This is a genomic window from Actinoplanes regularis (assembly GCF_900188005.1).
GTDB classification, from domain to species: domain Bacteria; phylum Actinomycetota; class Actinomycetes; order Mycobacteriales; family Micromonosporaceae; genus Actinoplanes; species Actinoplanes regularis.
The window spans coordinates 1-56199 of sequence record NZ_FZNR01000016.1 but is presented as its reverse complement, the minus strand read 5'-3'; the positions used below and the strand labels follow the sequence as shown (position 1 = coordinate 56199).

The following is a 56199-nucleotide window of genomic DNA, read 5'->3' as shown; positions in this document are numbered from 1 at the left end:
CGGACGAACGGGCGCGCGTGTTCGGCGAGATCGTCCCGGCCCTGGACTGGGCCGGGAGCCTGGAGAGCTGGATCGCCGGCAGCCCGCTGGTGGAGATCGAGCTCGGCTGACCCGGGCCTACCGTGGTACCGCACGGAACCACGCCTCCCGGTCACCCGGGTCGGGCCCGCGCCGGGGCAGCGCCGGCGGATCCTCACCGGTGATCGGCGCGTAGTGGTCGAAGCGGGTGATCAGAACCGCCTCGCCACCGGTCAGGTCGGGCAGGGCGGCGACGACCCGCGGCACCCGCGACGACGGCAGGTCACCGCTCACCTCGAGGTACCCGCCCGTCACCGCCGTGTCGTGGACGACCGCTCCGAGCCGGCCCAGCAGCGCCATCACCGCGTCCACCGTGTGGTGCGGAAGGTTGACGTCGAACCGCTCGATCGGCTGGCACACCCGGGTACCGGCCGCGCGCAGCGCCGCGGCCGACACGACCTGGGCGAGATTGCGGAAGTCCGCCGCCACCGTCGAGATCGACTTGTCGAACTTCTGGTGCGGCTTGCTCTGCCGCGGCCAGTACTGCGAGAACGTCATGGTGACCGTGCCGTCGGTGACCGGCCAGCCGTGCCGGCCCTGCCGGAACGCGGCCCGCACACCCTCCTCCGTGGCCGTGACGAACGCCGGTGGAAGCCGGCCCGGCTCGATCCCCGGACGGAACTCGACCCCGTGCCCGGCGGGAGCGGCTTCGATGCGCAACCCCAGCCCCGCCAGGTACGGGTTGCCGCGCTCCTTGACCCGGTCCTCGGCCGTTCCGGTGCCGGCGATCCGCTCGATGCAGGCTGTCAGGGTGCCCGAGAACCGGACCCGGACGCCGTACCGGTCCTCCAGGAGGGCGGCCACCACCTCCTTCTGCACCTCGCCGTGCAGGCGGATCACCGCCTGCGCCTGCTGCTCGTCGAGCCGCAGGTCCACCAGGGGATCCTCGTCCGCCAGCTCGGCCAGCCCGGCGAACATCGCCAGCCGCTGCGCCGGGTCGACGGGCTCGACGAGCGCCTGCCGGGTCGGCGGCGGGAACCGGTAGGCGTGCCGCCGGGGCGGATCGCCGACGTGCTGGCCGATGCGGGCCGACAGGCCGCGTACCGCCGCGATCTGGCCGGCGGACGCCGATGTGCGTGACAGCACGCCGGCGGGCTCGCTGACGGCGATCTGGGTCACCGTCTGCGGCCGGGCTCCGGACAGTCGCACCCGATCGCGTACCTGAAGGCGCCCCGACCACAGGCGCAGCCAGGTCCGCCGGCCGCCGGTGTCCCGGTCGACCGCGAAGACCGTGCCCGCCAGCGGGCCGTCCCGCTCGTCACAGCGCGGCAGGAGCTGGGCCAGGAGGTGGCGGAGCTGCGGCACGCCGGCTCCGGTGATCGCCGAGCCGCACGCCACCGGGTTGAGCTCGGCGCGGCGTACCGCGCGCCGGATCGCGAGCCGTACGTCACGGACGCGGGCCCGCTCACCCGTCAGCCACCGGGCGGCCACCGCGTCGTCGACCTCCGCCACCGCCTCCACGACGGCTTCGGTGCCGAGGTCGACGGCCCGCACCCGGGCGTCCCGCCCGCCCTGGCCGGTGACCGTGGTGAGGGTGACCGGACGCGCCCCGAGCCGCTCACGGATCTGAGCCGATACCCGCTCGACGTCGGCGCCGCGGCGGTCCACCTTGTTGAGGAAGAACACCGTCGGGACGCCGATGCGGCGCAGCGCCCGCCAGATGGCGACGGTCTGCGGCTGAACGCCTTCCACACCGGACACCACGAGCACGGCGGCGTCGAGCACACCCAGGGAGCGCTCGACCTCCGCGATGAAGTCGGGGTGACCGGGCGTGTCCAGCAGGTTGACGGTCAGGTCACCGAGGGTGATCGAGGTGACGGCCGCCCGGATGGTGATACCGCGCCGGCGCTCCAGCTCCATCGAGTCGGTCCGGGTCGTGCCGGCGTCCACGCTGCCGGGCTGGGACACGGCTCCCGCCTCGTACAGCAGGCGCTCCGTCAGGCTGGTCTTCCCGGCGTCAACATGGGCGACGATTCCGAGGTTCGTCAAGGGCAAGGCAGAACTCCACGGTAGGACGGAAAAGGGTCCGGAGCGTGGAAGTAGCGCGCATCGTGACTCCTCGTCGTGGTCGTTGCGACCGTGTGGCCTGCCCGCCGCCGTTCGGCGACGCGCCCCTCAGGCTTTCGCACCGTCCCGGCCACCGCCACCGAATTTGCAATTCCACCGCGAAATCGCGGTGCGATGCCGATCTTGGCGGGGCATACTGCTCGCCATGAAACTTGCCGAGGCTCTCGCGCTGCGCGCGGATGCGTCGCGTCGTGCCGAACAGCTCCGTTCCCGGGTCACCAGCAGCTCGCGTTACCAGGAGGGCGAGTCGCCGGCCGAGGACGCCGCCGCCCTGCTGGCCGAGGCGGGTCAGGCGCTCGACGAGCTCGAGTCACTGATCCGGCGGATCAACCGCACCAACGCCGCCACCCTGGTCGAGGGCGGCACCCTCACCGACGCGCTCGCCCGGCGGGACGTCCTGCGTCTACGGCATGGCCTGGTCACCTCGGCGGCCGACGCCGCGGCCGGTGACGGCAATCGCGGGTTTCGGCAGCTGCGGTCCGAGCTGCGGATGATCCCGGCGCTGCCGGTGGCCGACCTGCGGCGCCAGGCGGGCGAGCTCGCCCGGCAGCTCCGCGAGGTCGACACGCTGATTCAGCGGACGAACTGGGAGGCCGACCTGCTCGACTGAGAGCGCGGAGCAGGTAGCCGACATGGAGGCGTGCACAGACCCGAGAGCCGGCGGGTAAATCGGCTCCTCCCTTGGCGCGCCGCGGGCAGGCGTTGGGGTTCGATTCCCCTTTTGACACTGCATGCCCAGCACGGAGCACAAGTGATGGTGTACGGAGCACGGCACACTACCGAGTGCAGATCCATGACGGTGAGGGTGGGAATGGGGAACTCCGCGCCTCATATCGGTTCGACAGCCGGCTGGGCCGCCGGCCGCGGATAGGCTGCCGGGGTGCAGATCGATCTTGTTGCCCTGATCGTCGACGAGTACGACCCGGCCATCGCGTTCTTCACCGGCGTACTCGGATTCGACCTCGTCGAGGACTCGCCGTCGCTGACCAACGATGGGCGGCCCAAGCGCTGGGTGGTCGTCCGCCCGCCCGGCGCGCAGACGGCTCTGCTGCTCGCCCGCGCGGACGGCGAACGCCAGGCCGCGGTCGTCGGTGACCAGGCGGCCGGCCGGGTCGGCTTCTTCCTTCGGGTCGACGACTTCGACGCGGCGTACCGAAGGATGACGGAGGCCGGCGTCGAGTTCGTCCGCGAGCCCCGCACCGAACCGTACGGTCGCGTCGCGGTCTTCCTCGACATCGCCGGCAACCGGTGGGACCTGCTCGGAACCGCCTGAGGCTGTTTCGTCGTGGATACCTCAGCTATCAAGATCGTCCGGGATGGCGGCGTCGAGAGCCAACGCGCCGCCGCAAGCATCTGGGCCCGTGCGACGGCCGAGCGGGACAACCTGCTCGCGCCGGCTCCCGTCGAGGAGAAACTGCCCGGCATCCAGCATCGACTCTCGACCGCAGGCAGTTCTCTGCACGTCGCCCACCTGCGGGGTGAGGCCGTCGGATTCGTGCTCGTCGTGACCGGTGAAGCCGTGCTCGAACTCGTCTACCTCGCCGTCGCCCCCGAGGCCTGGGGAGCCGGGGTCGGCCGCCGCCTGCTCACACACGTGGACGATCTGGCACGCCTGGCCGGCGTCGGTAGCCTGGAACTCTGGGTCATCGATGACAACGAGCGGGCCGTTCAGGTGTACGAACGATCCGGCTGGATGCCCACCGAAGACCTCAAGATCTCAGCGGGGCGGCTCGAGCGCCGACTCGTCAAGTCCCTGACGGTGCTCACGCTCGGCGAGATGCTTCAGATTCAGCAGCTGCCGTCGAGCCATGACGAGGTCGCCGACGGATAACGCGAGGCCGATCCAGGGGTTGACCCGCATGGTCACTTTCAGCAGCAGGCGGGTGTCGTCCCGGTCGTGCAGCACGAGCACATAGGACATGAAGGCGCCCATGATGGTCGCCGTCAGCTGTCTTCCCGGGTCGATCGAGAGAATTCTGCCCTGCTTCCGGCCGGCCGCGGTGGTGAAAGGCTCTCCGACCTGCGGCTCGGGAAGGCCGGCCAGCCGCTGCGGCGACCGGCGGCCGAGATTGTCGATCCAGTCATAGGAGTACGGCGCGAGCCGGATCTGTGCGACCCACGGCCACACGGCCGTCGGAGGCGCCGCGACCCGCACGCCTCGCCAGAGCTGCAGAGCGGGCGCGACGACGAACTCGTCGCACGGATAGGAGCGTTTTGTCTCGCTGTCGGTTACTCCCCATCGGTCACCAAACATGCCTTCATCATCCCGCGCCGACCCGCACCGGAGGATGAGATCCCCGTCGCGCTTTCCCTGTCTCCGATCGAGGTGCGGAGCGACGGCCCGGACACCGAGGTCCGGGCCGTTTTTCCGGCAGACCGACCTACTTCTGTACGGTCTTCTTCGCCAGCTGGATCTGTTCGTAGACCCGGGTCCGCAGCTCGATGAACTTAGGATCCGCCCGGGTGTGCAGCTGGTCCCGCTCGGCCGGCAGGTCCACCACCAGCTCGTCCTGCACCACCGTCGGCGACGACGACAGCATCACGACGCGCCGGCCCAGGTAGACCGCCTCGTCGATGTCGTGCGTCACGAACAGCACGGTCACCTTAAGCCGCTGCCACAGCGCCCGGACCAGGTCCTCCAGGTCGGCCCGGGTCTGCGCGTCGACGGCCGCGAACGGCTCGTCCATCAGCAGCGTCTCCGGTTCGTAGGCGACCGCCCGGGCGATCGCCACCCGCTGCTGCATGCCGCCGGAGAGCTGCCACGGGTACGCGTCGGCGGTACCGGTGAGCCCGACCGCGTCGAGCGATGACTCGACCAGCTCCTTGCGGCGGGCCCGGGCCACCTTCTTCTGCTTGAGCGGCAGCTCCACGTTGGCCCGCACGCTCATCCACGGGAACAGGCTGCGGCCGTACTCCTGGAAGACGACCGCCATGCCCGGCGGCGGACCGGTGACCGGGCTACCGCCCAGCCTGACCTCCCCGGAGGTCGGCGTGAGCAGGCCGGAGACGCAGCGCAGCAGCGTGGTCTTGCCGCAGCCGGACGGGCCGACGAGGCAGACCAGGTCGCCGTTGTCGACGGTGAACGTGAGGTCGCGAAGCGCTTCGACTTCACGGCTTCCGGAGCTGTAGACCTTCCGCAGGCCCTTCACTTCGAGCATCGTGACTCTCCTAACCGGCCCGGCGCCGCGCCGCGCGCAGCCCCTCGTACCACCGCAGCGCCCGCCGCTCGGCGAGCCGGAACAACAGCGAGAGCGTGAAACCGAGGAGGCCGAGCAGGATGATCCCGCTCCACATCTCCGGGATCGCGAAGCTGCGCTGGAACTGCACGATGGTGAAGCCCAGACCGTTGCTGGACGCGAACATCTCGCTGATCACCATCAGGATGATCGCGATGGAGAGCGCCTGGCGCAGGCCGGCCGCGATCTGCGGGGAGGCCGACGGCAGGATCACCCGGGTGAGCCGGGCCGGGCCGGTCACGCCGTAGGCGCGGGCGGTGTCCAGCACCACGCTGTCGGTCGCCCGCACCCCCTCCACCGTGTTGAGCAGGATCGGCCAGACGCAGCCGAACACGATCACGATCACCTTCATGCCGTCGCCGATCCCGGCGAACAGCATGATCACCGGTACCAGTACCGGCGGCGGGATGGCCCGGAAGAACTCCAGGACCGGCTCCAGCACCGCGCGCAGCCGCCGGTTCAGGCCGACCGCCATGCCCAGGCCGATACCGATCACCACGGCCAGCAGGTAGCCGGCGAGGAGCCGGAGCAGGCTGGGCGCCACGTCGGCGCGCAGCCGCTCCGGCTGCCAGGTGTCGGCGAAGGCCGTGAGGATCGTGCGCAGCGGCGGCGAGTAGAAGCTCTCGCTGCCGTCGCTGAGCCAGAACCAGCCCGCGAACAGAACGACCGGAAGAGCAAGAGCGAAAAGAACCTTCCGCAGTACGGTCATAGCGGCACCTCCGCTTCGCTCCGGCGTCGGCATGACTTGAGTACCGGGCCCATTGACTCGCTCGCGAGCTCGCTCATGTCGCCACCTCGCCCCGGACGGACTGGTGCCAGGCGAGCAGGCGGCGCTCGCCGGTACGAGTCAGCAGGTTGATCACCACACCCAGGGCGCCGGTCACCACGATCAGCGCGTACATGGTCGCCACCGCGTCCGAGTTCTGCGCGGTCGCGATCTCCTTGCCCAGCCCGGGCGCGCCGATCACCAGCTCCGCGGTGATCGCCAGGACCAGGGCGACCGAGGCGGCCAGGCGCACGCCGGTGAAGACGTACGGCAGCGCGGTCGGCCAGAGGACGTGCCGCACCCGGCCCCAGCTGGAGAACCGGAAGCTGCGCGCGGTCTCCTCGGCGACCGGGTCGACGTCCGCCACCCCGTACAGGACCTGGATCAGGACCTGCCAGAACGCGGCGTAGCAGATCAGCAGCAGGGTCGAGCCCAGCTCGGTGCCGTAGAGGAGGACGGCGAGCGGGATCAGCGCCACCGACGGGATCGGTCGCAGGAACTCCACGGTCGACGCGGTGAGCTCGCGCAGCACCGGCACCGAGCCGATCACCAGGCCGGCCAGCACCCCGGCGAGCACCGCGAGGACCAGCCCGAGCGCCCAGGCGTACAGCGTGTCGCCGAGTGACCGCCAGAACGCGGCGGTGCTCACCTCGTCGGCGAGCGCGGCCACGATCCGGCTGGTGGGCGGCAGGAACCGCTCGTTCACCAGGCCGAGCCGCGGCAGCAGTTCGACAATGAGAAGCAACCCGGCCAGCCCGGCGAGGCCGAGCAGGACCGGGTTGCCACGACGTGCTGAGGTCACGGCAGGAGCTTGCTCAGGTCCGGGGCGCTGGCGAAGATGCCGTCCTGGGTGCCCAGGTCCGCGATCGTCTGGACGGACGCCTTGTTGATCTCGATGGGCCACTTGGGCAGGACCACCGCGGCGCGCGTCTTGTCGTCGATCTTGGTGTAGGTGGTCAGGATCTGCCGCACCTCGTCCGGGTGGGCGTCCGCGTAGGTCAGCGACTCGTTGATCGCCTCGGTGAAGCGCTTCACCAGGTCGGGCTTGTCGGCAAGCAGCTTCTGCGAGGTGAAGTACGTCGCTACGGTCAGGTTCGGGGCCGCGTCCACGAACGTCGAGGCCACCTCGCGGCCACCGGCCGCCTTGATCGAGGAGAGCTGCGGCTCGACGACCCAGGCGGCGTCGATCTGCCCGCCCTCGAGCGCGGCCTGCATGTTCGGGAACGGCATCTCGACGAAGTTGACGGTCTTGTCGTCGCCGCCGGCCTTGCGCACCGAGTTACGGGTAACGGTGTCACCGATGTTCTTCAGGGTGTTCACCGAGACCTTCTTGCCGGACAGGTCCTTGGCCGTCTTGATCGGGCTGTTGCCCTTGACGACCACGGCGCCGAAGTCCTTGCCCTGCGCACCGGTGGAGGCGACACCGGCCGCGACCGCCTTGATCGGCACGCTCTTGGTCTGGGCGATCATCAGCGAGGTCACGTTGGAGAAGCCGAACTGGAACTGGTTGCTGACCACACCGGGCACGATGGCCGCGCCGCCCTGGCCGGACTCTAGCTTGAGCTCGATGTTGCGGGACTTGAAGAAGCCCTTCGACTGGCCCAGGTAGATCGGGGCGACGTCGATGATCGGGATGACCCCGACCGTCACGTTGTCCACGGACCCGGTCGAATCGCCACCACTTGAGTCCTTATCGGAACCGCAGGCCGTGACCGTGCTGGCCACCAGCGCCAGTGCCAGGCCTGCGATCAAACGCCGACGCATATCTATTCCTCCGTAGAATCTGTGCGCAGAACGAACGGAAGTTCTCAGAGAGAACGCTATGATGTGGCTCGTGTCACGTCAACGATCGGGGTCGATCATCCGATGACGCGGGAACCGTACTACGTGCAGTCGCTGGAGCGAGGGCTCGCGGTGATCCGTGCATTTGACGCCGAACACCGCGAACTGACCCTCAGCGAGGTGGCCCGCCTATGTGGACTGACCCGCGCCGCCGCCCGCCGGTTCCTGCTCACCTTGACCGATCTCGGCTATGTCCGCAGCGACGGCCGGCTCTTCTCGCTGACCCCCCGGGTCCTCGAGCTGGGCTACGCGTTCCTCGGCGGCCTGACCCTGCCCGAGGCGGCCGAACCGCACATGGAACACCTGGTCGCCGAGGTGCGCGAGTCTTGCTCGCTCTCCGTCCTGGACGGTGACGACATCGTCTACGTGAGCCGGGTGCCGACCAGTCGGATCATGCGCGTGGCGATCAACGTGGGCACCCGCTTCCCGGCGTACGCGACCTCGATGGGCCGGGTGCTGCTCGCCGCGCTGCCCGGCCCGGAGCTGGAGGCCTACCTCGCCCGGGCGAAGCTGGAGCCGCTCACCGACCGCACCGTCTGCTCACCCGGCGAGCTCCGCGCCGAGCTGGACCGGGTCCGCGAGAGCGGCCACTCGATCGTCGACCAGGAGCTGGAGGAGGGCCTGCGCGCCATCGCCGCGCCGATCCGGGACCGCTCCGGCGCCACGACCGGAGCGCTGAACGTCTCCGTCCACGCGGCCCGTGCCACCGTCGACACGATTCGGGAACGCCTGCTCCCGCCCCTGCTGGCCGCCACCACGGCGATCGAGAACGACCTGCGGATCGCGGCCCCGGGACGCACGCGCGCTTGACGATCCAGAGACGATCATGAAAGGCGAAACGGCGCTCTCGCGTACGTCCTCGGCCTGAAGATATTCACAGGTGTGGTTTTCGCCACTCTCGTCTGGACGGTGGATCCCGGTTTGAAGTTTGCGCCGTGGATAGTTGCGAATGGGATCGAAAGGGTTCGATGATGGGCGCCTGAGGGGAGGCGTTGACATGTCTCTACTATCCGCGCTCGATCACAAACACACCGTGGCGCCGGAAGGTTACAGCCGGTGGTTGATCCCGCCCGCCGCGCTCGCTGTGCACCTCTGTATCGGCCAGGCCTACGCGACCAGCGTCTACAAGAACTCGTTCATCGCGCACTTCGACACCGGTCAGACCGCGATCGGCGTCATCTTCAGCATCGCGATCGTGATGCTAGGGCTCTCCGCCGCGGTCTGCGGCACCTGGGTGGAGCGGAACGGCCCGCGCAAGGCGATGTTCGTCTCCGCCTGCTTCTGGGCCGCCGGCTTCCTGGTCAGCGCGCTCGGCATCGGCACCGGCCAGCTCTGGCTGGTCTATCTGGGGTACGGCGTGCTCGGCGGCATCGGCCTCGGCATCGGTTACATCTCGCCGGTCTCCACCCTGATCAAATGGTTCCCGGACCGTCCCGGCCTGGCCACCGGCCTGGCGATCATGGGCTTCGGTGGCGGCGCGCTGATCGCCAGCCCGGCGTCCCGGCAGTTGCTGTCCTACTACGACTCCGGCTACGACCCGAGCGTGTCCGGTTCGGTCGCCGACGGTCACGCGCTGGTCCTGCTCTTCGTCACTCTGGGTGTCGGCTACTTCTTGATCATGATGTTCGGCGTCGCCAACATCCGGGTGCCCGCGCCCGGCTGGCGCCCCGCCGGCTGGGACCCGTCCGAGGTCACCGCCAAGCCGCTGGTGACCACGGCCAGCGTGTCCGCCGCGAACGCGATCAGGACCCGCTCGTTCTGGTTGCTCTGGATCGTGCTGTTCTGCAACGTGACGGCCGGCATCGGCATCCTCGAGCAGGCCAGCCCGATGATCCAGGACTTCTTCCGTACGAATGGGACGTCCGCCGTGGCGGTCGCCGCCGCCGGTGGCTTCGTCGGCGTCCTGTCCCTGTTCAACATGGCCGGCCGCTTCGCCTGGTCCTCGACGTCGGACCTGATCGGCCGCAAACCCGCCTACATGATGTACCTGGGCGTCGGCATGGTGCTGTACCTGCTGCTGGCCACCGTCGGCGACTCCGCGATCCCACTGTTCGTCGTGCTGGCCGGGGTGATCCTGTCCTTCTACGGCGGCGGGTTCGCCACGGTTCCGGCCTATCTGCGGGACCTGTTCGGCACCTACCAGGTCGGCGCGATCCACGGCCGCCTGCTGACCGCCTGGTCGGCCGCCGGTATCGCCGGTCCGCTGATCATCAACGGCTTCCTCGACGCCCAGGGCAAGCCCGGCACGCTGACCGCTTCCGCCTATCAGCCGGCCCTGCTGACCATGGTCGGCGTCCTGGCCATCGGCTTCCTGGCCAACCTGCTGATCCGCCCGGTCCCGCCGGCACACCACGAGCCGGCCGCCGATCGGTCCCCACTCGAGAAGGAGGCCGCCGCATGAACGTACGCCTTGCTCTCTCCTGGCTTTTGGTCGCCGTCCTCCTGGGCTACGGCATCGTCCAGACCCTGATAACCGCCGCCAAACTACTGAGCTGAGCAGGCATCACGATGCGCTCAGCCGTGGTCCGCGTCGCTGCCCACGGCCTCGGTCGCCTCGTGGCCGGTGAACGGGCAGTCGCGTAGGGCGCTCCAGCCAAGCATCCCGGTGGTTCGCTGGAGTCTGCCGCCGACGCTGATGCCGCCGGTGATGTCGCATTCATATATGCCCTGGTCGTGGCGGCTGCCACGCATCTTGAGGACGTTGATGGTCCGGCCGATCTCGGCGCAGTGCTCGATGTAGCGGATGTGAACCACGTTGTGGAACAGAAACATCAGTCCGACCACCGGGTCTTTCATCGGTCCGAACGTCGTCGTCTCGCTGGTGACCCAGAGGGACGCGCCGGCGGCGCGGACCACGGCGACGAGGCTACGCAGATAGGCCGGGAACCGTTCGGACTCCCGAGCGGCGTAGGCCATCTCGGCCAGGCTGTCGATCACGACCCGCGAGGTCGTACGGTCGGCGAGGCGATGGCGCATCACGGACGCCAGGACATCTAGGTCGAGGCTGCCCATGGGGACGTGGGAGATCATCAACTGGTCCCTGTCCCGGGCGGCGGCGAAGTCGGTTCCGAACGCGCTCGCCACTTCGACCAACTGATTCGCGGTGTCCTGGAAGCTGATGTAGAGGCAACGCTCGCCTCGGGTGAGACCTTCCGCGATGAAGTTGAGACAGCCGATGGTCTTACCCGCGCCGGAGGGCCCAAGCACGAGGGTGGCGTCCCCACGTGGTATCCCGCCGCCCATCAGCGCATCGAGGCCGCGAAGCCCGGAGGGGATCCGCTCGTTCAGGGGTGTCGTCTCCTCGGGCAGGAACGATTCGACCCGGGGGTATACCTGGACGCCGTCGGTGGTGATGTACACCGTGTGAGTGCCGCTGAGGTGGGTGGCGGCCCGCATCTTGACCACCCGTAGGCCGCGCCGGTCGATCGGCTCGCGAGCCAGGTGCGACAGTTGGATGATGCCGTCGGCCAGGGAGAACTCCACTCCGGACTGCATCTCCTCGGCGGTGTACTCACCCAGCAGCAGCAGTACCGCCCCGGTGTGCGCGACACGGCTGCTCAGGTCGTAGAACGCCCTCCGCAGGGTGGGGCCGCTGACGAAGTCCCGGAGCATCTTGCTGCTGTCGATCACAACCAGCACCGGCTCGTCATCGAAGGCCCTGCGGACCACCTCGTCGATCAGCAAGTTGAGGTCTTTCGCACTGGAGTCGCGCAGCAGGTCGCCCAGATGCACATATTCGATCTTCGGCCCCAGGGCCGCCGGGTCGAAGAACGTGAATCCGCGCAGGTGTTCGACCATCTTGGAGTGTGGCTCCGACAGGGTCGTGTAGTAGATGGCCTTGTGCTCGGCGGTGGCGTTGGTGAAGCAGATCTGCTGGGCCAGGATCGTCTTTCCCGCCCCGGGGGGCCCGGCCAGGACGACCACCGAACCCACCTGCAGTCCGCCGCCGAGGATCAGGTCCAGGTCCGCCAGGCCGGTCGACAGCCGCTTCACTTCGCACCCCGTCCTTCCTGGAGCAGGCGTTCAGCCATCGCGAGCACCTCGGTAAATCGGTAGGGCTTGGCCAGCGCCGCGTCGGCCTCGACCGCCAACTGCCAGTCCCCGCTGACCGCCAGGATCGGAATCGCCGCGGTCACCGGGTCGATGCGCAGCCGGCGGATGAGTTCAACGCCGCCCATCACCGGCATCATGATGTCGGTCACGACCAGATCCGGCGACGATCGGTGGACCTGGGCCAGCGCGGCGGCACCGTCACCGGCCTCGGTGACCTCATGACCGGCGCGCGTGAAGATCCGGTGCAGCACGAACCGCAGATCCGGCTCATCATCGACCACCAGAATCCGGCCCATCGAACCAACCCGTTCATCAGGGCCATCGCGCGGCCTCCGATCGCTGATATTTTATCCCGCCAAAAGCCACTTAAACGGATGAACTGCTGCGAAGCTTAAACTTGCCGTGATCGCACCGACGCGGGGTTTGGCGATGAGCGAAGCGGGCCTGGCGCCGGTCGGCAGGGTCTCGACGAGGCGCCGGGCTTCGACGGCGCTGTGATTGACTGGCACGTATGGTCTTGAGCCCGCCCACGCCCGCTCGGGTGATCCGGTGACCGCCGGGCCGACGGCGGCGACCCGGCCGCGCAACCGCAAGCAGCTCATCGTCGAGGCGGCCGGCCAGGTGTTCAGCGGGCGTGGCTACCACGCGGCCTCCATGGAGGAGATCGCCGCCGGCGTGGGCATCAGCGCGGCGGCGCTGTACCGGCACTTCCCGAACAAGTACGCGCTCTTCGCCGAGTGTGCGAATGTCATGGTGGACCGGCTCGTCGGGGTGCTCGACGAGGCGCCGCCCGAGGCGGATCTGGCGGAGATGCTCGCCGCCCTCACCCGGGTCACGATCGCCCACCGCGCGTCGGGCGGTCTGTACCGATGGGAGGCCCGCTACCTGGAGAGCACCGACCGCCGGCTGCTCCGGGCGAAGTTCGCGCAGGTCGTGGAGCGGGTGGCCGAGGCGGTGCGCCGTGAGCACCCGCTGCCGGAGGGGCGTCTGCGGGCGGTGGCGGCCCTCGGTGCGATCGGGTCCGTCACGATGCACCACACCTCGATCGCGCCGCGCCGGCTCGAGGAGCTGCTGCTGGGCTCCGCGCTGCGGGTGGCCGCCACCGATCCGGCGGCCGCCGCGGGGAGTGCGGACCTGGTCGAGCTGCCCGCCCAGCCGGTCCCGCGCACCCGGCGCGCGGAGATCCTGGCGGCGGCCGTTCCGCTCTTCGCGCGGGACGGGTTCGCCACCGTCACCAACGGGCAGATCGCCCAGGCGGTGGGGCTCGCCCCGTCGGCGATCTACCGGCACTATCCCGGCAAGGTCGACATCCTGGTGGCGGCGTGCCTGCAGGCGGCGGGGCTGCTGGCCCAGGCGGTGGAGCGGAGCCTGGAGCGAGCGACCGATCCGCGTCAGGCAGTGGTCGCGCTGACCGCGGCGTACGTCGCCTACAGCTTCGAGCACAACGCGCTCACCAGCGTCGCGGAGGCCGAGCTCGCCGGGCTGCCGGCACATCTGCAGCGGCCGCTGATCGTCGCGCAGCGCGAGCACATCGCGGTCTGGGAGCAGCAGTTGCGGGCAGCCCGTCCGGAGCTCGACCCGCGAGCGGCCCGGCTGCTGGTGCACGCGGGGTTCGGGGTGGTGGTCGAGGCCGGGCGCGCGCTGCGCTGGCAGGACGTTCCCGGCCATCGGGAGGCCGTGACGGCGCTGGTGAGCGGCGCCTTGATGAGCTGAGAAGGATCAGGGCCGGTTGCCGGTCGGGATGGTGATCGGGGTGTAGCTCGTCGAGGTGCCGTTGTTGAGGAACAGCATCGCCAGGCCCCGGACGAACTGGTCGAACATGGAGAACCCGGTCGGCATGATCGGCGAGAGCCCCTCGCGGAACGCGACGTACGCCGGCCAGCCGACCTCGATCAGACCGCGGGACACGAGGTCCCGGGGGAGCCGGAGCCAGTCGCCGATCTTGTCGCTGAGCACGTAGCGCGCGAACTCGCGCTGGAATCCCTGGGTGACACCCAGATCGACCTGCGAGACCAGCCCGAGCAGGACGTCGGCGAGGTCGATGCCCTCGGGGGTCGGGGCGAGCAACGGCGTCAGCGCGTAGGCCGACTGCTGTTTCGCGGCGGCCCAGCTCGCCGGGATGAAGTCGTCCCGCACGCCGAGCAGGTGCAGCGCTACCTGCCACTGGTGCAGGTAGGCGTCCTCCTCCGCGGCCGACATCCGGATGCCCCAGGACTTGAGCTTCCCGTACACGTACGTGCCGAGGCTGTGGAAGGTGATCAGGATGTCGCCGTTGCTGATCGGGATGAAGTCCTGGTCGTCGGTGACCGCCCGCCACGCCGGTGACCGCGGCAGCAGGTGTCGCACGGCGGCGTGGGTCAAGCGGGTCTTGTTCGAGGTGACCACGAAGTGGCCGGTGGGCTGGAAGGCGTCGAGCGCGCTCAGGTCGTAGCCGTAGGTGAAGGTCTTGGCCGCGCGGGACTGCATGTCGGCGCCGCCCGCGGAGTAGTAGACGTTGCGGGCCTCGCGCGGGATCACCGTGCTCATGATTCCGCTGCCCAGGCCGTAGAGCAGGAACAGGTACATGCTCATGCGCTTGTTGAACTGGGCGGCCCGGGCCAGCTTGGTCCGGTCGGCCCAGGACGGCAGGGTGTTGACCTGCTGGAGGTAGCTGACGAGGTTCGCGGGCAGGCCGGCGGGCAGCGGGTCGCCGTTGTTCACCCACGACTCGAACGCGGTGTTGACGGCCGGGATCTGCCCGTTCTCCAGGAGCGAGGCGACGAGCGGGTCGGTGGCGTCGTCCCAGACGCTCCAGGGGTCGGTGACCGTGTCGGTCGCGGCGATCGAGTCGGCGGACGACCACGCCCACGCCTTGCCCGGGTCAGCCACGCCCACCAGGCCCAGTGCGGCACCGAGGGTCAGGACGCGCCTTCTGCTGAGATTTTGCATTCGCTTACCTCTTCCCGAGCGGCAAGACATCACTGATACAGGCTGGTTTCCAGGTTCTTCAGTATGTGATTTTTCATTAACATAGCGAGGTCCGAAGCCATCGGCAAGGTTGGATGTCCAGGTTTTCCGTGCCCGATCCGCCCGCGGGGCATCGAGGATGGTCGAGATTTTGCGACGTATCTCACGGCGTGTGCGTGCAACATCAGCGAAACCGCAGGTCAACAGGCCGGAAACCGGAGTGATCGCGCGGTCACCCAAGATTATGATCAACGTTTGACCGCCCGGGCCCCGTCTAGGTGGCGTGCCCCAGGAATCCACCGAGAAGCGAACCGTCAGCTGGCGCCGGTTGGTGGCCACCTCCGCCGCCGTGCTGACGTTCTGGTCCTGCGCCGGGATCGGCGCGGCCGAGGCGTACGTCGAATCCGTGCCGGTGCCCGGCGCGATGCCGCAACCGCAGGCGTCGGTGCTGTACTACCGGGACGGCCGGACCATCCTGGCCCGGGTCGGCGCCACCGACCACAATGACGTGCCGCTCTCCGCGATCTCGCCGGCGCTGCGCCGGGCCGTGCTGCTCGCCGAGGACCGCGACTACTACGACCATGCCGGGGTGTCGCTGCGCGGCGTGGCCCGGGCGATGGTGGCCGACGCGCGCGGCGGGCGCCAGGGTGCCTCCACGATCACCCAGCAGTACGCCCGCAACGCCTTCCTCAGCCAGCGGGTCACCGTCGACCGCAAGGTGCGGGAACTCGCCCTCGCGGTCAACCTGGAGCGTCAGTACAGCAAGGACGACATCCTCGAGCGGTACCTCAACACGATCTATTACGGTCGTGGCGCGTACGGGATCGCCGCCGCGGCGAACGCCTACTTCGGCATCACGCCGGACCGGCTGGACTTCGCCCAGAGTGCCGTGCTCGCCGCCGTGATCAAGGATCCGTGGGGCTTCGACCCGGGCCACGACGCCACTGCCGCCCGGCAGCGCTGGGACTGGGTCGTGGCGGCCGGCCGCGCCAACGGCTGGGTGGACCCGGCCCTGCGGTACCCGCCTGTGCGACCGGCCGGCTCGGCGATCGGCGGACCGCTCGGCCTCGTCGTCGACCAGGTCGAGCGGGAGCTGTCCGGACACGGCATCACCTCCCAGGAGCTGCACACCCAGGGCCTGAAGGTGGTCACCACCCTCGATTCGGCGGCGCAGCAGGCCGCGATGAACACCGTGGCGGCACAGCTGCACGGCCAGCCGGCCGCCCTGCGGGCGGCCCTGGTCTCGGTCGACCCGGCGACCGGCGGCGTGCGCGCCTACTACGGGGGCGACCACGGCAGCGGCTACTTCGACGACGCGACGGCCGCCCACCCGGCCGCCTCGACGTTCAAGCCGATCGTGCTCGCCGCCGCGCTGCGCGACGGCATCGCCTACCGGTCCCGCTGGGACGGCAGTTCCCCGCGGCTGTTCCCGGACCGCGGTGTGCCGCTGCGCAACCCCGACGACCTGCAGTGCGCCGACTGTACGTTGCAGCACGCCATGGTCGACTCGCTGAACACCCCGTTCTACGCGGTGACCGCGCAGCTCGGCCCGGAGCGGGTGCGGGAGATGGCCGTACGCCTGGGCGTCCCGGAGAAGTACGACGGGCACAAGTCCCTCGTCGACCTCAAGGGCGAGCCGACACCGGGCCACACCCGTGGCGACATCGCGATGGGCCGTTACCCGGTCGTCCCGGGCGACCTGGCCACCGTGTACGCGACCTTGGCCGGTAACGGCGTACGCCACCAGCGCCACTTCGTCCAGTCGGTGGCCGGGGCGGACGGATCCGGATATTCCGAACCGGACAGTGGCACGGTCGCGCTGACCCCACAGATCGCCGCCGACGTCTCCACGGTGCTGCGCGCCGTGGTGAACGAGAACGGCTTCACCCCGGGCCGCCCGGCGGCCGCCAAGACGGGCAGCCAGCAGTGGCGCGACACCGCCGACAACCAGGACGCCTGGATGGCCGGCTACACGCCCGAACTGGCCACCGTCGTCTGGCTGGGCAAGGCGACCCCCGGGCCGCTGCGCGACGCGGCCGGCAAACCCGTCGAGGGTGAGACGATCCCGGCCCGGATCTGGCGCGACTTCACCCGGTCGGCGCTGCTGGGACGGCCCGTCACGCCGCTGCCCGCACCGGCCCACGTCGGACGCGCCGACGCGGGCGACGCCGGAAAGACCGGCCACGACACCGAGAGCCCGGACACGGTCGCCGACCGGCACGCCGCCCCGACCGGTTACGAACCCGTGGTGCACACCGAGCACACCGGCAAGCGGCTCGCGCTGACCTTCGACGACGGTCCGTCCGAATACACCCCCGCGGTCCTGGACCTGCTCGCCAAGTACCACATCAAGGCCACCTTCTGCGTGGTCGGCGAGAACGCCGGCTGGTACCCGCAGATCATGCGGCGCATCGTCGCCGAGGGTCACCTGCTGTGCAACCACTCGATGCACCACGACGACCTCGGCATCGTGCCGGAGGCGACCAGTCGTGCGGACATCGAGGCGGCCGACGCGGCCATCGCCGAGGCCGTGCCCGGTGCGACGGTCACCTACTACCGCGCGCCGTACGGCGACTTCGGCCCCTCGGCGAGGGCGGGCGCGAAAGCCGGGCACACCCCGCTGGGCTGGGTCGTCGACCCGGACGACTGGCTGCTGCCCGGCGCCGACACCATCGTGTCGCGGATCCGGCAGCAGTTGACGCCGCGGGCGGTCGTCCTCGTCCACGACGGCGGCGGCGACCGGACGCAGACCATCGAAGCCCTGCGCAAGCTCATCCCGGGGCTGCTCGCCGACGGGTGGACCTTCGACCAGCCCGAGACGACGGTGATCGCCGAGCCGCTGCCCGGCCCGGAGCCCGAAACCACCGCCCCGACGACCGCGCCGTCATCGGCGCCGTCGTCCTCCCCGTCACCGTCGCTCTCCGCGTCACCGTCGGCCTCGGCGTCGCCGTCCAGCCCGGTGAGTTCCGCGAGCGGTGCCGCGTCGGCGGAGAACGGCACCCCGTGACATCCGTGCCAGGCCGGGCCCGGGGCAGCCCGAGGCTGTTGTGGCGGCCGTGCGCACCAGCCCGGGGCCGGCGTGTCCTGCCGACGTCAGGTGGCGGCCCGGCACAGCTCCAGCAGGCGCTCGTCGTCGGCGACCTGGTCGTCCGACGACGAGTCGGGGGAGACGTTGAACCTCTCACTCGCCTCGATCTCGGCACGGAGCAGCGGCTGCAGCGCGGTCGCCAGCGAACCGGTGGCCGTCTCGGCGATCTCCAGCCGGGTATACGGGTTCCCGTGCCAAGCGGCGGCCAGGACCGGCGCCACCCGTTCGGCGTCCCCGGTGAGGCGCCACAGCGTGAGAGCGGCACGCGTGGCTGTCCACCAGTCCGGCTCCGGCGGAGCGTCGAGGTACTTCGCCACCAGCGGTGCGGCCGAGGCTGCGGCGGAGCCCATCGCGGCGATCTCCTCGAGCGCCGCCGTGGCGGCCAGACCGTCCAGACGAGCGGTCAGCAGCGCCAAGACCTCCGGTGACCGGTCGATCCGCCACAGTGCTCCGGCCGCCGCGACGGCGAGCCCCGGATCGTCGCTGGCCGCGGCCGCCCGGAGGGCGGGCAGCGCGTCCTGCGCCGCCGGGCCGATCCGGCCGAGTGTGGCCGCGTTCCAGTCCCGCAGCGGCGAGGCGAGCAGCCGGGGCACGGCCGGGGCCGCGGCCGGACCGAAGGCCCGCAACGCGAACTGGAACGCGTACCACTCGGTGGGCGCCCGGTCGCCGGCTGCGAGGACTGGAATACGGGGCACGATCTCGGCGGTGATCCGGTCGGCGTACCCGGTGTACCGGGCGAGGCTGTACCCCGTGTTCTCCGGGCGTTGCGGGAGCCGCAGCGCGGTCAGCAGCAGCGGTAGGGCCCGTTCGTCGCCGAGCCCGGCGAGGACCTCGACGTACGGATGTAGCCGTGGCAGATCCTGCGACGAGTACCGATCGGTCCACTCCGGCCGTCCGTGCCGCCAGGGCCGGGCGTCGATGGCGGCCAGACGTCCGGCGACCGTCTCCGCAGCCGGTGCGGCGATCGGGCCCCACCACTTCAGCATCCTCGCGGCGCTTTCGGCCAGCTGCTGTGACCGGTCGAGCAGCCCGGCGATCCGGATCACCACCTCGTGGTAGTCGCCACGCCGACTCTCGACCAGCCTGTTCGCGGCGGACAGTGCGTCACCGGCGAGATCATCGTGGGGTGAGGCGAGCAGTGGGGTGACGATCGCGATCCGCTCCGCCACGCGCGGGCCGAGCGAATCGGTCAGTTCCCCGATCAGGTGCATGCAGTGCGGCGCCCGGCGCCCCTGCGTCATCTCGTCCCCCAGTACCCGGATCGGGCCGATCAGGGGGTCCGTCTGGAGGTCGGCCGGTTCGGCGACGGGACCCTCCTCGGCGTACGCACGGTCGATGAGCTCCGGCACACCGTCGAGCGGAACCCGGCTCGGGTCGCTCTGAGCCACCGCGATCAGGGCGGCCAGCGCGGTGGACGCGGGCGCGGACCGGGCGAGCCTGAGCAGGTGGCCGATCGCGTTGTCGTTCAGTTCCAGACTGCCCACGGCTTCGAACAGTCCCCTTCGGACCTCGGCGTCCTCCTCGGTGCCGAGCAGGCCGAGGAGCAGGCCGGCGAGATCGGGCAGCGCCGTGGCCACGGCGACGAGCAGCTTCGGCACCGCGGCCCGCACCGCCGGGTCGGGGTCGTCGAGGAGACGGAGCAGAGCCGGCGCGGCGGCCACGGCGAGCGCTTCGGCCCGCGCGGCCTGCCGGCGCATCTCGGCGTCGTCCTCGTCCAAATCGTCCTCGTCCGGCCATTCGCTGAGGTCGGTGATGCTGGCGAGCAGTTCCGCGATCCCCGTCCGGCCGGGCAGGCCCGGCCGGGTCAGAGCCTCGATCAGGTACGGCACCGCGGCGACCGTGGAGTCGTAGACGTCGCCCTGGTGGTGGACCGCGCCGTACATGGCGTCGAGGGACTCCTCACGGACCGCCGGATCGGGATCGACCAGGCCGCGCACCCACTCCGGCACCTCTTCCGCCGAGCCGTAGGCGTGCTCCAGCGATCCCCAGTCGAGGTCATCCAGCCCGTTGAACACGAGCGAAGCCTAACGATCAGTTGCACGCTCCGTCGTCACGGCGGTACGGAACCGTCGCAACGTAGACGTACGGCCGCGAACGCCCTACAGTGTGCGAACCCATCAATCGAGGAGGGCTCATGGCCGAGTCGCCACCCGAGCAGCGAAAACCCACGGACCCGGCACCACCCGTGGCCCCCGGGCAGGTGCCCCAACTGCTGGTCATGCCGCCGACCGACGCGATCCCGTCGATGGTCTGGCCGGGGTCGGACGACAAGCCGGCCTGGGCGATCCCGGTCCAGATCCCGGCCGGCACGCGCGGTTACGCACTGTTCGTTCCCATGGTTCCGGTGCAGGCGCCCGACGCTGATTCCGTCGAGGAAAAGGCGTCCGCGCCGGAAGCCGGTCCGGAAGCCGCCGTCCCGGACCCCGCCAAGTCCGACGTGGACGAGGACGACGAAGACGAAGAGGACGAGAAAGAGGACGAGGACGAGGACGAGGACGAAGAGGACGAGGACGGCGACGAGGAGGACGAGGACGACGAGGATTCCGTCCCGGCCGAAGCGGGGGTCGGTGCCGGAACGCCTGGGCCGAAACGGCCCGCCCCGGACACCTCGATCCCTCCCGCACCGCCGATCCACCCGTGGGGCGTGCCTCAGCCGCCGGTCCGGCCGTTCCCCGTGTACCAACCGCGGGAGTCGTCCTGGCAGCGGTTCCGTGAGAAGCACTGGCCCGGCCCGGTGCGTTCCGGAGGCCGGGCCGTCCCGGCCGGCGTGCTCGCCGGCGCGCTCGGCTTCCTCGTCTTCCTCCCGCTGGACCGGACCGGCATCGGCTGGTTCCTCGCCGCGGTGGCGCTGATCGCGGGCGTCGTGAACGCGGTCCGGCGCTCCGCGGACCTGTCGCACTCCGAGCGGTGGATCCGCTCCGGGTGGGCCGTGGCGGCGCTCGCCCTGCTGCTGGTGCCGGCCTTCCGCAACGCCTGGTGGCTGGTGACCTTCAGCGTGTTCGGCGCGCTCGGCTGCGCGGCACTGGCCATCGTGGGCGGCCGGCAGATCCGGTCGATCCTGTTCAGCCTGGTGGCCGTCCCGATAGCGGCGCTGCGCGGCCTGCCGTGGGTGCGTAGCCACCTGCAGCCCGGCCGCAACCCGGGAATCGCCCGGCGGGTCGTCTTCTCGATCGGACTCACGGTCGCGGTCCTGCTCGTCTTCGGCGCGCTGCTCACCTCGGCCGACGTCGCGTTCTCGACGCTGCTCGACCGGATCGTGCCCGACTTCGACTTCAGCGGCGGAACGCTGTTCCGCTGGATCTTCCTGGCCACGCTCGGTGGCCTGATCGCGGTGGCCGGCGTCTACACGCTGTCGGCGCCGCCCACGACCTCCAGCCTGGACACTCCGGGTAAGGGCCGGTTCGGCCTGGTCGAGTGGGCGCCGGCCTGCTCCGCGCTGGTGCTGCTCTTCGCCGGGTTCGTGGCGGTGCAGTTCACCGTGCTGTTCGGTGGCCGACGGCACGTGTTGAAGACCGCCGGGCTCGGCTACGCGGAGTACGCCCGCAGCGGCTTCTGGCAGTTGGTCGCCGTCACGCTGCTCTCCCTGGCCGTGCTCGCGGCCCTGGCCCGCTGGGCGCGACGGGATCAACCGCTCGAGCGGGTCCTGTTGCGGGTCCTGCTCGGTCTGGTCTGCGGGCTGAGCGTCGTCATCGTGGCGTCGGCGCTGTCGCGCATGTGGGAGTACCAGCGGGTCTACAGCTTCACCGGCGAACGCATCTTCGTGATGTCGTTCGAGATGCTGCTCGGCGTCGTCTTCGTGCTGATCGCGGCGGCGGGGATCCGCTGGCAGGGCCGGTGGATCCCGCAGGCCACCGTCGGACTCGCCGTGCTCATGCTGCTCGGCCTCGCGGTGCTGGGCCCCGAGGGCTACGCGGCCGACCGGAACGCCGTCCGCTACGAGAAGACCGGCAAGATCGACGCCTGGTACCTGCGGGCCCTGTCCGCCGACGCGACTCCGGCGCTGACCCGGCTGCCCGATCCGGTCCGCCGCTGCACGCTGAGCTGGATCGCCGAGGATCTCAAGGAGCCCGACCCCTGGTACGCCTGGAACCTCGGCCGGTGGCGGGCCCGGCAGGCGCTGGAGGATCTCGGCCCGGCCGCGATCGGCAAGCCCGCCGACTGCCGCGCGGCCGACCAGTACGACCTGCCCAAGAAGCGCCGCTGAGGGCTTGAGACGACGACGGCGGCGAGGTTTCCTCGCCGCCGTCGTTCGTCGACCCTTGGTCAGCCCGCGGAACCTTCTCCGCCGCGACCCAGGTGATGTTTCGACGTCTTCGTCATGTTCGCCCCCACAAAACAGCGGCCCTCAAACGGCCCGCGGTCTTCCGTATTCGGAATGATCCAGTTCTTTTCCACCGGCAACAATAGCGGGCGTGGGGAGGAAATGTCGGTAGAACACAATCGTGTCCCACGGGAAGCGCGTGGCCGGGCCGCGCAAATTGATCTTCTCGGTGGAGTGGTATTCGCGGCCGGGCGTAATCCCCCACAGGGGTGACCCCAATTTCCGCGCCGCTCCTGACGCGTTGGATAGAACGCGCGGTGACCAGGATGAGTCGCTCGACTCGAGATCATTTGTCGGTCCGATGTGGGCGCCCACATCGCCGCTCTGAAGCATTTCCGACATATGCGCCTGGTTCCGTATCTTCATAGACTTCATACTGATGTCTCGTTCTGAATGTGTTTCGCTTCGCGCCGTGATCCTCGGAGGGCCGGGCGATGTCCGAGAAGCTCACCGTCCCGCAGGTCTGGGGTCGCCCCGGTGATCGATGTCAGCGCCGACCGGTTGCTCCCAGTGCCGCGGAATTTCCTGCTCGACGCCGGGCCCTCGTTCATCGCGATCGCCGGGGTCATCGCCAACATCATCCAGATCGTCACGGTGGGTCGAGTCACCACCGAGGGCCTGGTGGCTTTCGGTTTCGTCGTGACCGCGACCGTGGTGCTCGTCGGCTACAACTTCAAGCGCCGCCGGAAGGTGGACGACGCGGCCGTGGGTGAGCTGAACGTCGTCCGCAGCGCTCTCGCCTCCACGTTCGCCGCCTACCGGCCCTACCAGGACGAGCTGACGATCGTCTTCAACATCGGTGAGGGGTCCACCGGCGACGTCGTCGAGGAGCACCACGTCACCACGGCTCTGCAGGACGACTCCGCCGTCCACTGGTGCCATCTCGAACCGGTCACCCGGGGCCCGAGCCAGAGCCTGGAGTGGAACCTCCTCAAGCTCCTGGTGAACCGGCGGGCGATCTCGTCCGGGCAGGCGCAGCGGGCGGTCCCGATCAGGTTGCACGGCACCTCCGCCCCCGTCCTGATCTTCTTCGCGCCGCCGTCGGCCACCGTGGAATGGATGGCGAACTACCGGTCGCCGTCGTTCTGGGACCCGCTGCGACGCGACTACTCGCAGCAGTTCGAGTGGATCCCGCCGGCGCTCGGTCTGGACGAGATGTCGAAGCGGCGCAGCCCGGTCCGGTCCATCACCTTCGAGTTCCGTGTCCCACCGTCGCTCGGCATGCTGGCCGACCCCGGGCCGCCGCCGAAGGGTGTCACCTTCCGTCGCGACTCCACGGGCGTGCACGAGTACACCATTCACAACGTCGCCGAGCTGCCCGGCGGTGAGGGCTCCACGGTCAATCCGATCAGCTGGCCTTTGAGACTCATCAGGCGGGAGGGCGAGACATGATGGCGTACCCACGGCTGTCGAAGGCCGGAGGAACGGCCTCGTGGCTGATACCGGCGGCGGTGACGCTGGTCAATGTCCTGCTGGTGGTCGCGGTCAGCGCCGGCACCCGGGTGGCGCTCGCCGTGGTCGGTGTGCTGGCGGTCGCCTTCAGCGCGGCGCTTCTGCGCCGGCCCAGGGGAACGGCTCCGCTGCCGGAGCCACCGGACCCGCCGGGCAGTTTCACCGAAGACCTGGAGCTCACCGTCTGGATCGGTGCCACACCCAAGGGTGACCGCATTCTGGAGCGGCGGCGGACCCGGCCCGCACATCGCCTCGCACAGCGGAAACTGAGCCCGATCTCCCCGTACGTCGCCACGGACACCGACAAGGTGTCGATCACCCCGACGCTGCGGGTGAAGAACGCGCCGGTCGAGGCGAGCTGGATGCCGATCGACACCGCCGGCCGGGGGATCGTCCATTTCGTACCCGCGGTGACGCGCGAGACGCTGGAGTGGGAGCTCGACTACACGATTCCCGGGGGCCTGTGGAATCCACTGCGCTCAGTCGGTCTGGACGTATTTAGATACGACGTTCGCACTTTCCCGATCGGACGGTTCTCCATTCTGTTCATGTTCGCGGCGAACGTCGACGCCGTCTCGGTACAGGAGCGTAATCGTCGCGGCACAACCAGTTATCTGGAACGGGGGGAGCACGGCGGGAGATCGATTCTCTGGACCGCCGACGTTCCCACTCTGGCCACCCGTTATGAGTGGGACATTCGGGTGGACTGGGCCGACGGTCCGGCATGATCGCGGGGGATTCAGCGGGCGGCGGCGACCAGTTCGCGGACCGGTTCGGCGGGTGGTGCCGGGCGGGTGCGGGCACGGGCGGACCAGATCGCCGCGTTGAGGGCGGCCCAGGACACCCCGAGCACGATCGCGGCCACCGTCTCACTCGTGCGGCTCCAGCCCAGGTAGATCCAGGAACCGGCGCAGACCGCGACCAGCACCGCCGCCGTCGTCCACACGGTCACCCGCCATCTCCAGGACAGATCCTCGGCGAGCAGCCAGGCGAGCAGGCCGGCGGCCGCGGCCACCTGAGCGGTCGCGCCGGCGGAGAGGCCCGCCAGCACGGTCGCGAAGGCGTCCGGCGGGAGCGGTCCGTCGAACTCGGACGGCGCGGGGAACACCAGCTCGGCGGCGCGCCAGCCCGGTGTCGCGACCGCGGACAGGACCGCCGCGAGCACGAGCATCGGCAGCAGCGGTCCGAGCGACTCGGAGAGTGCGGCTCCGGTGCGGCGCCGCCACCACCAGCGCAGCAGGGCGATCGGCAGGGTCAGCGCGAGCAGCACCTCGGGGGTCAGGGTGGTGACGGTGCTGAACGCGAAGAGGTAACCGTCCGAGGTCCACTGCGACCGCGCCCACTCGCCGATCGACTCGTCCGCGCCGGCCAGCCCGCTGAACCGGACGACCGGCGGGATGACCTCGACCAGCAGCACGGCGAGGACGGTGAGCAGTCCGAGGCTGAACGCCACGGCCACGATCGGATGCCACTGGACCGCCTGGGCGCGGAGGTTGGCCGGGCCCCGCCGGAACCGGGGCGGCGCCAGGTGTCGCAGGGAACGACTCATCGTCCGTACCGGGAAAGGGTTTTGGCCCAGCCAGCGGCCCGTGAGAATGAGGCCGAGAATGATCAGGGTGAGGGCGGCCAGCGCGCCGGCGGCGCGCCCGGCGCGCGCCGCGAGGACGTCGTAGCCGGCGCCGGCGAGATAGCTGGCGCCGACCATCCAGAGAGCCCAGAGCGTCGCGGCCGGCGTGTGCCAAAGAGTAAACCGCTTAGGCGGTACGCCGTTACGCCCGGCCAGCCGTGGCATGAGCGTCCGGGCACCCACGACCCACTGGCCGAGAAAGATCGCCCGGCCTCCGTGCCGGGCGAAGAGCCGCTCAGCGCGTGCCCCGTACCGGCCCGTCGCCGACCGCGCCCACCGCGAGCCGGCCCGTGCCGGGGAAGCGGCCCGCCGGTAGGCGAGGTTGCCGCCGAGCAGGGCCGCCGCGACGGCGACCAGCAGGGCCGGCGTCACCGGGACCACCCCGGCGTTGGCCAGCAGCCCCAACGCGACCAGGGCGGTCGCGGACGGCAGGAGCACGCCCGCGACGAACGCCGTCTCGGCCGTGACCAGGACCGCGACCACCAGGTAGACCAACACCGGCGGGAGCCCGCCGAGCAGATCGTCGAGCCACCCCACCGGTGTTCCCCCGTTCGTCGCGCCTTACCTCTCGGACGTTAGGGCTTGGGCTGGGCGGCCGAATCCGTGATGCTCCTTAGGGATCCACCGATCTCTCCCGGAGGGACCCGTATGCATCCGATGCTGCAGCGCCTGGACGACCTCGCCGCCCACCTCGCCACCCGTGACGACACCATCGCGGTGCTCGGCCTCGGCTCGGCCGGCGCCCAGCGGGGTCGCCTCGACGACCACTCCGACCTGGACTTCTTCGTGGTCGTCGAGGAGGGTGCGGTGAGCCGGTACACGACCCGGACCGACTGGCTGACCGTGCCCTGCCCGGTGGTCTGGAGCTTCGCGCACGAGCGGCACGGCCGGAAGGCGCTCTACGCCGACGGGGTCTTCGTGGAGTACGCCGTCTTCACCGTCCCCGAGCTGCGCCGCGTCCCGTTCCGCGGGGCCCGGGTGGTGTGGCGCCGCGCGGACGCCCCGCCGGGCCTGACCGAGTCCGACGCGCCGGTGCCCCGGCCGCCGTTCGACACCGTCGAGTTCCACCTCAACGAGGCGCTCGCCAACCTCTACGTCGGCCTGCACCGGGAGCTGCGCGGCGAGCACCTGAGCGCCGCCCGGTTCATCCAGGGCCATGCCGTCGACCGGGTGGTCGCGCTGCTGCGGCTGGGCGAGGGCGAACCGCCGTACCGTGATGTCTTCGACGCGAGCCGGCGGGTGGAGCGGACCTATTCGCCGCGGGTCCTGCCGCTGGAGCGGATGGTCCCGGGCTATCGCGGCAACGCCGCGGCGGCGCGGGTCGTCCTGGACTGGCTGAGCGCCCGCTACCCGATCCCGGCGCCGATCGGCGCGGCGATCGAGGATCTGCTCAGTAGCTGATCGGCAGGCCGGCGTAGTTCTCCGCGAGGCCGGTCGCACCGGCCTCGCTCGACGCCACCCACCGCAACTGGGAGAGCTGCAACTCGGCGTCGAACGGGTCACCCGAGGCGTGCAGCATCGTGGTCATCCACCAGGAGAAGTGGGTGCACCGCCAGACCCGCCGCTGCGCCGCGTCCGAGTACCCGTCGGCGAGCCGGTCGTCCCCCTCGACGAGCCGGGCGACGAGCGCCTTGCTGAGCAGGGCGACGTCCGCGATCGCCAGGTTGAGGCCCTTCGCGCCGGTCGGCGGCACGATGTGCGCCGCGTCGCCGGCCAGGAACAGGTTCCCGTGCCGCATCGGGGTCTGCACGTAGCTGCGCATCGGCAGCACGCTCTTGTCGGTGATCGGCCCGGGCGTGAGCTTCCACCCGTTCTGCCCGTGCCCGAGCCGGGTCGCGAGCGCGTCCCAGATCCGATCGTCGGACCAGGACGCGGGATCGGTCCCGTTGGGAACCTGCAGGTAGAGGCGGCTGACCGTGGCCGAGCGCATCGAGTGCAGGGCGAACCCGTCCGGGTGCCAGGCGTAGATCAGCTCGTCGGTGGAGGGCGCGACGTCGGCGAGGACGCCGAACCAGGAGTAGGGGTAGACGCGTTCGAAGGTCTTCGCCGCCGGGACCGCCTGCCGGCTGGGGCCGAAGGAGCCGTCACAGCCGGCGATGACGTCCGCCTCCAGCCGTCGCCTCGCGCCGGACGCGTCGACGAACGTCACGAACGGGCGGTCCGATTCCACGTCGTGCAACTCGACCTCGGAGACTTCGTAGTGGACCTCCTGACCGGCGGCGCGCCGCGCGGCGATCAGGTCCTTCTGCACCTCGGTCTGGCCGTAGACCCAGACGCTGCGGCCGGTCAGGCCGACGAAGTCGAGGTGGTGCCGCTCGTGCGGCCACTGCAGGTGGATGCCGCGGTGCTCGTCGCCCTCGGCGCGCAGCCGGGCGCCGAGCCCGGCCGACTCGAGCAGCTCGACGCTGGAGTGCTCGAGGATGCCGGCCCGGATCCGGGCGGCCACGTACTCCTGCGAGCGGGTCTCCAGGACCACGGAGTCGACGCCGCCCAGGGCGAGCAGGTGGGAGAGAAGCAGGCCCGCCGGGCCCGCGCCGATGATGGCGACCTGGGTACGCATGCCCTCAGCCTTCAGCGACCGGCTATCGCTGGGCAAGACCCTGTTTCCACTGGACGGAAGCCAGCGTCCGTCCGATCCCGTGCGCCGCGACCTGCAATGCCGACACCATCCGGGGCAGCTGCCGCCGCAGGTCGGGGACGACCAGACCGAGCGCGGCCACCACCGTGTCCCCGTTGCGCACCGGCACCGCCACCGAGCAGGCGCCCAGGCTCATCTCCTCGCCGGTGGTCGCGTAGCCCTCGGCCCGCGCCCGGCGCAGCTGTTCCAGCAGCCGGGCCGGCTGGGTGACGGTGTAGGCGGTGACCCTGGTCAGCCGGCCCAGCGCGGCCGTCCGGACCTCGTCCGGGGCGTACGCGAGCAGCACCTTGCCGACCCCGGTCGCGTGCAGCGGCAGCCGGGAGCCGACCTTGCTGACCACCGGTACCGAGACGTGCCCGGCCAGCCGGTCGATGTAGAGCACCTCGAGGCCGTCCCGGACCGCGAGGTGCACGGTGGCGAGGGTGGCGCCGTACAGGTCGTGCAGGAACGGGCTGGCCGCGGTCCGCAGCTCGCTCTGCACCGGGGCGAGCAGGCCGAGCTGCCAGATCCGGCGGCCGATCACGTAGTCGCCGTTCGGCTCGCGGGCCAGCGCACCCCAGGCGCGCAGCTCGGCGACGAGCCGGTGGGTGGTGGCCAGCGGGGTGCCGGAGCGGCGGGCCAGCTCACTCAGCGTCAGGCTGCGATGTTCCGCGTCGAAGACCCCGAGCAGGCCCAGCGCGCGAGCGGTCACGCTCTTCGTCATCGGGCGCCCTTTCCGCTGAGTGGAAGCCGAGTATCGCCGAGGGAGCGCCGGAGCGCCTAGCGTCCGACGGGTGAACCCTCAGTCGTCACAAGCTGACATCAACCAGGAGATCGAGGCGGCGGCGCAGCAGCCGGGCGGCCCGCAACCGAAGATCGACTACGCCGCGTACCGCAGCAGCGTCCTGCGCCACCCCAAGCAGCCACTCCAACTGGTCGACCCGGAGTCGGTCGAGCTGTGGGCGCCCGCCTTCGGTCACCGGGACGTCGCCGACGACGAGGCCGACCTGACCATCCAGCACGCCGGCACCCCGCTCGGCGAGCGGATCGTGGTCACCGGCCGGGTCCTCGACGGTGACGGGCGTCCGGTGGCGAACCAGCTGATCGAGGTGTGGCAGGCCAACTCCGCCGGCCGGTACCGGCACCAGCGCGATCAGCACCCCGCCCCGCATGACCCGAACTTCACCGGCGTCGGCCGGGTCCTCACCGGGGCGGACGGGACGTACCGCTTCCAGACGATCAAGCCCGGCCCGTACCCGTGGCGTAACCACCTCAACGCCTGGCGCCCGGCGCACATCCACTTCTCGATCTTCGGGACCGATTTCACCCAGCGCCTGATCACCCAGATGTACTTCCCGGGCGACCCGCTCTTCCGGTACGACCCGATCTTCCAGTCGATCACCGACCCGAAATCCCGGGAGCTGCTGATCGCCCAGTACGACCACGACCTCACCACCCCGGAGTGGAACACCGGATACCGTTGGGACATCGTGCTCACGGGGAGCCACCGCACTCCGCTCGACCTGGAGGAGACAGCATGAGCGCGGCTCCGGGGCAGACAGTCGGCCCCTTCTTCCACCTCGGTCTCGCGTATCCGCAGATGAATGAGCTGGTGCCGCCGGCCAATCCGCGGGCGGTACGGCTGCACGGCCGCGTCACCGACGGTGAGGGCAACCCGGTGCCGGACGCGGTGATCGAGATCTGGCAGGCCGACCCGCTGGGGCGCGTCGTCCGCCGGCCCGGGTCGCTGCGCCGCGACGGCTGGACGTTCACCGGTTGGGGCCGCGCCGCCACCGACCCCGACGGGCTCTACTCGTTCGCCACCCTGGAGCCCGGCCCGGCCGAACCGGGGAAGCCGGCGTTCTTCGCGGTGACCGTTTTTGCCCGGGGCCTCCTCGACCGGCTCTTCACCCGGGCCTACCTGCCGGACGACGCGGCGGCGCTCGCCGCCGACCCGCTGCTGTCGGCCGTCGACCCGGCGCGCCGCGACACGCTGATCACCAAGCGCGTCGACCAGGGACTGGTCTTCGACCTCCGCCTGCAGGGCACCGGCGAGACGGTGTTCCTGTCCTACCCCCGGCTCCGAGACGCGTGGGCCTGAAAACCCTCGGGGGTACGGCGTGAGCGATCTCCTGTGGCCCGGCGACCACCGAGCCGGTGACCTGTTCACCGACGCCTCGGTGGTCGCCGCCATGATCCGTGTCGAGCACGCCTGGCTCACCGCGCTGGCCGAGCTCGGCGTCGCCGGCATCACCGTGCCGGACGACCTGGCCGAGCTGGTCGGCCCGGACGACCTGCCCGCCCTGGCAGTCGGCGCGGAGTCCGGCGGCAACCCGCTGATCCCGCTGCTCAAGCTGCTCCGCTCCCGGCTGCGTGGCCGCAACACGGCCGCCGCCGGGTGGCTGCACAAGGGACTGACCAGCCAGGACGTCGTCGACACCGCCCTGGTGCTGTGCCTGCGTGACGCGATCGCCCGGATCCGCGCCGACCTGCTCGCCCAGGTCGGCGCGCTCAGCCGGCTCGCCGAGGAGCATCGCGAGACCCGGATGGCCGGGCGCACCCTGACCCAGCACGCCATCCCGATCACTTTCGGCCTGAAGGCGGCCGGTTGGCTCACCGGCATCCTCGACGCCCGTGACCAGCTCGCCGTGGCCGGGAAGCCGCCGATCCAGATCGGTGGAGCGGCCGGCAGCCTCGCCGCCCCGGCCGCCCTGGCCGGCGGCCCGGCCCGGGCCCGTGAGCTGGTCGCCGTCACCGCGCGGCACCTGGGACTCCCGGCGCGCGAACCCTGGCACACCAGCCGCGCTCCGCTGACCCGGGTCGCCGACGCGTTCGTGACCTGCACCGACGCCTGGGGGAAGATCGCCAACGACGTCCTCGTCGGCGCCCGCCCCGAGGTGCACGAGCTGATCGAGAGCACCGCCGCGGGCAGGGGCGGTTCGTCCGCCATGCCCAACAAACAGAACCCGGTCCACGCCGTCCTGATCAAACGTGCCGCGCTGGCGGCCCCGCCCTTCGCCGCGCTGGTGCACGCCGGGGCGGCCGCGGCGGTCGACGAACGCCCGGACGGCGGCTGGCACGTCGAGTGGGCCACGCTGCGCACCCTCGCGCGGCGCACGGTGGTGGCCGGGGCGCAGACCGCCGAGCTGCTGGCCGGCCTGCGGGTGGAGACCGGGAAGATGCTGGCCACGCTGCACGAGGCGCGCCCCGGCATCGACGCCGAGCAGCAGTCGATCACCCCGGGTGTGGCACCGGACCAGCCCTATCTCGGGGCGACCGACGAGATCATCGACGCGGTGCTCGCCCGGGCGAAGGGGACGGTCTGATCGTCCGTACCGGATGAGAATCGGTCTTCAATGTGGAAGAAACGCTTCCGGAAGGAGCCCTGTGCTGACCGCGACCGTCTTCACCGATGCCCCTGAGCGCCCGCTGCTGCTGCTCGGATCGTCCGTCGGCACCTCGGCCGAGAGCCTCTGGGCACGCTGCGCGGCGCGGCTGCACGGCCGCTACCACGTGGTCGGCTTCGACCTGCCCGGGCACGGCCGCAGCACCCCGGCGCCCGGCCCGTTCAGCATCGCCGACCTCGCCGCCGCACTGCTGGAACTCGCCGACCGACTGCGACCCGGCGAACGCTTCCTCTACGCCGGCGACTCGATCGGCGGCGCGATCGGGCTGGAGCTGCTGCTCGCGGCGCCCGAGCGGATCGCCGCCGCGGCCCTGCTCTGCACCGGCGCCAAGATCGGCGAGCCGGAGCTGTGGGCGGAACGGGCCGCGCTGGTCCGGGCGGAGGGCACCGGGGCGGTGGTCGCCGGCTCGGCGGAGCGCTGGTTCACCGCGGGCTTCCCGGAGTCCGAACGTGAGCCGCTGCTCGACGCGCTGCGCGCGACCGACGACGAGAGCTACGCCCGGTGCTGCGAGGCGCTGGCCGGATTCGATGTACGGGAGCGGCTCGCCGAGATCGTCACCCCGGTCCTCGCCGTCGCCGGCGGGCAGGACAAGCCGACGCCGCCGGAGGGGCTGAGACTGATCGCGGAGAGCGTCCTGCACGGCCGTCTCGTCGTCCTCGACGAGGTCGCGCACCTCGCTCCGGCGGAATCCCCGGAGGTCGTCGCGTTCCTGCTCGACCAGCACTTCGAGGAGCTGCGGGCGGCCGGCACCGCCGTCCGCCGTGAGGTGCTGGGCGCGGCCCACGTCGACCGGACGACCGCCGCGACCACGCCGTTCACCCGCGACTTCCAGGATCTGATCACCCGGTACGCCTGGGGCGAGATCTGGACCCGGCCCGGACTGGACCGCCGTGGCCGGTCGATCGTCACGCTCACCGCGCTGGTCGCTCTCGGACATCACGAGGAGCTGGCCATGCACGTGCGGGCCGCCCGTACCAACGGCCTCACCACCGAGGAGATCAAGGAGGTGCTGCTGCAGACCGCGATCTACTGCGGGGTGCCGGCCGCCAACGCCGCCTTCCGCATCGCCCAGCACGTCCTCGCCGACGTCGACAGCCGCTGACGCCGGCCGGGTCAGGCGGGCCGGTCGACCGGGTGGCGGAGGCCGGGGTGGCCGGCGGGCAGGGTGCGCTGGATGACCCACCAGCTCACCGCGAGACATCCGGCGATCAACGGCCAGGTCAGCAGGATCCTCGCGGCGGCCAGGACGCCGACCAGGTTGGCGGCGTAGAGCGGGAAGAAGATCGCGAGGCGGATGACGTACTGGAGGACCCAGACCCAGCTCGCCCGGGAATAGGCCTTCAGCAGGTCGGGGTCGCGGCGCCAGCGGGTGCGCTGGCCGAGGACGGCACCGACGATCAGGCCGAGCAGGGGCCAGCGGATCACGATGCTGATCGTCCAGGCCAGCACGCTAGCGCCGTTGCTGAGCAGTTGGAGCAGGAAGAAGTCCTCGGCCTTGCCGGTGTGCAGGGCGATCAGCGCGGCGACGCAGACGGCGAGCAGGCCGATCAGTACGGCGCGGGGCCGGTCGCCGCGGTGCAGGCGCCAGCCGACGACGCCGAGGGCGCAGATCAGCGCGCCGGCCGTGCCGGCCCAGAGGGAGTGGAACGGGAGCCAGCCGGCCAGGAAGCCGACGGCCGGCAACGACGCGTCGAGGGCGGCACGCCGCCCGTTGAGCAACTCCGACAGCGATTCCGGCTGCGCCATCTCCACCCGCCCGTTTCGTGAATTAGGGCAGCCTAATCTATGGCCCACTGGTCAGGGGCGTAGGCGGGCGGTCAGGGCGCGGCGGGTGAGTGGGTGACGGGGAGCGAGGTGGGGCGGCCTCGTTCCCCGTCCATGGTGCGGCAGCACTGCGTGCGGTTCACGCGGGGGATGAGCTGCGCCTCCGTTCGGTCTTCGGGGATGACTGGGAGCGCTCCCAGTTAACCGAACTGTAGCAACTGTTGCGCGCCCCGGCGAGGGGTCAGACGGCCGAGCAGGCCACCGTCGGCGTACTCGGTGTCCCGGCTGCGATGAAGCCGAAGGTGGTGGAGCCTCCGGCCGACAACGCCCCGTTGTACGTGGCATTCGACGCCTGGATCTGGTTTCCGCTGGTCAGCACCGTGGCGCTCCACGACTGCTGGACGGTCTGCGCCGCTGGATAGGTGAGCGTCACCGCCCAGCCCTTGACCGCCGCGCTGCCCGCCGTGACCGTGACGGTCGCCTGGTAGGCGCCCGACCACTGCGACGCCACCGACACCGACGCCGAGCACGCGCCCGACGGGGCGGTGGTGGGCGAAGTGGTCGGGGAGACGGTCGGCGAGGACGTCGGCGACGAGGTCGGTGAGACCGTGGGCGAGGACGTCGCGCCGCCGAAGTTCACGTCACTGCAGAAGTAGTAGGACTGGTCCAGGTGGCTGGCCTGCCAGATCGTGTAGACCATGGCGCGCCCGGATCGCCCGGACACGCTCACCGGGATGTCCATCTGCACACCGTTGCTCAGCTGCTGGGTCCACTGTGCCGCGGGCGTGTTCGGCACTTCCTTGACCAGGGTCAGGTCCGACCACTTCAACGCGGTCGTGATCGGGTTGTAGGACGGCTTGGTGACGTACACCCGGATGTAGTCGGCCCCGTGCCGCGCTCCGTCGAAGAGTTGGAGGGTGAACGAGTTGGCGAGGTTGGTCGCCTTCCAGTCGCCGATCGTGTCCATCGCGGCGTACCGGCCGTTCTGGGTCTTCCCGGCGCTGCACAGTTGCCCGTCCGGGATTGCGGCCTGGTGGTTGCCGGCGACGCCCTCGCGGTACAGGCCGTTCCAGTTCCACATCGCCTGCGGGTCGGCCTGCCAGGCCTGGTAACACATCGGATCCTCGGTGGCCATCTCCGGTGCCTGGAATTTGTCACCCCAGCGCTGGAAGCAGCCGTAGTTGCGCGAGGCGGGACTGACGACGTTCCCGTGTGCCTGGGCGGGCCCGCTCGGCGCGACGATGACGGCGAGGACGGCGGCCAGGGCCGCCATCAGGGCAGAGAGTAGGAGCCTTTTGCGTACGACGGTTTGCATGCGAACTCAGCACTCCTGAGCTCAGGGCCGCGCGCGTGGCGACGGCCGGCTGTGAGGACGGCGGAAGCTGCCCGGGCTTCCGTGTGCCGCGCGACTCCGGCGGCAGTGCTGTGGCGCCCAGCCTGCCTTTTTGATTGAGTCAAGTCAATGCGTCTGAAGAAATCGGATGCCGCGTCCACCCGCCGCCCATAGGTTGTGGGGATGTCCGCTGAAGCAGCCCGCGCCGCCGATCTCCTCACCCAGCTGTCCAACCCCGCTCGCCTGCGCGCCTTCGCCGAGCTGGTCCGCCGCGGCAAGGAGGGGTCGTCGCTCGCCGAGATGGCCTTCCACCTGGACATCTCCAAGCCGGAGGCGGGTGAGGCCCTGGGCCGCCTGGCCGGGCTGGGGCTGGCCGACGGCAGCGGCGACGGGTATTACCGGGCCAAGCCGGAGGTGCTGCGCGAGGCGGCCCAGGCGCTCGTCGCGACCCTGCCGCTGGCGCCACTGCTCAAGGAGTACCCGCAGCTCAAGAGCTTCTTCGCGCACGGCCGCCTGACGAGTCTGCCGCCGACGCTGAGCGACCGTTACCAGCAGATCGCGGAACTGCTCGCCCGGTTCCTGGCGATCGAGGGCGTGCTCACCGAGGACGAGGTGAACCGGCGTCTCGCGGCGGTCACCGACGACGTGGCCGCCGTCCGTCGCATGCTCGTCGAGACCGGCTGGATGGAGCGCGACCGGGCCGGCACCTCTTACGGCGCCGGCCGGGTCTACGTGGCCTGACCCCGTCGCTCCGGGCTGTTCCTGGGGAGATCTGGGACCTCGGCGCCCCGCTCCCGATCACCGTCAAGTGACCGGATGTCCCCCGGTCGGGTGTTTTCAGGAGGCCGGCGGATTACTCCCCCTGAACGGGGTATTCCGGGCTCGCACCGTCAGCTACGTCGAACCGAGGGGGGTTCCGGTGCCTGACATCGTGGAGATCATCAAGGAGCAGCACCGTCAGGTCGACGACCTGCTCAGCCGAGCCGAGAAAGACGATTCCGACCGGGCCGGGCTGGTGCGGGAGGCGGCCCGGATGTTGCTGCCGCACTCCGCGGCCGAGGAGGACTTCGTCTATCCGGCCATCCGCAAGAAGGCCGCGGAGAGCGGCGAGGAGGTACGTGACGGCGTCGTGGAGCACCACCAGATCGAGGAGATGCTGACGAACCTGCTCGACGGCAGCCCGGACGATCCCGGCTACGACGGCACGCTCGCCGCGATCATCGGCGAGCTGCGGCACCACGTGCGCGAGGAAGAGGAGGACCTGCTGCCGATCCTGACGGAGCGGCTCAGCGACGCCGACCGCGAGGCGATGGGGCGGCGCTTCGCCGAGGCGACGACCGGCGAGCTGCCCGGGTCCGGCCGTTCCGCCGGCGGGGACACCCGGCGTGAGCTCTACGAGAGGGCCAAGGAACAGGATATTCCCGGCCGTTCCAGGATGACGAAGGAGGAGCTGGCGCAGGCGGTCAGCGAGGGGTGAAATCGCCCGGGGAGGTGTGGATCACACTCCGTTCAACAAGATCTACATTCTCGGGCATGTCGCTGCAAACGCATCGAAGCCACACCGCGGCCGTTGCGCAACGGCCGGTGCTGGCGCCGCACCTGCAGGAGACCATCGAGTCTCTTGCCGCCGGGGAGACAGCTCGCGAGATGGCGGCCCGCCTGTACATCTCGCCAAATACCGTCAAATCCCGGCTGAGGACGCTGTACCAACAGCTCGGCGCCCGTGACCAGGCACATGCCGTGGCCATCGGTTTCCGGATCGGCGTCCTCCGGACGGCAGGCGAGGCCGAACCCGGCCTCGACCGGCAGCCAGTCATGATCGGCACCCTCGACCCGGGCAGTCTCCGGGACACGATCGCCGAACTCACCGCCCTGCTGCGCATGGTGGAGCGGGTCCGGCACCCGGACGTCGGCCACCTGCCCGACCTGCTCCGGCAGGTGGGGGAGCTGGCCAGCCGTCCGCACGACGATCCACACGACGCCCTGGCCCGGATCGCGCAGATCGCGGCCGAAGCCGGATTCGGTGCGGATGGGCCCGGCGCCGAGCCGTCGTCCGCGCGATAATGAACCGGTGGGTGACCGTCCGGTGGAGCGGATGCGGCCGTGCCGCCGCTGCGGTCACCCGACCCGGGTCGACCGCATGGTGCAGGGCTACGGGCGCAACTGCGCGGCCCTGCTCGGCCTGACCGGTGCCACGGTCGACACCGGTCACCTCGGTCCTGACCTGCTCGACCTGCTCGAGTTGGAGCCGGAGGACTGCTGCGACGGCTGGGACCGGCCCGCCGACAGCGACCTCACCGGCGGCCGACGGCGACCAGGCCCTGCGACGCCACCCGATCGGTGAGCGGCTCGTCCGTGGGGTCCGGATGCCAGTCCGCCCCACGCACCACCCCTGGCTCGACCAGCTCCCACCCGTCCAACAGCGCGGTGATCTGTCGCTTGTCCCGCGGTACGAGGGGCGTCCCGGTGCGGCTGAGCAGGTCGGCGACCCGGCTCGAGGCTTCCGGGTCCAGCCCGGCGGTGAAGTGCGAGAGTGCCAGCAGGCTTCCCGGCGCGACGGCCTTGCGATACCGGTGCAGTGCCGCGTCCAGCGCCGGCCCGTCCGGCACGAAGTGCAGCACCGCGAACATCAGGATCATGGTCGGCCGGCTGAGATCGAGCAATGAGCGCAGGCCGGGATCGCCGAGGACCGACTCCGTGTCGCACAGGTCGGCCTGCAACACGATGGCCCGGGGGTCGGCGCCGAGCAGGTCGCGGGTGTAGAGGACGGCGGTCGGGTCGTGGTCGACGTACGCGACCCGGGCTCGCGGATCAAGGGCCTGGGCGATCTCGTGCACGTTGCCCTCGGCCGGGATGCCGGAGCCGAGGTCGATGAACTGGTGCACACCGTGGGCCACCGCGTAGCGCACGACCCGGCGCATGACGGCCCGGTTGGCCCGGGCGACATCGCCAAGATCCGGGATGATCTCCATCATTCGTGAGGCGACCTCCCGGTCCACGGCGAAGTTGTGCGTGCCGCCGAGGAGGGTGTTGTACACCCGGGCGGAGTTCGGCCGGTTGGGATCGATGCTCACAACCCTGAAGATGCACTGGTTCGCATGAACTGGTGCCCGAAATACCGGAAAATTGGTAGTTTGATAAGGGAGGGGGAGGGCGTGGAGTCAGGCAACGAGCTGCCGGGGCTCATGATCGACACTGCGCCGGACGCGATCATCGTCAGCCGCTCGGATGGCGTCATCACGGTCGCCAACCGCCGTGCGCACGAGATGTTCAGCTACCCGCCCGGCCGGTTGATCGGCATATCCATCGACGATCTGATACCGGAGCCGGCGCGTTCGAAACACGCGACGCTGCGAGCCGAGTACCTCGCCGGCGAGCATCCTCCGCTACGCCGGCGGCCGGTGCGCGGCCGGTGCTACAACGGCTCGACCTTCCCGGTAGAGATCTCCCTCGCCACGGTCACCGCGCCGGACGGGGAGACGTACGTGACCTCGATCCTCCGGGACGACACCGTCCAACGGCGGGCCGCCGCCACCCTCAAGCTGTTCGCCTCGATCGTCCAGTCCTCGCACGACGCGATCGTCACCACCGCCCAGGACGGCCGGATCCTCTCCTGGAACCCGGGCGCTGAACTGCTCTACGGCTACCCGGCCGAGGAGATGATCGGCGCCTCGATCGAAAAGATCATTCCGCCGGATCGCCGCGGCGACGAGGAACAGATCCGCCACCTCGTGCGCCTCGGCGGCCGGGTGGACCGCTACCGCTGCTCCCGGATCACCGCCTCCGGCCGGCCTGTGGCGGTCTCCATGCTGATCTCGCCGCTGCTCGACGAGCACGACATGCTGATCGGCACCACGGGCACGGCCCGGGACGTCACCGAGCGTGAACGCGCCGAGGCCCGGGTCCAGGCGATCCTCGACGCCGCGCCGGACGCGTTGCTCGGCGTCGCCGAGTCCGGCCGGATGGTGCTGGTGAACGCCGAGGCCGAGCGGCTGTTCGGGCATCCCCGGCACGACCTGATCCACATGTCCGTGGACCGGCTGCTGCCGGACGGCCTGCCGCCGGTCTCGGCGGTCCTGCGCACCGGTGGCGACTCCACCCCGCTGGACAGCGAGCGGACCGGCGGCGACGAACAGCGCTGGGCCAAACGGCGGGCGATCCGCAGCGACGGTGCCGAACTGCCGGTCGACATCGCCGTCAGCGCGATGTACACCGACACGGGGGTGATCACCGTGGTTGCGGTCCGGGACATCACCGAGCGGCTGGCCGTCGAGGCCGAACGGCGCCGGCTGCGGGAGGAGACCGACCGGCAGCGGCTGGAGGCCCGGATGCAGCAGGCCCAGCGGCTGGAGAGCCTCGGTCAGCTGGCCGGCGGCATCGCGCACGACTTCAACAACCTGCTCGCGGTGATCGTCAACTACGCGGCGTTCATCATCGAGGACGTGGCCGGCAGCCCCGCGGCCGCCGACGCCGAACAGATCGCCCGCGCCGCCCAGCGCGGCAGCGACCTCACCCACCAGTTGCTCGCCTTCGCCCGGCGTGAGGTGATCCGGCCACGGCCGCTCGACCTGAACGCGGTGGTCACCGAGGTCCAGAAGATGCTGGAACGCTCGCTGGGCGAGCACATCAAGCTGACGGTACGGACGACCACGCCGCTGCCCGCCGTGATGGCCGACCCCGGCCAGCTGGAGCAGGTCCTGGTCAATCTCGCGGTGAACGCCCGGGACGCGATGCCGACCGGTGGCCGGCTCACCATCGACACCGCCGAGGTCCAGGTCGACGAGGAGCACTCGGCCGCTCGCGCGGGCCTCAAGCCCGGCAGCTACCTGCGGCTACGTGTCTCGGACACCGGCACCGGCATGCCCAAGGAGGTGATCGACAAGGCGTTCGAGCCGTTCTTCACCACCAAGCCCAGCGGGCAGGGGACCGGCCTCGGCCTGGCCACCGTCTACGGCATCATCACCCAGGCCGGTGGCACCGTGCAGATCTACTCCGAGCCGGGCATGGGCACCACGTTCATCATCCTGCTGCCGGTCACCGACATGCAGGCGCAGGAGACGAACGGGGAGGACTCCGCGGACCTGATGCCCGGGGACGGGGTGACCGTCCTGGTGGCCGAGGACGAGGACGCGCTGCGCGAGGTGACCTCCCGCATCCTCAACCGCGGCGGGTACACCGTGCTGGCCGCGAACGGTGGTGAGGAGGCGCTCCGGCTGGCCGCCGAGCACCCGATCGACGTCCTGCTCACCGATGTCATCATGCCGGGGATGCTGGGCAAGGACCTGGCCGACGCGATCGTGACCCGCTATCCACGGACGAAGGTGCTGTTCATGTCCGGATACGCCCAGCCGGTGCTGACCGACCACGGGACCCTCTCCGCCGACGTGCACCTGCTGGAGAAGCCGTTCACCGGTGCCGAGCTGATGCGCGCCCTGCACGACGAGCTGCACGCCAAGCCCTGACCTCCGGTCGGCGTTTCATCCGGCCCGCACGCCGAGCAGGTCGGCGACCGCGGGTTCCAGCTCCGGATAGGTGAACTCGAAGCCGGCCTCGCACAGTCGCTTCGGGACACACCGGCGGCCGGTCAGCACCAGCAGTGGATCGGCGCGCAGGAGCACCGATCCGAGGCGGACCAGAGGCGCGGGGGTGGGCAGGCCGACGGCGTGACCCGTCGCCCGGCGGAGCGTGGCCATGAGTTCGCTGTTGCGCACCGGGCTGGGGGAGGCCGCGTGCACGATGCCCGACAGCCTCGTGTCCTCCAGGCAATGGCGCACGATCGCGCACAGGTCGTCGATGTGCAGCCAGCTGATCCACTGCCGGCCGTTGCCCATCCGGCCGCCGAGGCCCCAGCGGACGAAGTCGGTCAGCCGGTCGAAGGCCGGGGCGCCCCGATCGAACACGATGCTGGTCCGCAGGGTTACCCGGCGCGCAGCGGGCAGCTCCGCCGCGGCCTCCTCCCAGGCCCGGGCGACACCGGCCATCTGCGGCGGACCCTCGGCCGGCGGGGCGGACTCGTCGAGAGCCTCCTCGCCGGCGTCGCCGTAGATCGCCAGCGTGCTCATCTGCAGGAGCACCGGCACCGGCCGGTCCAGGCTCGCGCAGGCCCGGGCGAGCGTCAGGGTGGGCTCCGTCCGGGACCGGGTCAGCAGCGCGATGTTGGCCGGGGTCGGCCGCCGGAATACCAGCTCGCCGCAGAGGTTGATCAACGCGGCGCCGGACAGTTCGGACGCCCAGGGCCCGACGGTCCGGCCGTCCCAGGACACCTGCCGGCCCCACCGGACCCGGGTGGCCGAACGGCTCAGGACGACCACGTCGTCGCCCCGATCGATCAGGTCACGGGCGATCCGCTGCCCGAGGGCGCCGGAACCGCCGGCGATGACGACCTTCATCGGCCGTGGGTGGCGACCGCGTCGCCGATGGGCCGAACCGCTCTCGGCGACAGCGTGATCTGAGCTCTCATCTGGTTGCTTCCCGTCCCGGCAGTGTTGAGCGGTCGCTCAAAACTCAGGATACGCGGATTTGAGCGACCGCTCAAGACCGGGGCGGGCGCTACGGCGCGACGACGACGTTCGCGAGCGGCTCGCCCGCCGCATACCGCCGGACCTGGTCGATCAGCAGCCGCCGGGCCCGGGGAGCCAGCGCGGCGGTCAGGCCGCCCGCATGCGGGGTGATCAGGACATTCGGCGCGGACCACAGCGGGTGGCCGGCGGGCAGCGGCTCGGGGTCGGTGACGTCCAGGGCGGCGTGCAGCCGGCCTGACCCCAGCTCGGCGAGCAGCGCCCCGGTGTCCACCACCCGCCCCCGGGACACGTTCACCAACAGGGCGCCGTCGGCCATCGCGGCGAGGAACTCCCGGTCCACCAGACCCTCGGTCTCCGGGGTCAGCGAGGTGGTCAGGATGACGACGTCCGCCTCCGGCAGGAGCCGCGAAAGCTCCGAGATCGGTTGTACGCCGGAACGGGCGCTCCGGGCCACCCGGCTGATCTCCACCTCGAAACCGGCCAGCCGGCGCTCGATCGCGGCGCCGATCGAGCCGTAGCCGACGATCAGCACCCGGGTGTCGGCGAGCCCGGTCGCCCATACCGGGGCCCAGCGGCCCCCGTCGCCGGCCCGGACGAACTCCGGCAGACGGCGCCGCGCGGCGAGGGTGAGCGCCACGGCCAGCTCGGCGGTGGCCGCGTCGTGCACGCCCCGGCCGTTGGCCAGGGTCAGGCCGGGCCGCAGGTAGGGCAGGACATGGTCGTAGCCGGCGGTGACGGTCTGCACCACTCGAAGCCGGGGCATCCGCCCGATCGGCTCGCAGAAGCGCGGATCGATCACTCCGTACGGCATCGCGTAGAACTCGACATCGTCCAGGTCCTCGGGCACGGGCCGGGTGCCGTCGTAGAGGCCGGCGTCCAGGTCGCCGAGCTCGGCCAGCGCCTCGGCGTTCGAGATCAAATAGCGCACGGCGACAATCGTGCGGTGTCTCCCGCGATCCCGTGGCGGAGCGACGCGCGTGAATCCACGTGAGGCCCGCCACTGCGCAAGGGTCAGTCCCAGGGGACGGCTTCGACGCCGGGAAGCCCGGCCACGGCGCTGCGGTCCTCCCGGGCCAGAACCTCCAGGAGAGCGGTGGCCTCCCGGACGGTCACCAGCCGCCCGAGGGACTGCTTCGTGTCGGGCTCGGGGGTCTCCAGCCAGAGCCGGCCGTCGTCGGTGCACTCCACCTGGATCACGGCGTCCGAACGGGAGGTGAAGACGGCCCAGTTGCCCGGCGTACGCAGGATCTGCCGGTCGAGCCGCGCCACGCAGCTGTCCAGACTCTCCAGCCGCGGCAGTGCCGCGCTGCCGTGGTCCTCCGTCTGGTACCGCAGCTCCAGCACGTCGCTCTCCGGCACACCCTCGGCGGCGGTGACCAGCCCGGCCGGGTCCGCCCCCAGGAAGACCGGGCCGAGCCTCGCCCACAGGTCGTGCCGGGGCAGGTCGACCGCCGCCGACGCGCCGCCGGGGGAGGTGAGCGTGCCGACAGCCCGGTCCCACCGGCGTTGCAGGGTGAGGACGTGGCCGTCCATGCCCTGGATCTCGACGCGTACGCCGGCGGGCCCGTCCGGCGCGACCAGGGTCAGCATCCGCTCGGCCGGCCAGGGGTGGAACCTCGTCGAACGGCGCATCAGGCCGCCCGGCCAGTCGTCGAGCAGGCGGGCGTCGGCGCGCGGCACCGGGTGGCGGTTCCATTCGTTGAGCCGATGGACGAGACCGGTGCCGCGCGACGAGATCGCCCGGTGGAAGTCCGCCTCCGCCTCGCCCGGCAGGATCTCGCTGTGATGCACGGCCACGACCGTCACCGTCCGCTCGTCCAGCTCGCGATCGGGCCCCGAGCCGAGGTCGGGCCCGAGCGCGACGGCACGGTCCAGCCGCAGGCCGGGCACGTCGACAGCGAAGGGCTCGATCTTGCCGGTCGAGACCGCCGGGACGTCCAGCAGCGCCCGCGCCACGTCGTCGCTGAACGAGTCCGCGCCCGCGCGCAGCACCGTGATCCGCCCGTCGAGCACCCGGTGGACGGTCGTGACCGCCCCGGTGGGCAGCCGGACCGTCTCGATGAGCACCGGATGCCCGCCGATCACGCTCGGCCTCTGCTCACGTCGCCGCACCTGGCGGATCCGCTCGGCGATCTCCTCGTCGGTCATCCGCCTATTTGATCAACTCGGGTCGGCGGTCACGCCCCAGGGTGGGACGGCGAAGATCCCCATCTATCGTGGGTCGATGGTGTCGATCAAGAAGGTTCAGATCACCTTCGACTGTGCTGATCCCGAGCGGGTGGCCCGGTTCTGGTGCGAGGTGCTGGGGTACGTCGTACCGCCGCCCCCGAAGGGGTTCGCGACCTGGGAAGACTACGAGCGCACGCTGCCGCCCGAGCGGCGGGGCGCGGGGTTCGCCTGCATGGACCCCTCGGGGGAGGGCCCGCGGCTGTACTTCCAGCGCGTACCCGAGGGCAAGGTCGTCAAGAACCGCGTGCACCTCGACGTGCGCGTCGGCACCGGCCTTGTGGGCGAGGAACGGCTTGCCGCCCTCGAGGCCGAGTGCGCCCGCCTGATCCCACTCGGCGCGGTCCGCGGAACCCTGCTGCTCGCCGACGAGTACAACGAGTCCTGCCTGAACATGCAGGACATCGAGGGCAACGAGTTCTGCCTCGACTGACCCGCTGACCCGTCCAGCGGCCGCCCCTCGGCGTGGTCCTCGCACCCCGCCCGCCTGTCATCGGACCGCCGGGGTGCGGCGGCACCGCTGCCTTGTGCGCTGGTTACAAGATCACGGGCGCTGGTCGGCCGAAATGAATACGCTACCTGCTTATCCGAGTCAAGCTCTCAAATGCGGCTGTACCGGAGTAGCCGATCAAGAAGCCGACGAGTGCGCCACCCCAAAAATCCTCAACTGAGACAAAAGACTGCGTTTCAGATTTTCTTGCCGCGAAAATTGATGCGGCAATACTCAGCACGGCGGCAAGGAGGAGTGGGGAAAGTATCGAGGATGCGTCGTGCGATCCGGCCGTCGACCCGATCTGCTGGAGCAACCTCGCGGTCGCGCCGAGAAGTCCTCCGCAGACAGATCCGCCCATTACCGACCAGAGTGAAGACCTGATGTTGACCGTCGCCGGCGCGACGTTCGAATGAATCCGGCTGGTCGCTTGCTCAACCTGATCCGATGGCGGGTCAAACGAATACAGCACTGTGATATTAAGGCGGTATGCGGCCGGCAGGAAGAAAGGATTCTTTTTCGTTGAAAGCGTGATGGTCCAGACGTTGCTGCTTCCCGCCTGCAGTGCGACATCCATCGGCAATGATCCACGAAGCGCCACGACGTCGTCAAGTGCCAGCATATCTTCGACGTGGAGCATAGCCTGATCATTTACATACCACGCGTAGTTGCGTAGCCGGGCGTTCTCGATGCGGACATGGGCCTTGTTCGCCAAGGTCACGATTCCATACCCCTGCTGCGTCAACAATAGGTCTCGACTGGCGGAGAGCCGTGCGTTGATGTCGTGCGCGGACGCCTTCAAGCGTTCCGCTTCCTTTTCCCGCTCGTCACTTACGGGTTGGGAATCGAGTTCGCCGAGGCGGCGTTCTATGCGAATAAGCCTATCCATGGCTTCGTTGAGGTAATTCTGCGCCGCGGCGACGCGAGCCCCTTCATTTTCCTGTGTCTGGGCTTCGTCTTCCACGGAATGCACGGCCGATGGAAGGTTGGTGGTAACCTTTCGAATCCAGATCGGTTTCGAGAATGGATTCTTTATATGCAGGTAGAGTGCAAATTTTGAACCCGAGAAAACTTGGGGCGACGATAGCTCGATAGATAGATCCAGCAAGCCCGAATTGCTGGAGCCGGTCTCGGCGTCAAGTTTGCCACCGCCGTTGGAACCGGAAGGCGCGGAATCCTCAGTCATACGGCGCACCGACATTCTCAACTAGGGTTGAAACTGCAGCAAGGCTAATACCTTGATTTGTCGGCGTGAAGTGTCATGTACTTGACACGTCCACTCTTACGCCGCGATCCGCTCCCTGGCATGACCATTAGCGATCTTCAAGAACGGGGCTAGGAGCCGGCTTACGCGGTGGAACCGACGGAAGGTCTGTGAACGGCCGGTGTGCTGGGTGCCGCGCGTCCCGTACCGTGGCGCCGTGGCCGATTCCCGCGCTGACTGGTCCCAACTGACGGCCTGGCTGCGCAGTCGATCGGTCGATCTTGTTGTGGTGAGCTGGGCGCAACTGGACCGGATCGTCGGCGGGATGCCCGCCTCGTCGATCCGGCACTATCCCCAGTGGTGGCACGGCGATCGGCCCAACACGCGTGCCTGGCGGGCCGCCGGTTTCGAACCCAAACAGATCAGGCCGGGCGAAGTAGTGACCTTCCAGCGGACTGGTGCACCGACCGCGGCATCCGGCATCGCCTCGGCCAAGACCGCGGCCCCCACGGGGCGGCCCATCGCTCACCTCGCCGGGCCGGCTGCGGCACGGGAACAGCCAGGATGGTTGGTCCGTACCGATCCGGAGCGGGCCCTGATCGTCATCGCATGCTCCGCGAGCAAGGCAATCGGCGGTGACGCCCGCCCGCGTCCTGCCCGGTGGTCACCGGATCTGGTGGCGGCCAGAGCCGTCCTGGCCACGACGACCGCCATCGACGACCGCCTGCTGATGCCGGCCTGGCAGCGTTACACCGGATTCTTCTACACGTCGGCCGCCGACGCTCTTACCGATGCCACCGCCCGGCGAGCCAACATTGTGATCATCAGCGGCGGGTACGGCGTTCTCAGCGCCGACGAACCGATCGGCACATACAACCGCGTCTTCCGTCACGCGGACTGGCCACCGGGCTTGCTCGAGGACCTGCTGTGTGAGCACGCCCGCCGGACCGGCGCCCGCTCGATGGTGGCGTTTCTGGCCGCGAGCACCGAGTATGCCCGCCTCGTACGACGCACACCCTGGAGGAGCGCCGGTATCACTGAGGCGGCACTGGTCAGCGTCGCATCCGCCGGTGGCGGTGCCATGGTCACCGTGCCACGCGCGCTAGGTTCGGCATTTCGGGCTTTCTGGTACCGCTCGCCCGACCTGCTTCCGGACGGGATCTCTGTGGAGTCTCTGTGATGACCGACCGACGCGCGGCCGACACCGACCGGCTGTACGCCCTCCTGGGTGACCTGGCGGCACGCCTCGGCGGCACCCGGCACCTCCCCACGACGACCAGCGGCCTCCCGAGCCACGGTGTCTACTTCTTCTTCGAGCCGGCGGAGACCCGCGCCGACGGCTCGCCTCGCGTCGTGCGCGTCGGCACCCACGCCCTGACCGCCACGAGCCGCGCCACGCTTCGGGGCCGGCTGGCCCAGCACCGCGGCATCATCGGCGGCCGTTTCCCGGGCGGCGGCAACCATCGTGGCAGCATCTTCCGGCGCCACATCGGCACAGCTCTGCTCGCCAGCGGCAATTGGGAACCGGCCGTCGCGGCATCCTGGACCGCCCACCGGGCCGGCGCCGCGGCCCGCGCCATCGAGTACTCGCTGGAACGTGCGGTCAGCGCCCGCCTCGTCGCTATGCCACTGCTCTGGCTCCCCGTGCCGACCGCCGCCGATCGGGGCAGGGTGGAGCGCAACAGCATCGCCCTGCTGTCTCACCGCACCGGCGGGATCGACTCCCCGTCCCCGCTGTGGCTGGGCCGTCACGCCGCGGCCGAAAGGGTCAGAACCTCCGGCCTGTGGAACGTCAACCACGTCGACGAGCCGTACGACCCGGCGTACCTCGACCTCTTCGCGCAGCTCGTCGACTCGACACCCACCCTCGTCGACCGGCCCACTCCGCCCTTCGAGTAGCGGCCGGCCACCCCTGAACGCCGCGACTACGACGTCAACCCGTCGGTGAACTCCGTCCCGGCCGGGCCTGCGGCCACCGGTGCGTGGGCCGCGCGCCGGCCGGGGGCGGTGAGCAGCGCGGCGCAGCCGCAGACCGCCAGAATCGCGGTGACGATGAGCAGCACGACGGCCAGGGTGAAGCCCGGGTACTTCTGCGGCGGCGGCCCGAGCGCGCCGTGCAGGAAGGCGAGCAGGGGAGCGCGGTACTCCAGCTCGCAGGTCCGTCCCGGCAGGGCGACCACGGTGGTGTCGGCGGAGCCGAGGCGGGACGGCAGCAGGTACGGCACGTGCACGTGCACGTGGTGCTCACCGAGCGCGACGGGCGTGCTCACCCGACCCCAGGCCGCCTGCACCCGGCGCCCGTCGATCTCCAGCACCGGCGTGAAGAGCCCGAGCAGGAAGGCGAGCGGCGCGTACCGCATCGTGACGGCGATGGTCGCGCCGCCGTCGCCGCGCGCCGGACCGAGCGGCGGGAAGCCGGGGGAGGAGGGCCGATAGGGCGGCGCCAGGATGGCCACGCTGCACCTTTCCACGAGTCCGCCGATGCAGGATATGCCCGCCAGGCCGGCCCCGGAAAGCGCGTTGGTCCAATGTGGAGATCGACGGTGCTGCCCCGCGGCGCGGTGTGCCGGCCCGCCGGGAAGTGCACCGGGAGATCACACCTGGAGGCATCCGTGTCATCGTCGCGTAACCCGAGGGATAGAGTCCGGTTCGGGTGCCGAAATGCCTCAACCTCGGGAGACAAACTCATGACTAAGACACCGGTCACCGTCACCGTGACGGGCGCAGCCGGCCAGATCGGCTACGCGCTGCTGTTCCGCATCGCCTCCGGCCACCTGCTGGGCGCCGACGTACCGGTCCGCCTGCGCCTGCTGGAGATCCCGGCCGCCACCAAGGCCGCCCAGGGCACCGCCATGGAGCTTGACGACTGCGCGTTCCCGCTGCTCGCCGGCGTCGACGTGTTCGACGACCCGAAGGCCGCGTTCGACGGCGTCAACGTGGCGCTGCTGGTCGGCGCCCGCCCGCGCACCAAGGGCATGGAGCGGGGCGACCTGCTCGAGGCCAACGGTGGCATCTTCGGCCCGCAGGGCGCCGCGATCAACGCCGGTGCCGCCTCCGACGTGCGCGTCCTGGTCGTCGGCAACCCGGCGAACACGAACGCCCTGATCGCCCAGCAGCACGCGCCGGACGTGCCGGCCGACCGCTTCACCGCGATGACCCGGCTGGACCACAACCGCGCCCTCGCCCAGCTGGCGAAGAAGCTGAACGTCCCGGTCGCCGAGCTGCGCAAGGTCACCATCTGGGGCAACCACTCCGCCACCCAGTACCCGGACGTCTTCCACGCCGAGGCCGCCGGTCGCCCGGTCAAGGACCTGGTCGACCAGGCCTGGCTCGCCGACGAGTTCATCCCGCGGGTCGCCAAGCGTGGCGCCGAGATCATCGAGGTCCGGGGCGCGTCCTCGGCCGCGTCGGCCGCCTCGGCCGCGATCGACCACGTGCACACCTGGGTCAACGGCACCCGGGAGGGCGACTGGACCTCGGCCGCCATCGTCTCCGACGGCTCCTACGGCGTCCCGGCCGGCCTGATCTCCTCGTTCCCGGTCGTCGCCAAGGACGGCAAGTGGGAGATCGTCCAGGGGCTGGAGATCAGCGAGTTCTCCCGCGCCCGCATCGACGCCTCGGTCGCCGAGCTCCAGGAGGAGCGGACCGCGGTGCAGGGTCTCGGCCTCATCTCCTGATCATCGAAAGGGCGGCTTATTTCGTACGGAATAAGCCGCCCTTTCGCTTTTCAAGGTTTTCAACGACCCCGTCCGGGTGACTTGATCCGTGGACAGCCGTGACATCGGCGCGGCGATGGATCGAGACTGGCCCGTGAGCTTGCACGACGGTCCTACGCTGCCGTGCACGTCCGGCTGCTGAGAGGTGTTCCCAGCCTCTGTTCAGCCGCCGTTGTTAGATTGCCGGGGAAGCCGGGTTAGCAGGAGCACAGGAGAGGCATAGTGGTCTTCAAGAAGTTGCTGGGCGCCCTCGGAGTCGGCGGTCCGAGCGTCGATACCGTGCTGGCCAACCCGAGCACCTATCCGGGCGCACCGCTGACCGGCCAGGTCAACCTGACCGGCGGCACGCAGGAAGCGGACATCGAGCACATCACGCTCGCCCTGGTCACCCGGATGGAGGTGGAGGGCGGCGGCGGTGACTACTCGGCCACCGGCGACTTCTACCGGATCACCGTGGCCGGGCCGACGCGGATCCACCCGGGTCAGCAGATGTCCATCCCGTTCCGCATCGACATGCCGTGGGAGACCCCGATCACCACGGCGTACGGGCAGCCGCTGCGCGGCATGGTGATGGGTGTGCGCACCGAGGTCTCCATCGCCCGGGCGCTGGACAAGGGCGACCTCGACCCGGTCTACGTCCACCCGCTGCCGATCCAGCAGAAGATCATGGACGCGTTCGGCCAGCTCGGGTTCCGCTTCAAGTCGGCCGACCTGGAGCACGGGCAGATCTACGGCGTCCACCAGACCCTCCCGTTCTACCAGGAGATCGAGTACTGGCCCGCCCCGCAGTACGCGCACTCCGTCAACGAGGTCGAGCTGACGTTCGTGACCAGCCCGCACCAGGTCGAGGTGGTGCTGGAGTTCGACAAGCGCGGCGGCCTGCTGCACAGCGGCCACGACACCTACGGGCGCTACACGGTCGCGCACCAGGACGCGGAGACCACCGACTGGCGTTCCGTGGTCGACGGCTGGGTCCGCCAGGCGGTCGACCGGCACAAGTCCCGCCCGGGCTACGGCGCTCCCGGCCACGGTGCGTACGGCGCTCCCGGCTACCCGCCGCCGCCCCCGCCCGGTTACGGCCACGGCGGCCACCACGGCGGTCACGGGTATGGCCACCACGGCCACTACCGCGGTGGGCACGGCAGCGGCATGGGCGGCGCGGTTCTCGGCGCGGTGGGTGGCCTGGCGGCCGGCTACGTGATCGGCGAGGCGATGGAAGAGGTCTTCGAGGACTTCGGCGACGACTGACGGTAAAAAGCTGACAAGGGCGGGAGCGCACGTGCGCTCCCGCCCTTTCGTGTTTTCGCAGGTCATAGCCGATCCGTGCGCCATATCCCACTCACCCTATGGGAAATGTATGTGACCTGGGTCACAAAGGTACTGACGTGACGTCGTAGGCCGTTTACGTTTCTAGGCATGAAGCGAGACAAGCGCCTCACGCGCCGCCGCTTCGTCGACTACCTCCGGGTGTGCACCTGCGCCTGTTGAGCGTCTGACGGCGAAGCGCTCCGCCCCCCGCCGCCCTGGACACCTCCGTACAGCCCCAGCCGCGTCTACCTCGCTGTGGCCGTACACAAATCCGCATTTTCCGATCTTTCTTCTCGGCGACCGCCGCTGGCGGCCGTCCGATGACCCCTGAGGAGCTCACCATGACCACCCGCCGATCCGCCCTCGCCCTCTTCGGCGCCGCGGTCCTCACCGCCGCCGGACTCTCCGCATGCGGCGACGGTGACGCCGCAGCCTCCGGCAAGCAGGCCACCGAGCTGCGATATCAGGGCAGCGTGGGCACCGTGACGCCGGCCGAGCTCGCCGAGGACCTCGGCTACCTCGGCGACGTGAAGCTCAAGTGGATCGGCAACACGATCTCCGGCCCACAGGACATCCAGGCTGCCACCACCGGCGACATCGACTTCGGCGGCGCGTTCAACGGCGCGATCGTCAAGCTCTCCGCGAACCGGGCGCCGATCACGGCGGTGGTCGGCTACTACGGCGTCGACAAGGACAGCTACATCGGCTACTTCGTGCTCGACGGCAGCCCGATCAAGACCGCCCGGGACCTGATCGGCAAGAAGATCGGCGTCAACACTCTGGGGGCGCACTCCGAGGCGATCACCAAGACCTACCTGACCCGGGCCGGCCTCACCCCCGACGAGATCGCCCAGGTCGAGCTGGTCGTGGTGCCGCCGGTGAACACCGAGCAGTCGCTGCGGCAGAAGCAGATCGACGTGGCCGCGCTCAGCGGCACCCTGCGCGACAAGGCCCTCGATCACGGCGGCATCCACCCGCTCTACACCGACTTCGAGCTGCTCGGACCGTTCACCGCCGGCAGCTACGTGCTGCGCGACGACTTCATCAAGAAGAACCCGGACACCGTCAAGACCTTCGTCACCGGCGTCGGCAAGGCCCTCGACTGGTCCCGCAGCACGCCGCGGGAGCAGGTCATCGAGCGGTTCCGGGAGATCCTCAAGAAGCGGGCCCGCAACGAGGACGACAGCCAGCTGCAGTACTGGAAGAGCTACGGGGTCAACGGCAAGGGCGGCGTGATCGCCGAGAAGGAGTTCAGCACCTGGATCGAGTGGCTGAACGGGACCGGCGAGCTCAAGGGCAAGGACGTCAAGGCCACTGACCTCTTCACCAACCAGTACAACGCGGCCGCCGGCGGTGCGGCATGATGAAGATCGTCTTCGACAACGTCGGTAAGAAGTTCCGCGGCGTGACCGCTCTCCAGGGTGTCGACCTGTCGGTGCAGGAGGGCGAGTTCCTGGTCATCGTCGGGCCCAGCGGCTGCGGCAAGTCCACCCTGCTCGACCTGCTCGGCGGCCTCGCCGAACCGACCAGCGGCCGGATCCTGGTCGACGGGGAGCCGGTCACCGGCCCCGGCCTGGACCGCGGCGTGGTCTTCCAGCAGTACGCCCTCCTCCCGTGGCGCACCGCCCAGGGCAACGTCGAGTTCGGCCTGGAAGCCAAGCGGGTGCCCCGCCGCGAGCGCGCCGAACGGGCCCGCGAATACCTGGATCTGGTCGGCCTCGCCGGCTTCCACGACCGCTACCCGCACGAGCTCTCCGGCGGCATGAAACAGCGCGTCGCCATCGCCCGCAGCCTCGCCTTCGACCCGGACGTGCTGCTCATGGACGAGCCGTTCGCCGCCCTCGACGCGCAGACCCGCGACGGGCTGCAGGACGAGCTGCTGAAGATCTGGGAGAAGACCGGCAAGACCGTCGTCTTCATCACCCACGGCATCGAGGAGGCCGTCTACCTGGGACAGCGGGTCGCCGTGATGACGTCCCGCCCCGGACGGATCAAGCAGGTCGTGGACGTGCCGATCGACGCCCGGTCGGCCACCGAGGACCTGCGCTCCGACCCGGAGTTCGCGCACTACCGGCACGAGATCTGGAGCCTGCTGCGCGACGAGGTCAGCCGGGCCCGCAACCAGGAACTGGAGGCCTCCCGTGGTTAGCATCTCCCTGCCGGCCGTACCGGCGATCCGGGTGGGGCGGTTCTTCCGGTCCGCGATCACCAAGTCGGCCGGGATCCTGCTGCTCGCCGCCGTCTGGGAGACCCTCCCCCGGCTCGGCGTGGTCGACTCGACCTTCCTGCCGCCGCTCTCCGAGGTCCTGGTGGCCTGGTGGGACCTGCTGCGCTCGGGTGAACTGCTCGAACACACCCAGGCCAGCCTGACCCGCTCGCTGGCCGGCTTCGGTCTCGCGATCGCCGTCGCCATCCCGCTCGGCCTGCTGATCGGCTGGTACCAACCGGTCGCCAACCTGCTCAGCCCGCTGCTCGAGGTCTTCCGCAACACCGCCGCACTGGCCATCCTGCCGGTCTTCGTGCTGATCCTGGGCCTCGGCGAAACCTCCAAGATCGCGATCATCCTGTACGCCTGCGCCTGGCCCATCCTGCTCAACACGGTCAGCGGCGTCCGCACCGTCGACCCGCTGCTGATCAAGTCGGCGCGCTCGCTCGGCCTCGGCTCCCTGCGCCTGTTCCAGAAGGTGATCCTGCCCGCCGCGGTGCCCACCATCTTCACCGGCATCCGCCTGGCCGGGGCGTACTCGATCCTGATCCTGATCGCCGCCGAGATGGTCGGCGCCAAGGCCGGCCTGGGCTACCTCATCAACTACGCGCAGTTCAACTTCGCGGTCCCCGAGATGTACGCCGGAATCATCACCATCTCCGGCATCGGCCTGATCGTGAACCAGCTCCTGATCCTCACCGAGCGCCACTTCTCGACCTGGCGCACCAACTAAGAAGGGCTACACCCCATGAGCATCGACATCAAGCGCCTCGGTGGGCGGATCGGAGCGACGGTCTCCGGCGTCGACCTCAAGCTTCCCGTCGACGAGACGGACGCGAAGGCGATCCACGACGCCCTGGTCGAACACAAGGTGCTGGTCTTCCGCGACCAACACCTGGACGACGAGCAGCACCAGCGCTTCGCCTCGATCTTCGGCGAGCTGACCCTCGCGCACCCGACCGTCCCGTCCGTCGACGGCCAGGCCAACGTGCTCGAGGTGGCCGGCGCCGAGGGGGCCCGGGCCAACGCGTGGCACACCGACGTCACCTTCGTGGTCGCCCCGCCCAAGGCCACCACGCTGCGCAGCCTGGTCATCCCGGAGTACGGCGGCGACACGCTCTTCGCCAACACCGCCGCCGCGTACCGGGACCTGCCCGAACACCTGCGCGTCCTGGCCGACCGGCTGTGGGCCGAGCACTCCAACGCGTACGACTACGCCGAGCACCCGCAGTTCCGCTCCGCCGAGGTCGAGGAGTACCACAAGGTCTTCGTCTCCACCCGGTACCGCACCGCGCACCCGGTCGTCCGGGTCAACCCGGACTCCGGCGAGCCGAACCTGTTCATCGGCAACTTCGTGACCGGCGTCATCGGTCTCTCCAGGACCGAGTCCCGGGACATCCTGCGCCTGCTCCAGCACTACGTCACCCGCCCGGAGAACACCCTGCGGCACAAGTGGCAGGTCGGCGACCTGGTGGTCTGGGACAACCGCACGACCCAGCACTACGCCGCCGACGACTACGGCGACCTGGCCCGCAAGCTGCACCGGGTGACCGTGGCCGGCGACATCCCGGTCGGCGTCGACGGGACGAAGAGCTACATCCTCGAAGGCGACGAGGCCACCCACTACACCCCGCGGGTGCAGTGACATGACCACGAAGCGGCAACTGCACCTCAACGCGTTCCTGATGAGCGTCGGGCACCACGAGGCCGCCTGGCGCCTCCCGGAGACCGACCCGTACGCCGACCTCGACGTCGAGCACTTCAAGAACCTCGCCCGGACCGCCGAACGCGGAAAGCTCGACTCGGTCTTCCTCGCCGACGGCCCGGTGCTCTGGAACCAGGTCGGACGCCGCCCCGCCGGCGTCCTCGAACCGACCGTCGTGCTCACCGCGCTGGCCGGGGCGACCGAGCGGATCGGCCTGATCGCCACCGCCTCCACCACCTACAACGAGCCGTACAACCTGGCCCGGCGCTTCGCGTCGCTGGACATCGTCAGCGGCGGCCGGGCCGGCTGGAACATCGTCACCACCGCGGGCCTGGACGCGGCCCGCAACTTCAACCTCGACCACCTGCCCGCCCACAAGGAGCGCTACGAGCGCGCCGCCGAGTTCGTCGACGTCTCGCTCAAGCTCTGGGACTCCTGGGCCGACGACGCCGTGCTCGCCGACAAGGAGAACGGCGTCTGGGGCGACTCCGACAAGATCTACCCGCCGGAGCACGAGGGCCGGTTCTACCGGGTCGCCGGGGCGCTCAATGTTCCGCGCTCCGCGCAGGGCCACCCGGTCCTGGTCCAGGCCGGCTCCTCCGAGAACGGACGGAACTTCGCCGCCCGCTACGCGGAGGCCGTGTTCACCGCGCACCAGACGCTCGCGGACGCGCAGGAGTTCTACGACGACCTGAAGCGGCGCGCCGCCGAACACGGCCGGGATCCGGACCACGTCAAGATCCTGCCGGGCATCGTTCCGGTCATCGGCTCGACGGAGGCGGAGGCGCGGGAGAAGGAAGCCGTCCTGAACGGGCTGATCCGGCCCGAGTACGCGTTGCCGCAGCTCGCCGACCTGCTCGGGGTCGCTCCGGAGGAACTGCGGCTGGACGAGCAGCTTCCCGCGAACCTGCCGGAGGAGGATGAGCTGGAGGGGCACAAGAGTCGGCGCACCCTGCTGGTCAAACTCGGTCGCCGGGAGAACCTGACGGTTCGGGAGATCATCGCCCGGTTCGGTGGCGGGCGTGGGCATCTCACCTTCGCCGGTACGCCGGTCCAGGTCGCGGACGCGATCCAGGAATGGTTCGAGGCCGGTGCGGCGGACGGGTTCAACATCATGCCGCCGGTGTTGCCGTCCGGCCTGACCGAATTCGTGGACCTGGTGGTGCCGATCCTTCAGGAGCGGGGTCTGTTCCGGACCGAATACACCGGGCGGACGCTGCGCGAGCACTACGGTCTGCCGCGTCCGGCGAACCGGCGGGCGTCGACGCCGATTCCCGTCTGATCCGTACGTTGCCGCCCGGTGCCTCTGCGGTGCCGGGCGGCAGTGTGCGGCTTCAGCGGATCGCCCGGATGCCGTTCTGCTCGGCGTGCTGGCCGGGCTCCCTTTGCCGGGTGTGCTGGCGGGCTTCCCGGACGCCGTCCATCAGTTGATCCCACTGGGGGTCGCTGCGGAATCGGGCCATCGTGACCCGTCCCGCGGAGCGCGCCGACGTGTACTCCCACCAGGCCGCCACCCGTACCGGCCAGAGGCCGATCCGCATCGCCCCGGCCAGGAAACAGCGGTGCGCGGTGAGGGTCGCGGCGAGAACCTCGTCGTCGAGCGTGAAATCCGGGTCGTCGAGAGCCTGTCCGAGGGCTCGGACGTCGCGGTGCATCTCGGAGTAGGCGATCAGATTGGGCATCGCCGGGACCAGCACCCCGTCCTCGGGCTCGATCAGATCATCCGCGTACGCCGGGGTGAAGACGACGTCGTCGACGGTGACGATCAGGGGGAGTGACTCGTGCTTGCGCCGGAGGTCCACCTGCACCGCCGGCTCTCCGGTCGGCACGTGCACCCAGTCGGCGTCCAGGACGTTGCGGAAGGCGATCTGGAAGGTGTCACCGATCGCCGGGATGTGCACCGTGACGAGGCCTGGGCCGACGGTCACCTCGGTGCCCGGCACCTCTCGCAACATCTCGGCCAGCTCGTTAGTGCGCATGCTGCTCGTTATACGCCAGGTGCGCACCCTCCGCGCTCCCGTTGTGGGCCGGACGTCCGCCGAAATCTGAGCAATAGAGTCGATATTTCGGTGTGATGGCCGTCTCAGGCGTGTCGGTTTGGAGTTGCGGGCATCGGCGAGTAATGTTTTCGAAGCCGCCAGGGAGACGGGCGAGCGAACGAGACCTGTGAGGGGCTCGGAGCGGCCGTCCTGACGGAAATCCTTCCAAGATCTCGCGGTCTAGTGT

General features: G+C 70.2%; 55 protein-coding genes (1 of these 55 only partly in view). 32 read left to right on the top strand and 23 right to left on the bottom strand.

Translation table 11 applies throughout. The features are described 5' to 3' along the window. On the top strand, positions 1-110 hold the 3' end of the coding sequence (locus tag CHC09_RS32060) for a nitroreductase/quinone reductase family protein (RefSeq protein ID WP_089296999.1). Its footprint begins 247 nt before the window's first position; only the last 110 of its 357 coding nucleotides appear in the window; the start codon falls outside the window, past its left edge; it ends in the stop codon at positions 108-110. Positions 111-117: 7 nt separating this feature from the next. On the opposite strand, the gene CHC09_RS32055 is transcribed toward CHC09_RS32060, so the two are convergent. Further along, the gene (locus CHC09_RS32055) at positions 118-2073 is read right to left on the bottom strand and encodes an elongation factor G (protein WP_089296998.1); all 1956 of its coding nucleotides are present in this window, start codon (positions 2071-2073) and stop codon (positions 118-120) included. Positions 2074-2290: 217 nt separating this feature from the next. Between CHC09_RS32055 and CHC09_RS32050 the strand changes: the two genes are divergently transcribed. The 3 genes from CHC09_RS32050 (at position 2291) to CHC09_RS32040 (ending at position 3976) form a co-directional block, all read left to right on the top strand. Continuing rightward, positions 2291-2755 (top strand): DIP1984 family protein, encoded by a 465-nt coding sequence (locus CHC09_RS32050; RefSeq protein WP_089296997.1) that lies wholly within the window; start codon positions 2291-2293, stop codon positions 2753-2755. A gap of 270 nt (positions 2756-3025) precedes the next feature. Beyond that, positions 3026-3418, top strand: coding sequence for a VOC family protein (locus tag CHC09_RS32045; protein WP_089296996.1), 393 nt, complete (start codon positions 3026-3028; stop codon positions 3416-3418). Positions 3419-3430: 12 nt separating this feature from the next. After that, positions 3431-3976 (top strand): GNAT family N-acetyltransferase, encoded by a 546-nt coding sequence (locus tag CHC09_RS32040; protein WP_089296995.1) that lies wholly within the window; start codon positions 3431-3433, stop codon positions 3974-3976. Here the strand turns inward: CHC09_RS32040 and CHC09_RS32035 are convergent. The 5 genes from CHC09_RS32035 to CHC09_RS32015 form a co-directional block, all read right to left on the bottom strand. Beyond that, on the bottom strand, positions 3863-4399 hold the full coding sequence (locus CHC09_RS32035; RefSeq protein WP_089296994.1) for a polyketide cyclase: 537 nt from the start codon (positions 4397-4399) through the stop codon (positions 3863-3865). The genes CHC09_RS32040 and CHC09_RS32035 overlap by 114 nt on opposite strands. A 127-nt stretch (positions 4400-4526) precedes the next feature. Then, a complete protein-coding gene (locus CHC09_RS32030) occupies positions 4527-5303 on the bottom strand; it encodes an ABC transporter ATP-binding protein (RefSeq protein ID WP_089296993.1) in 777 nt (258 codons plus the stop codon). 10 nt (positions 5304-5313) lie between these two features. Continuing rightward, positions 5314-6090 (bottom strand): ABC transporter permease, encoded by a 777-nt coding sequence (locus tag CHC09_RS32025; RefSeq protein WP_089296992.1) that lies wholly within the window; start codon positions 6088-6090, stop codon positions 5314-5316. 73 nt (positions 6091-6163) lie between these two features. Continuing rightward, the gene (locus CHC09_RS32020) at positions 6164-6949 is read right to left on the bottom strand and encodes an ABC transporter permease (protein ID WP_089296991.1); all 786 of its coding nucleotides are present in this window, start codon (positions 6947-6949) and stop codon (positions 6164-6166) included. Further along, positions 6946-7806 carry an ABC transporter substrate-binding protein gene (locus tag CHC09_RS32015; protein ID WP_239138669.1) on the bottom strand — a complete coding sequence of 287 codons (861 nt, stop codon included), beginning with the start codon at positions 7804-7806 and terminating at the stop codon, positions 6946-6948. Before CHC09_RS32015 ends, CHC09_RS32020 begins: the two co-directional genes overlap by 4 nt. Positions 7807-8013: 207 nt before the next feature. Here CHC09_RS32015 and CHC09_RS32010 point away from each other — a divergent pair, with 207 nt between their 5' ends. The 3 genes from CHC09_RS32010 to CHC09_RS48880 all read left to right on the top strand — a co-directional run bounded on the left by CHC09_RS32010 (position 8014) and on the right by CHC09_RS48880 (position 10485). Beyond that, the gene (locus tag CHC09_RS32010; protein WP_089296989.1) at positions 8014-8799 is read left to right on the top strand and encodes an IclR family transcriptional regulator domain-containing protein; all 786 of its coding nucleotides are present in this window, start codon (positions 8014-8016) and stop codon (positions 8797-8799) included. A gap of 187 nt (positions 8800-8986) precedes the next feature. After that, complete coding sequence (locus CHC09_RS32005; protein WP_089296988.1) at positions 8987-10390, top strand: OFA family MFS transporter; 1404 nt, start codon at positions 8987-8989, stop codon at positions 10388-10390. Next, on the top strand, positions 10387-10485 hold the full coding sequence (locus CHC09_RS48880) for an MFS transporter small subunit (protein WP_425320680.1): 99 nt from the start codon (positions 10387-10389) through the stop codon (positions 10483-10485). The genes CHC09_RS32005 and CHC09_RS48880 overlap by 4 nt, the downstream gene beginning before the upstream one ends. A gap of 18 nt (positions 10486-10503) precedes the next feature. On the opposite strand, the gene CHC09_RS32000 is transcribed toward CHC09_RS48880, so the two are convergent. After that, on the bottom strand, positions 10504-11982 hold the full coding sequence (locus CHC09_RS32000; protein ID WP_089296987.1) for a DUF7125 family protein: 1479 nt from the start codon (positions 11980-11982) through the stop codon (positions 10504-10506). Next, entirely contained in the window at positions 11979-12338 is a 360-nt protein-coding gene (locus CHC09_RS31995; protein ID WP_089296986.1) for a response regulator, read from the bottom strand. Before CHC09_RS31995 ends, CHC09_RS32000 begins: the two co-directional genes overlap by 4 nt. A 253-nt stretch (positions 12339-12591) precedes the next feature. On the opposite strand from CHC09_RS31995, the gene CHC09_RS31990 reads away from it, so the two are divergent. Then, positions 12592-13755, top strand: coding sequence for a TetR/AcrR family transcriptional regulator (locus CHC09_RS31990; RefSeq protein WP_179277367.1), 1164 nt, complete (start codon positions 12592-12594; stop codon positions 13753-13755). Between the two features lie 6 nt (positions 13756-13761). Here the strand turns inward: CHC09_RS31990 and CHC09_RS31985 are convergent, their stop codons facing one another. Next, the gene (locus CHC09_RS31985) at positions 13762-14970 is read right to left on the bottom strand and encodes an oxygenase MpaB family protein (protein ID WP_089296984.1); all 1209 of its coding nucleotides are present in this window, start codon (positions 14968-14970) and stop codon (positions 13762-13764) included. A gap of 301 nt (positions 14971-15271) precedes the next feature. Between CHC09_RS31985 and CHC09_RS31980 the strand changes: the two genes are divergently transcribed. Further along, on the top strand, positions 15272-17995 hold the full coding sequence (locus CHC09_RS31980; protein ID WP_089296983.1) for a transglycosylase domain-containing protein: 2724 nt from the start codon (positions 15272-15274) through the stop codon (positions 17993-17995). Positions 17996-18081: 86 nt separating this feature from the next. On the opposite strand, the gene CHC09_RS31975 is transcribed toward CHC09_RS31980, so the two are convergent. Continuing rightward, entirely contained in the window at positions 18082-20091 is a 2010-nt protein-coding gene (locus CHC09_RS31975; RefSeq protein WP_089296982.1) for a hypothetical protein, read from the bottom strand. Between the two features lie 119 nt (positions 20092-20210). Between CHC09_RS31975 and CHC09_RS31970 the strand changes: the two genes are divergently transcribed. After that, positions 20211-22280 carry a DUF4153 domain-containing protein gene (locus CHC09_RS31970; protein WP_089296981.1) on the top strand — a complete coding sequence of 690 codons (2070 nt, stop codon included), beginning with the start codon at positions 20211-20213 and terminating at the stop codon, positions 22278-22280. Positions 22281-22421: 141 nt separating this feature from the next. On the opposite strand, the gene CHC09_RS45545 is transcribed toward CHC09_RS31970, so the two are convergent. Further along, positions 22422-22763, bottom strand: a complete 342-nt coding sequence (locus tag CHC09_RS45545) for a hypothetical protein (protein ID WP_143232707.1) — start codon at positions 22761-22763, stop codon at positions 22422-22424. Between the two features lie 111 nt (positions 22764-22874). Between CHC09_RS45545 and CHC09_RS31965 the strand changes: the two genes are divergently transcribed. Further along, entirely contained in the window at positions 22875-23789 is a 915-nt protein-coding gene (locus CHC09_RS31965) for a hypothetical protein (protein ID WP_089296980.1), read from the top strand. Then, positions 23786-24577 (top strand): hypothetical protein, encoded by a 792-nt coding sequence (locus tag CHC09_RS31960; RefSeq protein WP_143232705.1) that lies wholly within the window; start codon positions 23786-23788, stop codon positions 24575-24577. The genes CHC09_RS31965 and CHC09_RS31960 overlap by 4 nt, the downstream gene beginning before the upstream one ends. Positions 24578-24588: 11 nt before the next feature. Here CHC09_RS31960 and CHC09_RS31955 read toward each other — a convergent pair whose 3' ends face one another. Next, positions 24589-26013 carry a DedA family protein gene (locus CHC09_RS31955; RefSeq protein WP_089296978.1) on the bottom strand — a complete coding sequence of 475 codons (1425 nt, stop codon included), beginning with the start codon at positions 26011-26013 and terminating at the stop codon, positions 24589-24591. 111 nt (positions 26014-26124) lie between these two features. Here CHC09_RS31955 and CHC09_RS31950 point away from each other — a divergent pair, with 111 nt between their 5' ends. Next, positions 26125-26877: a hypothetical protein gene (locus CHC09_RS31950; protein ID WP_089296977.1), complete on the top strand. Its 753-nt coding sequence runs from the start codon at positions 26125-26127 to the stop codon at positions 26875-26877. Here CHC09_RS31950 and CHC09_RS31945 read toward each other — a convergent pair. Both CHC09_RS31945 and CHC09_RS31940 read right to left on the bottom strand, forming a co-directional pair. Beyond that, positions 26867-28036: a 4-hydroxybenzoate 3-monooxygenase gene (locus CHC09_RS31945; RefSeq protein WP_089296976.1), complete on the bottom strand. Its 1170-nt coding sequence runs from the start codon at positions 28034-28036 to the stop codon at positions 26867-26869. The two genes, CHC09_RS31950 and CHC09_RS31945, sit on opposite strands and share 11 nt — an antisense overlap. A 22-nt stretch (positions 28037-28058) precedes the next feature. After that, positions 28059-28817: an IclR family transcriptional regulator gene (locus CHC09_RS31940; protein ID WP_089296975.1), complete on the bottom strand. Its 759-nt coding sequence runs from the start codon at positions 28815-28817 to the stop codon at positions 28059-28061. A 70-nt stretch (positions 28818-28887) separates the two neighbouring features. On the opposite strand from CHC09_RS31940, the gene pcaH reads away from it, so the two are divergent. From pcaH to pcaDC, 4 genes are all read left to right on the top strand, one after another. Then, entirely contained in the window at positions 28888-29634 is a 747-nt protein-coding gene (gene pcaH, locus CHC09_RS31935) for a protocatechuate 3,4-dioxygenase subunit beta (RefSeq protein WP_089296974.1), read from the top strand. Next, positions 29631-30194, top strand: a complete 564-nt coding sequence (gene pcaG / locus CHC09_RS31930) for a protocatechuate 3,4-dioxygenase subunit alpha (RefSeq protein WP_089296973.1) — start codon at positions 29631-29633, stop codon at positions 30192-30194. The genes pcaH and pcaG overlap by 4 nt, the downstream gene beginning before the upstream one ends. A gap of 19 nt (positions 30195-30213) precedes the next feature. After that, on the top strand, positions 30214-31419 hold the full coding sequence (locus CHC09_RS31925; RefSeq protein WP_089296972.1) for a lyase family protein: 1206 nt from the start codon (positions 30214-30216) through the stop codon (positions 31417-31419). Positions 31420-31480: 61 nt separating this feature from the next. Next, entirely contained in the window at positions 31481-32602 is a 1122-nt protein-coding gene (gene pcaDC, locus CHC09_RS31920; RefSeq protein ID WP_203833301.1) for a bifunctional 3-oxoadipate enol-lactonase/4-carboxymuconolactone decarboxylase PcaDC, read from the top strand. An 11-nt stretch (positions 32603-32613) separates the two neighbouring features. Here pcaDC and CHC09_RS31915 read toward each other — a convergent pair whose 3' ends face one another. Beyond that, a complete protein-coding gene (locus CHC09_RS31915) occupies positions 32614-33246 on the bottom strand; it encodes a DUF3159 domain-containing protein (protein ID WP_089297099.1) in 633 nt (210 codons plus the stop codon). 259 nt (positions 33247-33505) lie between these two features. Continuing rightward, positions 33506-34537: a lytic polysaccharide monooxygenase auxiliary activity family 9 protein gene (locus tag CHC09_RS31910; protein WP_239138670.1), complete on the bottom strand. Its 1032-nt coding sequence runs from the start codon at positions 34535-34537 to the stop codon at positions 33506-33508. Between the two features lie 243 nt (positions 34538-34780). Here CHC09_RS31910 and CHC09_RS31905 point away from each other — a divergent pair, with 243 nt between their 5' ends. From CHC09_RS31905 to CHC09_RS31890, 4 genes are all read left to right on the top strand, one after another. Next, complete coding sequence (locus tag CHC09_RS31905) at positions 34781-35338, top strand: DUF2087 domain-containing protein (protein WP_089296969.1); 558 nt, start codon at positions 34781-34783, stop codon at positions 35336-35338. Between the two features lie 178 nt (positions 35339-35516). Next, complete coding sequence (locus CHC09_RS31900; protein ID WP_089296968.1) at positions 35517-36074, top strand: hemerythrin domain-containing protein; 558 nt, start codon at positions 35517-35519, stop codon at positions 36072-36074. A gap of 56 nt (positions 36075-36130) precedes the next feature. Continuing rightward, positions 36131-36661, top strand: a complete 531-nt coding sequence (locus CHC09_RS31895) for a helix-turn-helix domain-containing protein (protein ID WP_089296967.1) — start codon at positions 36131-36133, stop codon at positions 36659-36661. Between the two features lie 7 nt (positions 36662-36668). Next, complete coding sequence (locus tag CHC09_RS31890) at positions 36669-36941, top strand: hypothetical protein (RefSeq protein WP_239138671.1); 273 nt, start codon at positions 36669-36671, stop codon at positions 36939-36941. Here the strand turns inward: CHC09_RS31890 and CHC09_RS31885 are convergent. Beyond that, positions 36892-37671 (bottom strand): SAM-dependent methyltransferase, encoded by a 780-nt coding sequence (locus CHC09_RS31885; RefSeq protein WP_089296966.1) that lies wholly within the window; start codon positions 37669-37671, stop codon positions 36892-36894. The two genes, CHC09_RS31890 and CHC09_RS31885, sit on opposite strands and share 50 nt — an antisense overlap. Positions 37672-37782: 111 nt before the next feature. Here CHC09_RS31885 and CHC09_RS31880 point away from each other — a divergent pair, with 111 nt between their 5' ends. Beyond that, a complete protein-coding gene (locus tag CHC09_RS31880; RefSeq protein WP_239138672.1) occupies positions 37783-40059 on the top strand; it encodes a PAS domain S-box protein in 2277 nt (758 codons plus the stop codon). 15 nt (positions 40060-40074) lie between these two features. Here CHC09_RS31880 and CHC09_RS31875 read toward each other — a convergent pair whose 3' ends face one another. The 3 genes from CHC09_RS31875 to CHC09_RS31865 form a co-directional block, all read right to left on the bottom strand. Further along, positions 40075-40986 (bottom strand): TIGR01777 family oxidoreductase, encoded by a 912-nt coding sequence (locus CHC09_RS31875; RefSeq protein ID WP_089296964.1) that lies wholly within the window; start codon positions 40984-40986, stop codon positions 40075-40077. A gap of 160 nt (positions 40987-41146) precedes the next feature. After that, positions 41147-42046 carry a 2-hydroxyacid dehydrogenase gene (locus CHC09_RS31870; protein ID WP_089296963.1) on the bottom strand — a complete coding sequence of 300 codons (900 nt, stop codon included), beginning with the start codon at positions 42044-42046 and terminating at the stop codon, positions 41147-41149. Positions 42047-42129: 83 nt separating this feature from the next. Continuing rightward, positions 42130-43266, bottom strand: a complete 1137-nt coding sequence (locus tag CHC09_RS31865; protein ID WP_089296962.1) for a hypothetical protein — start codon at positions 43264-43266, stop codon at positions 42130-42132. 76 nt (positions 43267-43342) lie between these two features. Between CHC09_RS31865 and CHC09_RS31860 the strand changes: the two genes are divergently transcribed. Further along, positions 43343-43777: a VOC family protein gene (locus tag CHC09_RS31860; RefSeq protein WP_089296961.1), complete on the top strand. Its 435-nt coding sequence runs from the start codon at positions 43343-43345 to the stop codon at positions 43775-43777. Positions 43778-43919: 142 nt separating this feature from the next. Here CHC09_RS31860 and CHC09_RS45540 read toward each other — a convergent pair whose 3' ends face one another. Continuing rightward, on the bottom strand, positions 43920-45020 hold the full coding sequence (locus CHC09_RS45540; RefSeq protein ID WP_143232703.1) for a hypothetical protein: 1101 nt from the start codon (positions 45018-45020) through the stop codon (positions 43920-43922). 235 nt (positions 45021-45255) lie between these two features. Here CHC09_RS45540 and CHC09_RS47210 point away from each other — a divergent pair, with 235 nt between their 5' ends. Continuing rightward, a complete protein-coding gene (locus CHC09_RS47210; RefSeq protein WP_203833302.1) occupies positions 45256-46218 on the top strand; it encodes a DUF7662 domain-containing protein in 963 nt (320 codons plus the stop codon). Further along, entirely contained in the window at positions 46218-46937 is a 720-nt protein-coding gene (locus tag CHC09_RS31850; RefSeq protein ID WP_179277366.1) for a GIY-YIG domain-containing protein, read from the top strand. Before CHC09_RS47210 ends, CHC09_RS31850 begins: the two co-directional genes overlap by 1 nt. A gap of 26 nt (positions 46938-46963) precedes the next feature. On the opposite strand, the gene CHC09_RS31845 is transcribed toward CHC09_RS31850, so the two are convergent. After that, positions 46964-47494 carry a hypothetical protein gene (locus tag CHC09_RS31845; protein WP_239138673.1) on the bottom strand — a complete coding sequence of 177 codons (531 nt, stop codon included), beginning with the start codon at positions 47492-47494 and terminating at the stop codon, positions 46964-46966. 231 nt (positions 47495-47725) lie between these two features. Between CHC09_RS31845 and CHC09_RS31840 the strand changes: the two genes are divergently transcribed. The 7 genes from CHC09_RS31840 (at position 47726) to CHC09_RS31810 (ending at position 55255) form a co-directional block, all read left to right on the top strand. Beyond that, positions 47726-48715 (top strand): malate dehydrogenase, encoded by a 990-nt coding sequence (locus tag CHC09_RS31840; RefSeq protein WP_089296960.1) that lies wholly within the window; start codon positions 47726-47728, stop codon positions 48713-48715. A 261-nt stretch (positions 48716-48976) separates the two neighbouring features. After that, on the top strand, positions 48977-50002 hold the full coding sequence (locus CHC09_RS31835; RefSeq protein ID WP_089296959.1) for a sporulation protein: 1026 nt from the start codon (positions 48977-48979) through the stop codon (positions 50000-50002). 401 nt (positions 50003-50403) lie between these two features. After that, on the top strand, positions 50404-51426 hold the full coding sequence (locus CHC09_RS31830; RefSeq protein WP_089296958.1) for an ABC transporter substrate-binding protein: 1023 nt from the start codon (positions 50404-50406) through the stop codon (positions 51424-51426). After that, complete coding sequence (locus CHC09_RS31825) at positions 51423-52211, top strand: ABC transporter ATP-binding protein (protein ID WP_089296957.1); 789 nt, start codon at positions 51423-51425, stop codon at positions 52209-52211. The genes CHC09_RS31830 and CHC09_RS31825 overlap by 4 nt, the downstream gene beginning before the upstream one ends. Continuing rightward, positions 52204-53001, top strand: a complete 798-nt coding sequence (locus tag CHC09_RS31820; RefSeq protein ID WP_089296956.1) for an ABC transporter permease — start codon at positions 52204-52206, stop codon at positions 52999-53001. Before CHC09_RS31825 ends, CHC09_RS31820 begins: the two co-directional genes overlap by 8 nt. 15 nt (positions 53002-53016) lie before the next feature. Continuing rightward, the gene (locus CHC09_RS31815; protein ID WP_089296955.1) at positions 53017-53913 is read left to right on the top strand and encodes a TauD/TfdA dioxygenase family protein; all 897 of its coding nucleotides are present in this window, start codon (positions 53017-53019) and stop codon (positions 53911-53913) included. 1 nt (position 53914) lies between these two features. Next, entirely contained in the window at positions 53915-55255 is a 1341-nt protein-coding gene (locus tag CHC09_RS31810) for an LLM class flavin-dependent oxidoreductase (RefSeq protein ID WP_089296954.1), read from the top strand. Positions 55256-55307: 52 nt separating this feature from the next. Here CHC09_RS31810 and CHC09_RS31805 read toward each other — a convergent pair whose 3' ends face one another. Next, on the bottom strand, positions 55308-55952 hold the full coding sequence (locus CHC09_RS31805) for a hypothetical protein (RefSeq protein WP_089296953.1): 645 nt from the start codon (positions 55950-55952) through the stop codon (positions 55308-55310). Between the last annotated feature and the right edge of the window lie 247 nt (positions 55953-56199).

What these genes read in the sequence shown, in the direction of transcription:
- CHC09_RS32010 (WP_089296989.1), top strand. Translation starts at nt 8,014, where the DNA reads ATGACGCGGGAACCGTACTACGTGCAGTCGCTGGAGCGAGGGCTCGCG.
- CHC09_RS31915 (WP_089297099.1), bottom strand. Translation starts at nt 33,246, where the DNA reads ATGGCGCAGCCGGAATCGCTGTCGGAGTTGCTCAACGGGCGGCGTGCC.
- CHC09_RS31945 (WP_089296976.1), bottom strand. Translation starts at nt 28,036, where the DNA reads ATGCGTACCCAGGTCGCCATCATCGGCGCGGGCCCGGCGGGCCTGCTT.
- CHC09_RS31840 (WP_089296960.1), top strand. Translation starts at nt 47,726, where the DNA reads ATGACTAAGACACCGGTCACCGTCACCGTGACGGGCGCAGCCGGCCAG.
- CHC09_RS31895 (WP_089296967.1), top strand. Translation starts at nt 36,131, where the DNA reads ATGTCGCTGCAAACGCATCGAAGCCACACCGCGGCCGTTGCGCAACGG.
- CHC09_RS31995 (WP_089296986.1), bottom strand. Translation starts at nt 12,338, where the DNA reads ATGGGCCGGATTCTGGTGGTCGATGATGAGCCGGATCTGCGGTTCGTG.
- pcaG (WP_089296973.1), top strand. Translation starts at nt 29,631, where the DNA reads ATGAGCGCGGCTCCGGGGCAGACAGTCGGCCCCTTCTTCCACCTCGGT.
- CHC09_RS32005 (WP_089296988.1), top strand. Translation starts at nt 8,987, where the DNA reads ATGTCTCTACTATCCGCGCTCGATCACAAACACACCGTGGCGCCGGAA.
- CHC09_RS31910 (WP_239138670.1), bottom strand. Translation starts at nt 34,537, where the DNA reads ATGGCGGCCCTGGCCGCCGTCCTCGCCGTCATCGTCGCGCCGAGCGGG.
- CHC09_RS45540 (WP_143232703.1), bottom strand. Translation starts at nt 45,020, where the DNA reads ATGACTGAGGATTCCGCGCCTTCCGGTTCCAACGGCGGTGGCAAACTT.
- CHC09_RS31860 (WP_089296961.1), top strand. Translation starts at nt 43,343, where the DNA reads ATGGTGTCGATCAAGAAGGTTCAGATCACCTTCGACTGTGCTGATCCC.
- CHC09_RS31940 (WP_089296975.1), bottom strand. Translation starts at nt 28,817, where the DNA reads ATGACGAAGAGCGTGACCGCTCGCGCGCTGGGCCTGCTCGGGGTCTTC.
- CHC09_RS31830 (WP_089296958.1), top strand. Translation starts at nt 50,404, where the DNA reads ATGACCACCCGCCGATCCGCCCTCGCCCTCTTCGGCGCCGCGGTCCTC.
- CHC09_RS32035 (WP_089296994.1), bottom strand. Translation starts at nt 4,399, where the DNA reads ATGTTTGGTGACCGATGGGGAGTAACCGACAGCGAGACAAAACGCTCC.
- CHC09_RS32025 (WP_089296992.1), bottom strand. Translation starts at nt 6,090, where the DNA reads ATGACCGTACTGCGGAAGGTTCTTTTCGCTCTTGCTCTTCCGGTCGTT.
- CHC09_RS32030 (WP_089296993.1), bottom strand. Translation starts at nt 5,303, where the DNA reads ATGCTCGAAGTGAAGGGCCTGCGGAAGGTCTACAGCTCCGGAAGCCGT.
- CHC09_RS45545 (WP_143232707.1), bottom strand. Translation starts at nt 22,763, where the DNA reads ATGAAGATACGGAACCAGGCGCATATGTCGGAAATGCTTCAGAGCGGC.
- CHC09_RS31825 (WP_089296957.1), top strand. Translation starts at nt 51,423, where the DNA reads ATGATGAAGATCGTCTTCGACAACGTCGGTAAGAAGTTCCGCGGCGTG.
- CHC09_RS31850 (WP_179277366.1), top strand. Translation starts at nt 46,218, where the DNA reads ATGACCGACCGACGCGCGGCCGACACCGACCGGCTGTACGCCCTCCTG.
- CHC09_RS31985 (WP_089296984.1), bottom strand. Translation starts at nt 14,970, where the DNA reads ATGCAAAATCTCAGCAGAAGGCGCGTCCTGACCCTCGGTGCCGCACTG.
- CHC09_RS31950 (WP_089296977.1), top strand. Translation starts at nt 26,125, where the DNA reads ATGCATCCGATGCTGCAGCGCCTGGACGACCTCGCCGCCCACCTCGCC.
- CHC09_RS31880 (WP_239138672.1), top strand. Translation starts at nt 37,783, where the DNA reads ATGATCGACACTGCGCCGGACGCGATCATCGTCAGCCGCTCGGATGGC.
- CHC09_RS32050 (WP_089296997.1), top strand. Translation starts at nt 2,291, where the DNA reads ATGAAACTTGCCGAGGCTCTCGCGCTGCGCGCGGATGCGTCGCGTCGT.
- CHC09_RS31815 (WP_089296955.1), top strand. Translation starts at nt 53,017, where the DNA reads ATGAGCATCGACATCAAGCGCCTCGGTGGGCGGATCGGAGCGACGGTC.
- CHC09_RS48880 (WP_425320680.1), top strand. Translation starts at nt 10,387, where the DNA reads ATGAACGTACGCCTTGCTCTCTCCTGGCTTTTGGTCGCCGTCCTCCTG.
- CHC09_RS31810 (WP_089296954.1), top strand. Translation starts at nt 53,915, where the DNA reads ATGACCACGAAGCGGCAACTGCACCTCAACGCGTTCCTGATGAGCGTC.
- CHC09_RS31905 (WP_089296969.1), top strand. Translation starts at nt 34,781, where the DNA reads ATGTCCGCTGAAGCAGCCCGCGCCGCCGATCTCCTCACCCAGCTGTCC.
- CHC09_RS31865 (WP_089296962.1), bottom strand. Translation starts at nt 43,266, where the DNA reads ATGACCGACGAGGAGATCGCCGAGCGGATCCGCCAGGTGCGGCGACGT.
- CHC09_RS31970 (WP_089296981.1), top strand. Translation starts at nt 20,211, where the DNA reads ATGGCCGAGTCGCCACCCGAGCAGCGAAAACCCACGGACCCGGCACCA.
- CHC09_RS31960 (WP_143232705.1), top strand. Translation starts at nt 23,786, where the DNA reads ATGATGGCGTACCCACGGCTGTCGAAGGCCGGAGGAACGGCCTCGTGG.
- CHC09_RS31875 (WP_089296964.1), bottom strand. Translation starts at nt 40,986, where the DNA reads ATGAAGGTCGTCATCGCCGGCGGTTCCGGCGCCCTCGGGCAGCGGATC.
- CHC09_RS31805 (WP_089296953.1), bottom strand. Translation starts at nt 55,952, where the DNA reads ATGCGCACTAACGAGCTGGCCGAGATGTTGCGAGAGGTGCCGGGCACC.